General features: G+C 42.3%; 62 protein-coding genes (1 of these 62 only partly in view). 16 read left to right on the top strand and 46 right to left on the bottom strand.

The features are described from left to right. Positions 1 to 519: the 3' portion of a choline ABC transporter substrate-binding protein gene (gene choX, locus MP3633_RS09350; RefSeq protein WP_112138806.1), read on the top strand. 426 nt of this gene lie to the left of the window's left edge; 519 of the gene's 945 nt are visible here — the last part of the coding sequence; the start codon falls outside the window, past its left edge; the stop codon is at positions 517 to 519. A 75-nt stretch (positions 520 to 594) separates the two neighbouring features. Here choX and queF read toward each other — a convergent pair whose 3' ends face one another. The 3 genes from queF to MP3633_RS09335 are packed head-to-tail and all read right to left on the bottom strand — an operon-like array spanning position 595 to position 3,115. Continuing rightward, entirely contained in the window at positions 595 to 1,410 is an 816-nt protein-coding gene (gene queF, locus MP3633_RS09345; protein ID WP_176335338.1) for an NADPH-dependent 7-cyano-7-deazaguanine reductase QueF, read from the bottom strand. A 12-nt stretch (positions 1,411 to 1,422) separates the two neighbouring features. Next, positions 1,423 to 2,196 carry an ABC transporter permease gene (locus MP3633_RS09340; protein WP_112138809.1) on the bottom strand — a complete coding sequence of 258 codons (774 nt, stop codon included), beginning with the start codon at positions 2,194 to 2,196 and terminating at the stop codon, positions 1,423 to 1,425. A gap of 4 nt (positions 2,197 to 2,200) precedes the next feature. Continuing rightward, positions 2,201 to 3,115 (bottom strand): ABC transporter ATP-binding protein, encoded by a 915-nt coding sequence (locus MP3633_RS09335; protein WP_176335337.1) that lies wholly within the window; start codon positions 3,113 to 3,115, stop codon positions 2,201 to 2,203. Between the two features lie 60 nt (positions 3,116 to 3,175). Between MP3633_RS09335 and MP3633_RS09330 the strand changes: the two genes are divergently transcribed. After that, positions 3,176 to 3,583 (top strand): PA2817 family protein, encoded by a 408-nt coding sequence (locus MP3633_RS09330; RefSeq protein ID WP_112138813.1) that lies wholly within the window; start codon positions 3,176 to 3,178, stop codon positions 3,581 to 3,583. Between the two features lie 42 nt (positions 3,584 to 3,625). On the opposite strand, the gene fabF is transcribed toward MP3633_RS09330, so the two are convergent. From fabF to MP3633_RS09295, 7 genes are all read right to left on the bottom strand, one after another. Next, positions 3,626 to 4,867, bottom strand: a complete 1,242-nt coding sequence (gene fabF / locus MP3633_RS09325) for a beta-ketoacyl-ACP synthase II (protein WP_112138815.1) — start codon at positions 4,865 to 4,867, stop codon at positions 3,626 to 3,628. A 106-nt stretch (positions 4,868 to 4,973) separates the two neighbouring features. Beyond that, a complete protein-coding gene (acpP, locus tag MP3633_RS09320; RefSeq protein ID WP_112138817.1) occupies positions 4,974 to 5,207 on the bottom strand; it encodes an acyl carrier protein in 234 nt (77 codons plus the stop codon). Between the two features lie 133 nt (positions 5,208 to 5,340). Continuing rightward, a complete protein-coding gene (gene fabG / locus MP3633_RS09315; protein ID WP_112138819.1) occupies positions 5,341 to 6,075 on the bottom strand; it encodes a 3-oxoacyl-ACP reductase FabG in 735 nt (244 codons plus the stop codon). Positions 6,076 to 6,115: 40 nt separating this feature from the next. Further along, positions 6,116 to 7,039 (bottom strand): ACP S-malonyltransferase, encoded by a 924-nt coding sequence (gene fabD, locus MP3633_RS09310; protein ID WP_176335336.1) that lies wholly within the window; start codon positions 7,037 to 7,039, stop codon positions 6,116 to 6,118. A 12-nt stretch (positions 7,040 to 7,051) separates the two neighbouring features. Beyond that, positions 7,052 to 7,996 (bottom strand): fatty acid synthesis protein, encoded by a 945-nt coding sequence (locus tag MP3633_RS09305; RefSeq protein ID WP_176335335.1) that lies wholly within the window; start codon positions 7,994 to 7,996, stop codon positions 7,052 to 7,054. A gap of 11 nt (positions 7,997 to 8,007) precedes the next feature. Next, the gene (rpmF, locus tag MP3633_RS09300; RefSeq protein WP_024025546.1) at positions 8,008 to 8,187 is read right to left on the bottom strand and encodes a 50S ribosomal protein L32; all 180 of its coding nucleotides are present in this window, start codon (positions 8,185 to 8,187) and stop codon (positions 8,008 to 8,010) included. 18 nt (positions 8,188 to 8,205) lie between these two features. Beyond that, a complete protein-coding gene (locus MP3633_RS09295; protein ID WP_244959931.1) occupies positions 8,206 to 8,748 on the bottom strand; it encodes a YceD family protein in 543 nt (180 codons plus the stop codon). A gap of 116 nt (positions 8,749 to 8,864) precedes the next feature. Here MP3633_RS09295 and MP3633_RS09290 point away from each other — a divergent pair, with 116 nt between their 5' ends. Continuing rightward, the gene (locus MP3633_RS09290; protein WP_176335334.1) at positions 8,865 to 9,467 is read left to right on the top strand and encodes a Maf family protein; all 603 of its coding nucleotides are present in this window, start codon (positions 8,865 to 8,867) and stop codon (positions 9,465 to 9,467) included. On the opposite strand, the gene MP3633_RS09285 is transcribed toward MP3633_RS09290, so the two are convergent. The 9 genes from MP3633_RS09285 to dinG form a co-directional block, all read right to left on the bottom strand. Beyond that, positions 9,464 to 10,399 (bottom strand): patatin-like phospholipase family protein, encoded by a 936-nt coding sequence (locus MP3633_RS09285; RefSeq protein ID WP_176335333.1) that lies wholly within the window; start codon positions 10,397 to 10,399, stop codon positions 9,464 to 9,466. The genes MP3633_RS09290 and MP3633_RS09285 overlap by 4 nt on opposite strands. Before the next feature lie 9 nt (positions 10,400 to 10,408). Then, a complete protein-coding gene (locus tag MP3633_RS09280) occupies positions 10,409 to 11,203 on the bottom strand; it encodes a DUF4892 domain-containing protein (protein WP_112138834.1) in 795 nt (264 codons plus the stop codon). A gap of 42 nt (positions 11,204 to 11,245) precedes the next feature. Then, the gene (locus MP3633_RS09275; RefSeq protein ID WP_176335332.1) at positions 11,246 to 12,109 is read right to left on the bottom strand and encodes an alpha/beta fold hydrolase; all 864 of its coding nucleotides are present in this window, start codon (positions 12,107 to 12,109) and stop codon (positions 11,246 to 11,248) included. Positions 12,110 to 12,151: 42 nt separating this feature from the next. Continuing rightward, positions 12,152 to 12,631: a phosphohistidine phosphatase SixA gene (gene sixA, locus MP3633_RS09270; protein ID WP_176335331.1), complete on the bottom strand. Its 480-nt coding sequence runs from the start codon at positions 12,629 to 12,631 to the stop codon at positions 12,152 to 12,154. Beyond that, positions 12,618 to 12,902: a DUF4389 domain-containing protein gene (locus MP3633_RS09265; RefSeq protein ID WP_112138839.1), complete on the bottom strand. Its 285-nt coding sequence runs from the start codon at positions 12,900 to 12,902 to the stop codon at positions 12,618 to 12,620. The genes sixA and MP3633_RS09265 overlap by 14 nt, the downstream gene beginning before the upstream one ends. Next, a complete protein-coding gene (locus MP3633_RS09260; protein WP_112138841.1) occupies positions 12,895 to 13,923 on the bottom strand; it encodes an NAD(P)H-dependent glycerol-3-phosphate dehydrogenase in 1,029 nt (342 codons plus the stop codon). The genes MP3633_RS09265 and MP3633_RS09260 overlap by 8 nt, the downstream gene beginning before the upstream one ends. 37 nt (positions 13,924 to 13,960) lie before the next feature. Continuing rightward, the gene (locus tag MP3633_RS09255) at positions 13,961 to 15,382 is read right to left on the bottom strand and encodes a protein adenylyltransferase SelO (protein WP_176335330.1); all 1,422 of its coding nucleotides are present in this window, start codon (positions 15,380 to 15,382) and stop codon (positions 13,961 to 13,963) included. Between the two features lie 27 nt (positions 15,383 to 15,409). Next, on the bottom strand, positions 15,410 to 16,756 hold the full coding sequence (locus tag MP3633_RS09250) for a DEAD/DEAH box helicase (protein WP_176335329.1): 1,347 nt from the start codon (positions 16,754 to 16,756) through the stop codon (positions 15,410 to 15,412). A 108-nt stretch (positions 16,757 to 16,864) separates the two neighbouring features. Next, positions 16,865 to 18,988 carry an ATP-dependent DNA helicase DinG gene (gene dinG, locus MP3633_RS09245; RefSeq protein ID WP_176335328.1) on the bottom strand — a complete coding sequence of 708 codons (2,124 nt, stop codon included), beginning with the start codon at positions 18,986 to 18,988 and terminating at the stop codon, positions 16,865 to 16,867. 69 nt (positions 18,989 to 19,057) lie between these two features. Between dinG and lexA the strand changes: the two genes are divergently transcribed. Beyond that, positions 19,058 to 19,678 carry a transcriptional repressor LexA gene (gene lexA / locus MP3633_RS09240; protein WP_176335327.1) on the top strand — a complete coding sequence of 207 codons (621 nt, stop codon included), beginning with the start codon at positions 19,058 to 19,060 and terminating at the stop codon, positions 19,676 to 19,678. Positions 19,679 to 19,737: 59 nt separating this feature from the next. Here the strand turns inward: lexA and MP3633_RS09235 are convergent, their stop codons facing one another. From MP3633_RS09235 to topA, 3 genes are read right to left on the bottom strand one after another with little or no spacing between them, the layout of a single operon-like run. Then, a complete protein-coding gene (locus tag MP3633_RS09235) occupies positions 19,738 to 20,004 on the bottom strand; it encodes a hypothetical protein (protein ID WP_112138849.1) in 267 nt (88 codons plus the stop codon). 2 nt (positions 20,005 to 20,006) lie between these two features. Further along, on the bottom strand, positions 20,007 to 20,474 hold the full coding sequence (locus MP3633_RS09230; RefSeq protein WP_112138851.1) for a DUF6586 family protein: 468 nt from the start codon (positions 20,472 to 20,474) through the stop codon (positions 20,007 to 20,009). Beyond that, positions 20,471 to 23,101, bottom strand: a complete 2,631-nt coding sequence (gene topA, locus MP3633_RS09225; RefSeq protein WP_176335326.1) for a type I DNA topoisomerase — start codon at positions 23,099 to 23,101, stop codon at positions 20,471 to 20,473. Before topA ends, MP3633_RS09230 begins: the two co-directional genes overlap by 4 nt. Before the next feature lie 190 nt (positions 23,102 to 23,291). Here topA and MP3633_RS09220 point away from each other — a divergent pair, with 190 nt between their 5' ends. Further along, positions 23,292 to 24,044: a DNA topoisomerase I gene (locus tag MP3633_RS09220; RefSeq protein ID WP_176335325.1), complete on the top strand. Its 753-nt coding sequence runs from the start codon at positions 23,292 to 23,294 to the stop codon at positions 24,042 to 24,044. A 41-nt stretch (positions 24,045 to 24,085) separates the two neighbouring features. Here the strand turns inward: MP3633_RS09220 and MP3633_RS09215 are convergent, their stop codons facing one another. Further along, positions 24,086 to 24,574 (bottom strand): hypothetical protein, encoded by a 489-nt coding sequence (locus tag MP3633_RS09215; protein ID WP_176335324.1) that lies wholly within the window; start codon positions 24,572 to 24,574, stop codon positions 24,086 to 24,088. A 62-nt stretch (positions 24,575 to 24,636) separates the two neighbouring features. On the opposite strand from MP3633_RS09215, the gene MP3633_RS09210 reads away from it, so the two are divergent. Next, positions 24,637 to 25,071 carry a universal stress protein gene (locus MP3633_RS09210; protein ID WP_112138859.1) on the top strand — a complete coding sequence of 145 codons (435 nt, stop codon included), beginning with the start codon at positions 24,637 to 24,639 and terminating at the stop codon, positions 25,069 to 25,071. Positions 25,072 to 25,137: 66 nt separating this feature from the next. On the opposite strand, the gene cysS is transcribed toward MP3633_RS09210, so the two are convergent. The 5 genes from cysS to MP3633_RS09185 form a co-directional block, all read right to left on the bottom strand. Then, positions 25,138 to 26,520 carry a cysteine--tRNA ligase gene (cysS, locus tag MP3633_RS09205; RefSeq protein WP_176335323.1) on the bottom strand — a complete coding sequence of 461 codons (1,383 nt, stop codon included), beginning with the start codon at positions 26,518 to 26,520 and terminating at the stop codon, positions 25,138 to 25,140. Positions 26,521 to 26,524: 4 nt separating this feature from the next. Further along, complete coding sequence (locus MP3633_RS09200) at positions 26,525 to 28,198, bottom strand: glutamine--tRNA ligase/YqeY domain fusion protein (RefSeq protein ID WP_176335322.1); 1,674 nt, start codon at positions 28,196 to 28,198, stop codon at positions 26,525 to 26,527. 124 nt (positions 28,199 to 28,322) lie between these two features. After that, a complete protein-coding gene (locus MP3633_RS09195; protein ID WP_176335321.1) occupies positions 28,323 to 28,652 on the bottom strand; it encodes an AzlD domain-containing protein in 330 nt (109 codons plus the stop codon). Next, positions 28,649 to 29,386 carry an AzlC family ABC transporter permease gene (locus tag MP3633_RS09190; RefSeq protein WP_112138868.1) on the bottom strand — a complete coding sequence of 246 codons (738 nt, stop codon included), beginning with the start codon at positions 29,384 to 29,386 and terminating at the stop codon, positions 28,649 to 28,651. The genes MP3633_RS09195 and MP3633_RS09190 overlap by 4 nt, the downstream gene beginning before the upstream one ends. Further along, positions 29,383 to 30,348 carry a GNAT family N-acetyltransferase gene (locus MP3633_RS09185; protein ID WP_176335320.1) on the bottom strand — a complete coding sequence of 322 codons (966 nt, stop codon included), beginning with the start codon at positions 30,346 to 30,348 and terminating at the stop codon, positions 29,383 to 29,385. Before MP3633_RS09185 ends, MP3633_RS09190 begins: the two co-directional genes overlap by 4 nt. A 203-nt stretch (positions 30,349 to 30,551) precedes the next feature. Here MP3633_RS09185 and queC point away from each other — a divergent pair, with 203 nt between their 5' ends. The 4 genes from queC (at position 30,552) to MP3633_RS09165 (ending at position 33,343) form a co-directional block, all read left to right on the top strand. Beyond that, positions 30,552 to 31,211, top strand: a complete 660-nt coding sequence (gene queC / locus MP3633_RS09180; RefSeq protein WP_112138872.1) for a 7-cyano-7-deazaguanine synthase QueC — start codon at positions 30,552 to 30,554, stop codon at positions 31,209 to 31,211. Positions 31,212 to 31,369: 158 nt separating this feature from the next. Then, positions 31,370 to 32,020, top strand: a complete 651-nt coding sequence (gene queE / locus MP3633_RS09175; RefSeq protein ID WP_112138874.1) for a 7-carboxy-7-deazaguanine synthase — start codon at positions 31,370 to 31,372, stop codon at positions 32,018 to 32,020. 43 nt (positions 32,021 to 32,063) lie between these two features. Then, entirely contained in the window at positions 32,064 to 32,567 is a 504-nt protein-coding gene (locus MP3633_RS09170; protein WP_176335319.1) for a peptidylprolyl isomerase, read from the top strand. Next, on the top strand, positions 32,567 to 33,343 hold the full coding sequence (locus MP3633_RS09165) for a UDP-2,3-diacylglucosamine diphosphatase (RefSeq protein ID WP_176335318.1): 777 nt from the start codon (positions 32,567 to 32,569) through the stop codon (positions 33,341 to 33,343). The genes MP3633_RS09170 and MP3633_RS09165 overlap by 1 nt, the downstream gene beginning before the upstream one ends. Positions 33,344 to 33,406: 63 nt before the next feature. Here MP3633_RS09165 and MP3633_RS09160 read toward each other — a convergent pair whose 3' ends face one another. Beyond that, on the bottom strand, positions 33,407 to 33,718 hold the full coding sequence (locus MP3633_RS09160; RefSeq protein ID WP_112138880.1) for a hypothetical protein: 312 nt from the start codon (positions 33,716 to 33,718) through the stop codon (positions 33,407 to 33,409). Positions 33,719 to 33,815: 97 nt separating this feature from the next. After that, positions 33,816 to 34,427 (bottom strand): MiaE family protein, encoded by a 612-nt coding sequence (locus MP3633_RS09155; RefSeq protein ID WP_176335317.1) that lies wholly within the window; start codon positions 34,425 to 34,427, stop codon positions 33,816 to 33,818. 88 nt (positions 34,428 to 34,515) lie between these two features. Between MP3633_RS09155 and MP3633_RS09150 the strand changes: the two genes are divergently transcribed. Together MP3633_RS09150 and MP3633_RS09145 are read left to right on the top strand one after the other, a co-directional pair. Continuing rightward, the gene (locus MP3633_RS09150; protein ID WP_176335316.1) at positions 34,516 to 36,267 is read left to right on the top strand and encodes a formylglycine-generating enzyme family protein; all 1,752 of its coding nucleotides are present in this window, start codon (positions 34,516 to 34,518) and stop codon (positions 36,265 to 36,267) included. Between the two features lie 165 nt (positions 36,268 to 36,432). After that, positions 36,433 to 39,234 carry a bifunctional aconitate hydratase 2/2-methylisocitrate dehydratase gene (locus MP3633_RS09145; protein ID WP_176335315.1) on the top strand — a complete coding sequence of 934 codons (2,802 nt, stop codon included), beginning with the start codon at positions 36,433 to 36,435 and terminating at the stop codon, positions 39,232 to 39,234. 186 nt (positions 39,235 to 39,420) lie between these two features. Here the strand turns inward: MP3633_RS09145 and hpf are convergent, their stop codons facing one another. The 6 genes from hpf to leuC all read right to left on the bottom strand — a co-directional run bounded on the left by hpf (position 39,421) and on the right by leuC (position 45,366). Further along, the gene (hpf, locus tag MP3633_RS09140) at positions 39,421 to 39,813 is read right to left on the bottom strand and encodes a ribosome hibernation-promoting factor, HPF/YfiA family (RefSeq protein WP_112138888.1); all 393 of its coding nucleotides are present in this window, start codon (positions 39,811 to 39,813) and stop codon (positions 39,421 to 39,423) included. 339 nt (positions 39,814 to 40,152) lie between these two features. Further along, the gene (locus MP3633_RS09135) at positions 40,153 to 40,818 is read right to left on the bottom strand and encodes a YoaK family protein (RefSeq protein ID WP_176335314.1); all 666 of its coding nucleotides are present in this window, start codon (positions 40,816 to 40,818) and stop codon (positions 40,153 to 40,155) included. 130 nt (positions 40,819 to 40,948) lie between these two features. Continuing rightward, the gene (asd, locus tag MP3633_RS09130) at positions 40,949 to 42,067 is read right to left on the bottom strand and encodes an aspartate-semialdehyde dehydrogenase (RefSeq protein WP_176335313.1); all 1,119 of its coding nucleotides are present in this window, start codon (positions 42,065 to 42,067) and stop codon (positions 40,949 to 40,951) included. 79 nt (positions 42,068 to 42,146) lie between these two features. Beyond that, on the bottom strand, positions 42,147 to 43,226 hold the full coding sequence (gene leuB / locus MP3633_RS09125; RefSeq protein WP_112138894.1) for a 3-isopropylmalate dehydrogenase: 1,080 nt from the start codon (positions 43,224 to 43,226) through the stop codon (positions 42,147 to 42,149). Positions 43,227 to 43,270: 44 nt separating this feature from the next. Continuing rightward, positions 43,271 to 43,921: a 3-isopropylmalate dehydratase small subunit gene (leuD, locus tag MP3633_RS09120; RefSeq protein ID WP_176335312.1), complete on the bottom strand. Its 651-nt coding sequence runs from the start codon at positions 43,919 to 43,921 to the stop codon at positions 43,271 to 43,273. A 17-nt stretch (positions 43,922 to 43,938) separates the two neighbouring features. After that, positions 43,939 to 45,366, bottom strand: a complete 1,428-nt coding sequence (leuC, locus tag MP3633_RS09115; protein WP_112138898.1) for a 3-isopropylmalate dehydratase large subunit — start codon at positions 45,364 to 45,366, stop codon at positions 43,939 to 43,941. A gap of 93 nt (positions 45,367 to 45,459) precedes the next feature. On the opposite strand from leuC, the gene MP3633_RS09110 reads away from it, so the two are divergent. Next, positions 45,460 to 46,341, top strand: a complete 882-nt coding sequence (locus MP3633_RS09110) for a LysR family transcriptional regulator (RefSeq protein ID WP_217909071.1) — start codon at positions 45,460 to 45,462, stop codon at positions 46,339 to 46,341. 9 nt (positions 46,342 to 46,350) lie between these two features. Here MP3633_RS09110 and MP3633_RS09105 read toward each other — a convergent pair whose 3' ends face one another. Then, a complete protein-coding gene (locus tag MP3633_RS09105) occupies positions 46,351 to 47,502 on the bottom strand; it encodes an MFS transporter (RefSeq protein ID WP_176335311.1) in 1,152 nt (383 codons plus the stop codon). 190 nt (positions 47,503 to 47,692) lie between these two features. Here MP3633_RS09105 and MP3633_RS09100 point away from each other — a divergent pair, with 190 nt between their 5' ends. Continuing rightward, the gene (locus MP3633_RS09100; RefSeq protein ID WP_176335310.1) at positions 47,693 to 49,318 is read left to right on the top strand and encodes an alpha-glucosidase; all 1,626 of its coding nucleotides are present in this window, start codon (positions 47,693 to 47,695) and stop codon (positions 49,316 to 49,318) included. 17 nt (positions 49,319 to 49,335) lie between these two features. Here MP3633_RS09100 and MP3633_RS09095 read toward each other — a convergent pair whose 3' ends face one another. Together MP3633_RS09095 and MP3633_RS09090 are read right to left on the bottom strand one after the other, a co-directional pair. After that, positions 49,336 to 50,397, bottom strand: coding sequence for an AI-2E family transporter (locus MP3633_RS09095; RefSeq protein ID WP_176335309.1), 1,062 nt, complete (start codon positions 50,395 to 50,397; stop codon positions 49,336 to 49,338). A gap of 12 nt (positions 50,398 to 50,409) precedes the next feature. After that, positions 50,410 to 50,655, bottom strand: coding sequence for a sulfurtransferase TusA family protein (locus MP3633_RS09090; RefSeq protein WP_176335308.1), 246 nt, complete (start codon positions 50,653 to 50,655; stop codon positions 50,410 to 50,412). A 49-nt stretch (positions 50,656 to 50,704) separates the two neighbouring features. Here MP3633_RS09090 and MP3633_RS09085 point away from each other — a divergent pair, with 49 nt between their 5' ends. After that, complete coding sequence (locus tag MP3633_RS09085) at positions 50,705 to 52,126, top strand: M48 family metallopeptidase (RefSeq protein WP_176335307.1); 1,422 nt, start codon at positions 50,705 to 50,707, stop codon at positions 52,124 to 52,126. Between the two features lie 70 nt (positions 52,127 to 52,196). Here the strand turns inward: MP3633_RS09085 and MP3633_RS09080 are convergent, their stop codons facing one another. From MP3633_RS09080 to MP3633_RS09065, 4 genes are all read right to left on the bottom strand, one after another. Then, positions 52,197 to 52,481 (bottom strand): hypothetical protein, encoded by a 285-nt coding sequence (locus tag MP3633_RS09080; RefSeq protein ID WP_244959930.1) that lies wholly within the window; start codon positions 52,479 to 52,481, stop codon positions 52,197 to 52,199. 40 nt (positions 52,482 to 52,521) lie between these two features. Continuing rightward, positions 52,522 to 52,794 carry a hypothetical protein gene (locus tag MP3633_RS09075; protein ID WP_176335306.1) on the bottom strand — a complete coding sequence of 91 codons (273 nt, stop codon included), beginning with the start codon at positions 52,792 to 52,794 and terminating at the stop codon, positions 52,522 to 52,524. Between the two features lie 407 nt (positions 52,795 to 53,201). After that, positions 53,202 to 53,483 carry a hypothetical protein gene (locus MP3633_RS09070; protein WP_176335305.1) on the bottom strand — a complete coding sequence of 94 codons (282 nt, stop codon included), beginning with the start codon at positions 53,481 to 53,483 and terminating at the stop codon, positions 53,202 to 53,204. A 48-nt stretch (positions 53,484 to 53,531) separates the two neighbouring features. Beyond that, positions 53,532 to 53,804, bottom strand: a complete 273-nt coding sequence (locus MP3633_RS09065) for a hypothetical protein (protein ID WP_176335304.1) — start codon at positions 53,802 to 53,804, stop codon at positions 53,532 to 53,534. Between the two features lie 315 nt (positions 53,805 to 54,119). On the opposite strand from MP3633_RS09065, the gene MP3633_RS09060 reads away from it, so the two are divergent. Then, positions 54,120 to 55,367 carry a tyrosine-type recombinase/integrase gene (locus MP3633_RS09060; RefSeq protein WP_112138920.1) on the top strand — a complete coding sequence of 416 codons (1,248 nt, stop codon included), beginning with the start codon at positions 54,120 to 54,122 and terminating at the stop codon, positions 55,365 to 55,367. A 34-nt stretch (positions 55,368 to 55,401) separates the two neighbouring features. Here the strand turns inward: MP3633_RS09060 and MP3633_RS09055 are convergent, their stop codons facing one another. Genes MP3633_RS09055 through moaC form a run of 3 tightly spaced genes read right to left on the bottom strand, consistent with a single transcriptional unit; the run spans position 55,402 to position 56,581 of the window. Next, positions 55,402 to 55,851: a molybdenum cofactor biosynthesis protein MoaE gene (locus MP3633_RS09055; protein ID WP_176335303.1), complete on the bottom strand. Its 450-nt coding sequence runs from the start codon at positions 55,849 to 55,851 to the stop codon at positions 55,402 to 55,404. Beyond that, positions 55,852 to 56,106: a MoaD/ThiS family protein gene (locus tag MP3633_RS09050; protein WP_112138923.1), complete on the bottom strand. Its 255-nt coding sequence runs from the start codon at positions 56,104 to 56,106 to the stop codon at positions 55,852 to 55,854. Further along, positions 56,099 to 56,581, bottom strand: coding sequence for a cyclic pyranopterin monophosphate synthase MoaC (gene moaC / locus MP3633_RS09045; RefSeq protein WP_176335302.1), 483 nt, complete (start codon positions 56,579 to 56,581; stop codon positions 56,099 to 56,101). Before moaC ends, MP3633_RS09050 begins: the two co-directional genes overlap by 8 nt. Positions 56,582 to 56,631: the final 50 nt, after the last annotated feature.

Below are 56,631 nucleotides of genomic sequence, written 5' to 3'. Positions count from 1 at the left end.
GAGTTCCGTCAACGAATCTATGGTATTGGCGCTGGAGCACCTGCAAACCAAAAGCTACAAAATATGATCGATACGAATGATTTTGATCTAAAAGATTGGAAGGTGGTTGAGTCCGGTGAACAAGCGATGCTGTCACAAGTAACAAGAACAGTAAAACGCGATAATTTTATTGTCTTTCTTGCTTGGGAACCACATCCAATGAACGTCAATTTTGATCTAAAATACCTAAGTGGTGGCGACAAGTATTTTGGTCCAAATTTCGGTGGTGCAACTATTCGCACTCTAACTCGCAAAGGTTATGCGAACGAGTGTAAAAATGTCAGCAAACTGCTCAGTAATTTGGAGTTTGGCTTAACCATGGAAAACGAAATAATAGGCTCTGAAGAAAAGCCTGAACAAGCAGCAGCAAGTTGGATTAAAGCCCACCCAGAAGTATTAGATAAGTGGCTACAGGGTGTTACAACCTACCAAGGTCAACCAGCACTGCCTGCGGTTAAAAAGCAGCTTAGTACTATGTAACTCGATTTTTCGTTTATTCGAATTTGAAAGTAAAAAAACCGCATATTTATGCGGTTTTTTATTTTTACATTAATATTACTGACGTGTTAAACGATCATTACCCAGTACCAACGGTGCTGATGAACGATAAGGGTTGATATCTAAACCACCTCGTCTTACATATCGTGCATATATCGTTAAGCTTTCTGGCTGACATTCACGCATAATATCGATAAATATTCGCTCGACACACTGCTCATGGAAATCCGTATGTTCGCGGAACGAAACAATGTATTTAAGCAGACTTTCATGATGTATTTGTGAGCCTTTATAATCAATAAAAACAGAACCCCAATCTGGCTGATTAGTGACGGGGCAATTCGATTTTAAAAGATGGCTCACCAAGCGCTCTTCCACAACACCAGAAAATGCATCAAGCGTCAGCAATCCAGCATTAGGGTGATATTCTGTAATATCAACGTCTAGGTCATCGATACAGTAATCTGGCGTCAAAACAACAAGAGATGCCATTGAATCAACATCACGAATAATCACAGTGACGTCAGCACCAGCAGCCTTTGAAAGATCTTTTTCAAGAATGGCCTGTACATCTTCAGTCGAGTCGTAGCGCATTTGATTCAGAGAATTCAAATACAATTTAAACGATTTAGACTCAATGATATTTGGCGAGTCACAAGGTAAACGAAATTCAGCCAAAGCAACAACGGGCTTCCCTTTCAAATTTAACCACGACAACTCATAAGCATTCCAAACATCTTCACCATAAAAGGGAAGCCGTTCAGACGCAATACCCATTTCAGACCATTTATCCACTCTTGCAATGGGGTAAAGCAACCCTGAATCGTACTCAGAAACATAGTCTGTTTGCTGACCTAAGGGTAAAAATCCCATATAACACTTTCCTCAGTTTCTAATGCCTTTGCCTTGATTAAGCAAACGCAAACTATACCAAAACAATACAACAATAAATGAACTTACAATAACAAGCGCCCAATATACATTAATATCAGACACCCCTAAAACACCGTAGCGAAACGCATTAACCATATATAAAACAGGGTTTAATAACGAAACCGATTGCCAAAAAGTTGGGAGTAAATCGATCGAGTAAAAAACACCGCCCAAATACGTTAATGGCGTTAGGATAAAAGTAGGAACGATTGAGACATCATCAAAACTTCGTGCGTAAATGCCATTAATAAAACCACCTAGTGAAAACATAATTGCCGTTAAAAACACCACTAAAATCGTGATGAATAGGCTTTCTAATGCTAGGTGTGTGAAAAACAAAGACAACAGAGTTACCACTAAACCAACAAGCAAGCCTCGCGCAACACCACCCAATACATATCCTACCAAAATGATCCAATTCGGCGTAGGTGAAACCAACAATTCCTGAATGCTATGTTGAAATTTTGCAGAAAAAAACGATGAGGACACGTTTGAATAAGAGTTGGTAATAACCGACATCATAATCAAACCAGGAACGATATATTGCATATAACTGAAGCCACCCATTTCGCCGATACGGTCACCTATTAGGTTACCAAAAATGGCAAAATATAATGTCATGGTAATAGCGGGCGGCAATAAGGTTTGTGGCCATATACGAGTAAAGCGACGAATTTCTTTGATTAAAATTGTATAAAACGCAATCCAAATTTCGGAGTTTTTCATCTACCTACCCTTTAATTAATTTTACGAAGAGCTCTTCGAGACGATTAGATTTATTACGCATGCTGACGACATTCACTGAAATCGCATCCAGCGCTTTGAAAATAGTGTTAATCGATTGCCCTTTTACCACTTCAACTTCAATAGAGCTGGCATCTTTACTTAGCACCACACCAAAACCAGGCAAAAGCCAACCATCAGGAAGATTACTATCAAGATCCAAAATAAATGTTTCTTGATTCAGCGTTTTTAATAAAGCCTTTACGCTGGTGTTTTCTACAATTTCACCATCATTTATAATGGCGATATTTCGACATAATTGCTCTGCTTCTTCCAAATAATGGGTTGTCAGAATAATGGTCGTTCCCTGTTCATTTAGGGTTTTTATAAATTCCCACATGGATCTGCGTAATTCAATATCAACACCAGCTGTGGGCTCATCTAGGATAAGCACATCAGGTTCATGAACCAGCGCCCTCGCTATCATTAATCGTCGCTTCATTCCGCCTGACAGCATACGAGACTGAACGTCTTTTTTATCCCACAAATCCAATTGCTTTAAATACTTCTCTGCACGCTGAGCTGCCACGGACTTACTGATTCCATAAAAGCCAGCTTGAGTCGCCACAACATTAAATACGGTCTCAAAAACATTAAAATTAAATTCTTGAGGCACAACTCCTAAGTGCTTTTTCGCAGAAGCAAAATCTTTATCAATGTCCGTACCAAAAATAGACACCTTGCCTGACGTTTTATTCACTAAAGAGCACAAAATACCAATCGTTGTCGATTTGCCTGCACCATTAGGGCCAAGCAATGCAAAAAAATCGCCTTTTTCAACTTTGAGATCAATACCTTTTAATGCTTCAAAGCCGCCTTCATAGCGCTTTTTAAGGTCACTAATTTCGATTGCATATGTCATAATTAAGTTCTCGTACGGCAAAAGCCGACTATATAGTTACTTTTTTGAATAGGGTTTTACGTGGAATCACGCACACAACACATACTTGACGCTTTCGCTGATTTGCGTCATCGCATTGCAGAGCACGCTCCTTTTGATCAGCCAGATTTGGCAGAAGAAGAAATAGACTTCTTAGAAAGGTGGGATGACCTGACAAATAAAATTCAGGATAATACCCATGATTATACGTTTGATGCCCAAGAAATATTATCACGCTTCATACGATGCTACGCAAACCTAGTCCCGCTAGTAAAGAGAGAGCTACTGTGGTTTGTTGGTGGTGAGTGTCTACACTTTCTAGGCGATGAAGAAATATCTCTTTATCAGCAATTGGAAGACCATTTGTACGAGCTAGACAGTCAAAACAAAAGTTATGATATTTCCAAAGAAATTAACGCATTACGCGACACACCAACTCAAATGCATTGAGGAAAATAAAAATGGGCGAAATTACACTCGCCCATTTACCCTCTAAGGCATTTTCTTAAAAACTAACGTTCCATTCGTACCACCAAAGCCAAATGAGTTGTTCATAACAACCTCTATTTTACGCTTCTGAGGGGTGATTGGGACATAGTTCAAATCACAACCGTCACCGGGCTCTGCTAAGTTAATCGTCGGTGGAGCGACTTGATCTCGAATAGCTAAAATAGAAAAAATAGATTCTACCGCACCAGATGCCCCCAATAGATGCCCTATCATAGATTTAGTAGAGCTTATGGCAACATCTGAGGCAAAGTCACCCATGAGGGCTTTCACCGCTTGAGTTTCTGCTAAATCACCTGCAGGTGTTGATGTACCATGAGCATTAATATAATCAACATCTTGGGGATTAAGGTTTGCATCTTTTAATGCAGCACTCATTGCTGACGCTGCACCCTCTCCACTCTCTGGCGGAGCGGTAATATGATGTGCATCATCGCTCATCCCAAAGCCAACCAGTTCTGCGTATATTTTTGCGCCACGAGCTACCGCATGCTCAAACTCTTCTAGAACCAAAATACCAGCGCCATCCCCCATAACAAAGCCATCACGATCTTTATCCCATGGACGACTCGCTGTTTTATGATCATCATTACGGGTAGACAATGCTCTAGCGGCTCCAAAGCCACCAATGCCTAACGGTGTAATCGCCATCTCTGCACCACCGGCAATCATCACATCAGCATCGCCATAAGCAATCATACGACCTGCCATGCCAATATTATGAGTACCTGTTGTACAAGCAGTAACAATTGAAATGTTAGGGCCTTTAAAACCAAAACGTATAGCAACATGACCAGAAATCATATTAATAATCGCGCCTGGAACAAAAAATGGAGAAATACGTTTTGGACCAGATTCATTCAATAACTCTAGGTTTTTTTCGATCATCGGTAAACCGCCAATACCAGAACCTATTGCACAGCCAACACGACTTAAATCTGCACTATCAGCATTTAAATCAGCATCTTCCAATGCTTGTACAGCCGAAGCGATGCCATATTGAATGAAAAGATCCATTTTGCGAGCTTCTTTTACGCTCATATATTGAGTCGCATCAAAGTTATTTACTTGAGCTGCAAAACGAGTGGAAAATTGGCTAGCATCAAAAGAAGTGATCTCCGATACACCGCTCTTGCCTTCCAATATATTATCCCACGTATCTTTCACGTTATTGCCAAGGGGTGTCACCATTCCCATTCCTGTGACTACAACCCGACGACGAGACATAAGATTCCTCCAACAATTCGCCCCAAAACGCTTCTAGGGCTATTAATAAGAAAAGCCGCTGTAACGAATACAAGCGGCTTTTCGGGAAACTCAGTTCACTAATATATTACAAGTTAGCGTTTATGTAATCGTTCGCTGCTTGCACGGTAGTGATTTTCTCAGCTTCTTCATCAGGAATTTCAGTATCAAATTCCTCTTCAAGAGCCATTACCAACTCAACTGTGTCTAGGGAATCTGCACCTAGGTCATCAACGAAAGAGGCTGAATTAACAACATCTTCTTCTTTAACACCTAGTTGTTCACAAACGATTTTTTTAACGCGTTCTTCAATGCTACTCATTAGAAGTTCCTACTCTACTCATTAACAGCTCAGTGTGAGCATATTATAAAAATTCGATCACCAAAAAAGGTGTGATTCTCGACATGAACCGGAAATGTATTTTCGTTGAATTAAACATAAAATTCAACTCAAATTACGACATATACATACCACCATTGACATGTAATGTTTCACCGGTGATGTAAGCAGCGCCTTGCGACGCCAAAAATGCGACTGCCGCCGCAATTTCTTCTGGTTGACCAAGGCGAGACGCTGGCACTTTTTCGACCAATTTGGCCTTGTGCTCTTCGGGTAACACCTTCGTCATATCTGTTTCAATGAACCCAGGAGCAACACAGTTTACTGTGATGCCGCGAGATCCAATTTCTGCCGCCAAAGAACGGCTGAAGCCTTCTAATCCAGCTTTAGCTGCAGAATAATTTGTTTGTCCGCCGTTGCCCATAGAGCCAACAACCGAACTAATGCTAATAACTCGACCGAATTTTGCTTTAGTCATTCCGCGTAAGCAAGCTTTTGTCACACGAAAAACAGAAGTTAAGTTCGTATTAATAACTTGATCCCACTCATCTTCTTTCATGCGCATCATTAAATTATCGCGGGTAATGCCGGCATTGTTAACCAAAACCGTTGGTGCACCACACTCTGCGGTAATCGCTTTGATTACTACATCAACGGATTCACTAGAGGACACATCCAGAACCCAGCCTTTACCATTATCTCCTAAGTAATCACTAATGCTTTGCGCTCCAGACTCACTTGTCGCCGTGCCAATCACAGTTGCACCTTGCTCAACAAGCGCAAGCGCAATCGCTTTACCTATGCCACGAGTAGCGCCAGTTACTAACGCTATTTTTCCTTCAAGACTCATACTTGTCTCCAACGATTTATTACAAATATATAAAACAGTATTAGGCAGATAGCGCCGCTTCAAATGCTAACAAATCACCCAGAGATGATGTATTCATCCCTTTAATAATTCGCTTATTTAAACCACTCAATACTTTACCAGGACCGCATTCTACTGTTGCAGTAACGCCTAGTTCAGAAAGCAATGCAATAGATTGAGTCCACAGCACAGGCTCACTTAACTGAGATACCAAATTTGCTTTAATGATGGCAGGGTCAGAAACGGCTTGAGCGGTCACATTTTGAATTAAGGTACAAGTTGGCACGCTAAACGTTATAGATTCTAATTTTTCAGCCAGCTTTTTACCGGCTGGAATCATCAATTCACAGTGAGAGGGCACACTAACAGGCAGGGGCAATGCTCGTTTCGCCCCAGCTTCCTTCGCATTTACCATCGCTTCTTCAACTGCTGCAACATGGCCTGCAATAACAACCTGCCCCGGAGAATTAAAGTTCACTGCACTGACAATACCAGAAGCAGAATCGCATGCAGCGATGACTTTATCATCATCAAGACCTATAATCGCCGCCATTGCGCCTTCGCCAGCGGGCACGGCTTGAAGCATGTATTCACCTCTCAACTTAACCAACGCTACAGCATCGGTAAAAGCAACAACACCAGCACAAACTAGCGCGGAGTATTCGCCTAAGCTATGACCAGCAACATAAGTTGGCTTAAGGCCGCCCTCTTGCTCCCACAGGCGCCACAACGCCACGCTTGCTGTCAAAAGAGCCGGTTGAGTCTTGTCTGTCTGGCTAAGCTGCTCCGCGTCATTTTGTACTAGATTCCATAAGTCATAACCTAGAATCGTCGACGCTTCCGCAAAAGTTCGTTCTATGATGTCATGCTTTTCTGCTAAATCAGCCAGCATGCCCAATTGCTGAGAGCCCTGACCGGGAAAAACAAAAGCTAATGTATTGCTCATTTAATCTCCTAACTATATAGCATCATTACAAAGTCGCGCTTCAATAGCAGAATACAAATCTGCTCGCGCAATATCAATCCCATACTCAATCGCACCGATCATAGCGGTTAAATCAGAACAACCATGACCTTTTACCAAATTGCCACGCACACCGACTAAACAAGCACCATGCCTGCGTTCAGTTTGGTAAAAAGTCTCAAATAATGACGATGTCCCATCTACACCTTTAAGCTTACCCATCAAAAAAGACAGCAGTCCTTCTGATGCTTTTAACACGGCATTACCTACCATGCCGTCGCATACAATGACGTTTTTTTCACCTTCAAAAAGCTCTGTACCTTCAGCATAGCCAAAATAAGAAGGCCACGCTCTGTCAGATAAAAGGCGATCTGTTTCTCGAATAACCACACTGCCCTTGGAGCTTTCAACACCTACGTTCAATAAACCTACTTTTGGCACTTCATCACTCAACGCTTCAACATACGCCGCACCTAATTCAGCAAACCCAACCAACATAGAAGGTGGACAATGAACATTTGCACCTAAATCAACCAAACAACGCAATGGGTTAGAGTAAAGCTCTCTAATCAATGCCGGGTAAAGTTTAGGCCTTAGCACGCCCAATATATGTCGTGCTAATGCAACCATAGCACCTGTATTCCCTAAGGTCACAACAACATCTGACGATTTCTGAGCCAATGCATTCAGCGACTGATAAAGCGTACTATTACGACGGCGAAACAAAGACAAAACGATCTCTTCGTCTCCATCTATCACATCAGAGCAAGCAATCAGAGATAAGCGATCATGAGGCGCAGGAAGGTCCAAATTGGAGTGTGGGGAATAATAAATAGTGATGGCGACATCTTGATGGCGAGAGAGAATATTCACTGCGCCGTCAAATGCAATGCGGGGACCTAAGTCCCCGCCCATAGCGTCTAAAGCTACCCTGATCATGGGTATCTTAGTTACTCACCTTTAGGGGTGATAACTTGACGGCCACGATAAAAACCATCTGCAGAAATATGGTGACGACGGTGAAGTTCACCAGTAGTCTTTTCTACAGAAAGTGTTGCGCTTGTCAAAGCATCGTGTGAACGTCGCTGACCGCGGCGTGAACGAGTAACTTTACTTTTTTGTACTGCCATTTTTTGGAGCTCCTAACTTTACTTGGCCTTTAATTGGGCCAATATACTAAATGGATTCGGTTTTTCGCCATCCGGTGCGTCATCGGTAGACGAGGCATACTTTACAGCTGTTGGGTTGCAACCACTTTCTTCGTGATAGGCGACAATTGGTAAGGCAAGTATAATTTCTTGCTCTACCATATCGGCCAAAATTACGTCACCGTCGGTCATGACAACAGGATCGTAATCCTTCGGTAGGTTTTTCGCATGATCTTCGTCATAAACAAAGCCCAAAGATAAATCTAACGCCAGATCATGAGTTACTGCTTCCATACAGCGTTGACAAACAACTTGTACTTGAGCGGTTAATGATCCGGTAGCAATGTAGCGCCTATCCTCATCAACTCTAAAGTCTAGATGAATAAAAGCATTACCCTCATTAGAAGCTAAGATAGCACAAAGCTCCTTAAATTCATTAAGGGGCACGTACCCTTCAAACGCCAACTCATAGTTAGCGTATTTTCGAGGGTCAAAATGTTTAGGTAATGTATCATTCAACATGGCGGGGAATAGTATTGCCAAGGACCCTTTTTGTCAAAGTCTAAGTGCCGTTAAAATACATTTTTTCAATTTTTTAAGCCATTCCAAGTAAAAAAACGTAAAATTAGCACTTATTCCAACAAAGCGGTCAAAATAGAATGCAAAAAAAACTTATTTTAGGTTCCTCTTCACCTTATCGAAAAGAGCTGTTAGAACGCCTAAATATCCCATTTGAATGCCACTCCCCGAACATTGATGAAAGCCCTTTGGATAATGAGCTAGCCGCCTCCTTGGTAAAGCGCTTAACCATTGCGAAAGCGTTTGCCGTTCATCATGAACGTCAGCAAAATAATATGCCCTCGGACTGTCTCATTATTTCATCTGATCAAGTCGCCGTATTGAATGAGAACATATTGGGTAAACCGCTTTCACAAGACAATGCCATCAAACAACTTTCAGGTTTTAGTGGTAAAAAAGTGAGTTTTTTAACAGGACTTTGCGTTTTTAATCAGCAAAGTCAAACCTATCAATACACATTGAACGAATATCATGTGTATTTTAGACACTTAACTTTAGAAGAAATTAAACACTATATAGCGATAGAGCAGCCTCTAGATTGTGCGGGCAGCTTTAAATGTGAAGGGCTAGGGGTTTGTCTTTTCAATAAAATGGAAGGAGACGACCCAAGTAGTTTGATTGGATTGCCTCTCATCTCACTGTGCCACCTTCTTAAAAAAGAAGGTGTAAACCCGATTGGCTAATAGCCCTTTGGAAAGGAATAATAACTAGAAGAAGGCGATTCAAGACCATCGATCGCCTTTAAAGTTACCTCATAACCAAATTCAATCAATTCTTTGGCTCGCCAAAATTCATAAAAACCAGATATATCCTTTGGAATTGAAATCAATAAATCTGGCGGGTAGCCAGCCAGTTTATATTGAGTTAGCGACTCTTGCATCGTTTCAAACATCATATTGATAGTCTGTAAGCGCCCCCAACTTTCCGGTGAATATTTAGGCCTTTCCTTGTCATCAGGATCGTCCTGCCCTTTGCTGAAAAAACCTTTTGCGCTATGCCACCAAGCAGGCCCTTCTTCATCGACTTCCAGAGCCTCAGAAGCCTCTTTTAATAATCCCTCAGCAGGACCATTAAGATCAACCGCAATAATATAGTCAGCCCCAGCAGATACTGATGGAATGATAGGCAAAGGATTCAAAACCCCACCATCAACATATATACGGCCGTTAAGTGAAACTGGAGATAAAATAGAAGGGATCGCTGATGATGCGCGCATAGCGCTGATTAAGTCACCACGCTGAAACCAAAATTCCTTTTGGTTCAATAATTCGACGGCAACAGAGGTGTAAGCAATAGGCAGAGATTCAATAGTAGGCTCGCCAATTATCTGTTGAACCTTCTCAAAAAAACGATCTCCCTTGATATACCCGCCATTTAACAAAGACATATCAAGCAATCTAATAACATCAACCCGGTCCAATGACTCAGCCCATTCACGGTATTCAGCCAGTTTTCCTGCTGCAAAAACACCACCAACGATGGCGCCAATAGAACAACCAGAAATGCTGATGATGTCATAACCACGCTCTTCAATTGCCTGAATAACGCCAATATGTGCGTTACCACGCGCAGCACCACTCCCTAACACAAGAGCCACTGTTTTTTTCGTATTCATCAATTTCGCCTATGGACGCACATAAACAAAAGAAATTCGATTAACCCCGAGTGATTCACGACCAAGATCAGCCAAATTAATAAAGCGAACCTTAGTTTCCAGCTGACCACCCAAACCAGCCATTGCAATCAAAATTAGCTGATCGCCAGCCTCAATCGCGCTTAGAGTGCCCTTTTTCTCGCTAGTAACAAAACCAACGACATTTTGCCCTGACGGTAAATCGCTGACAAAACGACGAATTCTTGGAATATCCTGCACATCCATCTGCGCGACTATATTGAATTCAGTATCTTGAGCGTTGGCGGATTTAACTTCATCCAAACGGACCATCACATCGCCAGCCCCCCGACGATTAACATACAGAACTTGATAGACATCTTGTTTATTTTTAACCACTAGCAAAAATTGATTCTGATCTGCACCATTTAAAAGATAGTCACCAAAAAAATCATTAGCCCAAGCATTACTACTGCCACAACTCCTGCTCTCACACTCAAACAAAATGCTTTGACCATCAGACATCATCTGCGCACGATAATGCGTGTAAACATCAGATAAGAGCGCATTCCGATTGATTTTATAAAGCGACGTAAAATGATCACCGTTCAGCCTAATCACTGATTCAGGCTCCCAACCGCTACCAGCACGACTAATTTTACTCAAAGGAATTTCGACCAACTGACCAGACTGTGAGTTACTTTTGACTAACTGCGCATCACGATAAGGCTCAATCCCTAAAATTCCAGCAAAAGAAAAACCACTAAAAAAAACCAACAGGCATAACATTTCACGAAATTTAACCATACAACCTTCCTATCACCCCAATTAGAGGTGGATTAACCCGTATTAATTTTGATCAATAAAGCGCTGAATTTCCGTCGCAACAGCAAAGCAGCTCTCAGGCTCAAGATGAAAGTGATGATTACCTTCAAGCCATTTTAATTTCACCCATGGAAATTGAGCTGAGCGCGCCTCAACTAACTGATGGTCATCTTTGTAAATACCATCCTTAGCCACCAAAGCTAAGGTCGGACATTTAATTTGCTGTATAAAAGCACCAACACCCTCTTCATCCATGCGGTATGGTGATGGGAAAGTTAACTTCCCATCATGACGCCACCCCCAAATACCATCAGCACTTTTCTTCGCACCTCGATCAACAAGAAACTCCGACGCTGACTTGGACAACGCTGTAAAACCAGCCATTCTAGCAAGCACCATAGCCTCTTTTGATGGATAGCTAGTACTTCTATCTAAGCGATATTTAGACATTTTATTAATAGACCGCTGAAGAGTAACCACACGATCTTCCGCTTTAGCACTCAAAGGTCCCATGTTATCCAACACAATCAAACCTCGAACCCTGTCAGGCGCAATAGCCGCCACCAACATAGCGACAGCGCCACCCATACTATGACCAATCAACCAAACACTTTGCTTTGACTGATTTAAAATGGATACCACATCTAAAACATAATCCCATAAATGATAAAAGCTACCAGCCGCACGATGCTCAGATGCCCCATGGCCAGCAAGATCAAGAGCAACATGTGAAAAATCAGATAAATGAGGCGATAAATTAGAAAAGCTGGCGGCATTGTCAAGCCAACCATGCAAAGAAAACACTTTCAATGCCGATGTTTTTTTAGGCAACCATTGCAACCCGGCTATTTCGGTATGCGCAAGTTTGTAAACAATGTCATTTCCCATATGTATACGTCTTAACCAATATAATAAATTCTAACTAACGGCTTATGATGGCGAAATACACCAACGAAACTGACAGCAAGCACCAGCAAAAAATTCACCCTCTACCGAGGCCAATGTCGCTGTTGTCATAGCAAAATTCATAGGCAAAGGCTCATCAACCAAAAAATCAACAAACTGATGAGCAAAAGGCTGATGAGTAACAAGCAAAATAGACTCGTATGGCTGTTCATCCAGCCAAGCCGAAACTTCCATTTCTTTTCCATAAGGCGTAATCAATGGACAACTTTGAATATCAACAGACAACTCAAGATCGGCTAAAAAGATTTTAGCCGTTTGCTGAGCTCGTACATAAGGGCTTACAAACACAGCATCAAAAACCTCCGCTTTAGAAGCAAACGCTCGAGCAGTGGTTTTCACCTCTGCCACCCCCAACGTCGTTAACTCACGAAGCTCATCTTGGTTAAAGCCATATGGTTCAGCATTACCATGGCGTAATATAGAAAGGCGCTTAAGCTTCTTCATCCGAGCTCACCTGAGGCCACGGCTGAAAAGGAAAGGGCTTTTCTTCTGTTTCAAAAGATAAAAACGAAAAAATTTGCTTAATAAAAGAGGTTACACTTTTCAACCAAGAAGACAGCATAACGGGCTCGTGCTTTGATCCCAATTTCACGAGACTTACCAAAACAAGCAAAATTCCAAACACTGTGACGGCAATATTCAACACCACCCAATACAACAACATAAAAATCACACGAAACCAAAAACCTTGATCAGCATAACCTGGTTTAGACATTGCTATTCTCCTCATTTGTCGCAAATTCGACATCCCATTTTTGCTCACCGGTCATCATTGAACCGATCAACGACTCCAGTTTTGCATTGTCAAACAATAGTTTGGATAAGCCTTTAGCCAGCGGCATATATAAGCCATGCTTCTGAGCTTCATCCACTACCATTTTTAATGTATTAACCCCTTCGGCGACCTCTCCAATACCACCCACGGCTTCGTTCAGGTCCTGGCCAGAACCAATAGCAAAACCAACTCGATAATTACGGCTCAAAGGAGACGTGCACGTTGCAATCAAGTCACCCATCCCCGCCAACCCAAGGAATGTCATCGGATTTGCCCCAAAATGAACGGCAAAACGACTCATCTCAGCCAGACTGCGTGTCATAATCATGGACATGGTGTTCTCACCAACATTAAGCGCTTTCGCAAGGCCGCACACAATAGCGTAAATGTTCTTTAAAGCACCTGCTAACTCAACCCCCTTACTGTCCTTACTTTCATAAACACGAAAGGTTGGAGATTTCAGTAACTCTATTACCCGTTGGCGAACTTGATCATCCGAGCTTGCAACGACAGACCCTGTCATTTGTCCAGCCGCAATCTCTTTGGCTAAATTGGGGCCACTCAACACACCAATTCTTTGCGTGATAGGGTTTCGACGCAAAACATCACTCATAAGTTCAAATCGATTTGGATTAAAACCCTTTGTCGTACTAATTAATATTTTATCGGCTGTTAGCAAAGGTTCAATGCGCTGTACAACCTGCTCAAAGGATTTCGAAGGGATAGAGACAAAAACCGTATCGCTGTCACGTATCGCTTGCTCTAGATTACTGGTCGCCAGTAACTCACGATGTAAAGGAGCATTTGGTAAATAACGACTATTAAGCCCGGTCAAATTAATCTCTTCAACCTGCTCCTCATTACGCATCCACTGGCTAACTTGATGCCCATTTTTGGCCATAATGTTCGCCAATGCTGTACCAAAACTACCGCCACCTAGTACACATACAGAATGCTTCATACTGACTACTTCTCTTTGTAAATGTCGCCTAAAAATATTAAGACGAACAACTAACTTCTAACGATCTACCCCATTCAGGGGCTCTTTGAGCAAGAATGTCTGATTCTGGGTGCTCATCAAAAGGTTGATTAAGCACATTCAACAACCGTCGAAACGGTAAATAATCACCTCCTTCAGCAGAAAGAATTGCATCATGGGCTAAATAATTTCTTAGAATAAACTTGGGGTTCACCTGTAACATAGACACACTTACCTGAGGCCATTCCAACCCTTCATTCAATCGTGCTTTTTTATAACTTTCAAGCCACTTAGACAAACGTTCACGGTCGACAACTTCATCAAGCAACAGAGTAAAGTCGATATCACTTATATGACTCAACAAGCGAAAAAACACAGCGTAATCCATTTTTTCTGCGGCTAAGATCGTGAATAACGATGGCAATAAATCATGCACATGCTGAGCATCACTCAACCCCAGTTTTTTCATCATCAGATGATCATAATGAGACTGAAGCTCTGGCTCATAACATTGTAAAATGGCGATCAATTGATTTTTTTCTAAATGTTTTGAAAAACACCGCATTAAACAATTGAGATTCCATAACCCGACTCCAGGCTGCCGTGAGAAAGCGTATCGCCCTTCGTGATCAGAATGATTGCATACCCAATCTGGCTCATAGTCTTCCATAAAGCCATACGGACCATAATCTATCGTTTCACCGGTAAATGAAAAGTTATCTGTGTTCATAACACCATGCTGAAAACCAATAGACTGCCATTTCGCGATCATACGAGCAGTCCGCTTCACCACTTCTATCAACATATTTTCTAGTGGCGAGTCTGTTGTTAAATATTCTGGGTAATAGTGTTGTAGACAATAATTGACGAGCTGGTCTAGCTCTGCTTGTTTACCCTGATAAAAAAAGTATTCGAAATGACCAAAACGAATATGCCCCTGCGCCACACGAAGCAACATAGCGCCCACCTCAGGCGTTTCTCGATAAACAGCCTGTTTGCTATCATAAAGCGCTAGAGCTCGTGAAGATGGTACCGACAGAGCCGCCATCGACTCACTGGCTAAATATTCGCGAATGCAAGATCGCAGTACAGCGCGCCCATCACCACGACGAGAGTAAGGCGTTGGGCCAGCACCTTTCATATGTAAATCATACAAAAAGCCATCCCGCCCTTTTACCTCACCTAAGAGCACACCGCGACCATCACCAAGCTGAGGAGAAAAACCGCCAAATTGGTGACCAGCGTAGACCATACTTACGCTAGTCGATGATTTTTCTTCACCGCTTAATATGAGCTTAGTTGCAGGGGATTTAATATCAATAGATAGAAAGGTAGCGAGCGACTGGTTAAATTCAACCAATCTCTGCTGAAGAAGTGGCTGGATAAGCGTTTTTGAGGAAAACGCCTGACCCAGACTTGCAAAATGGTGTTCTAAATTCATCTTGTCTCACTAAAAAGTAAGCGATGTTTATCGAGACATATCAACCATGTATTCACAGCGAATGCTCTCACCAACGACTTTCTCGATTTCTGGAATCATGAAAGCATCATCTTCACTGGCAAAGCTCACAGATCTACCTGTTTCACCACCTCGGCCAGTTCGTCCAATACGATGTACGTAATCTTCAGGATCTTCTGGCAAGGCATAGTTTACAACTAACTCCACATTGTCCACATGGATGCCTCGCCCAGCAACATCAGTAGCAACAAGTACTTGGATGATGCCTTCTTTGAAGTTTTTCAAGGTCTTGACACGCTTATCTTGCGCCACTTCACCAGATAAAATAGCACAATTAATATTCGCTTTACGTAGACGCTCATATAAGTCGCGTGTTTCATCACGACGGTTGGCAAAAATAATCGTACGTTGGCCGCCATTTTCTTCAATTAGCTGCTTTAGTACTGGCCATTTCTGATCCGCTTCGACCGTATAGATTACTTGATCTATATTTTGATTCGTTGCTTCTTTAGGCACAACGGACACTTCTTTAGGGAAATATGTCCATTGTTGCGCTAACGCCTGAATGTCTTTCGGGAAAGTGGCACTGAATAACATTGTCTGCCTAGCTTCTTTATGTGGCGTCATACGAATAATGCTTTTCACATCCGGAATAAAGCCCATGGACAACATACGGTCAGCCTCATCTAGCACAAGACATTCCACTTTACCCAACTGAACCTTACGACTACGAGCAAAATCCAACAAACGCCCTGGCGTTGCCACCAATATATCAACGTTTTCAGTTTCTAACGAAATTTTCTGTTTTTCATAACTTAAGCCACCCACTAGCGTAACAACATTCAAGTGACAGTTAGACGTTAATTTAACCGCCTCATCAGCAATCTGTATGGCTAACTCGCGAGTTGGTGCGATAATTAAACCGCGGGCAAAATTGTTAGGGCGTTTCTCTTCAAGCGGGTAATCGAGAAAATCAGTAATCATCGCGATCAAAAAAGCCGCAGTTTTACCCGTCCCAGTTTGAGCCTGACCAATAATGTCGTAGCCCTGCAACGTCATCGGTAGTGTTTCTGCCTGTATTTCACTGCAGTATTCAAATCCCATCTCAGCGATAGACTTAATCACGCGGTCTGGGATGTTCAAATCGTGGAAGCGCAATTTGCCTTCTACTACATCAACCTGAAAATCGTCTATAGACCAAATACCAGCGTTTGAATTACCAACAGGTGTCGCTTCATTTTCAACTTGCACGCTGCTTGATGTCTCATCATTGTTTTTAGGACGCTTATTTGTGCGACGGGTACGTTTTGGTTTGGTCGTAGTTTCTGATGGTGCTTCTTGAATTTGGTTTTCCATATTGGAATCTATACGCTTCTATATTGTTTAGAGGTTAATAATTATTACAAGGAGTGTACCTAATTGGTAAGTTTTTATCACCCCTTGCTTACGGTTTGTTGTGCTTAGCTACTGATATCGATAAGGCGGTAAACTATTAATTAATTGTTTGCCGTAACGTTTTGTTCGCAAGCGTTTGTCTAAAATATGAATTTCCCCACTGTCCGTTTCGCTTCTTAGTAGCCGCCCCGTCGCTTGAACCAAGCGCAAAGAAGCATCAGGGATGGTTATTTCCATAAAGGGGTTACCGCCACGTTTTTGAATCCACTCTGCCAATGTTGCTTCGACAGGGTCATCAGGAACAGAAAAAGGAATTTTCGCGATATACACACATGTTAAATAGTCGCCAGGCAAATCCACACCCTCAGCGAAACTCGCCAACCCGAGCAACAAACTCCCCTTCCCGCTATCAATGCTCGCTCTATGCGAATCTAAAATAACGCGCTTAGATTGCTCCCCCTGCATTAGTAGTATTTCCTGTAGTCCAGCAGACAGCGACTTAGCCACCTCTTCCATCTGACGACGAGAAGAAAAAAGCACCAAACTGCCTTTTGCTATATTCACATGCTCATCTAGATAAGCAATAATTTCAGCGGTATGTTGTTCAACACGATTGGGCTCATGCTCCATATCAGGCACCACTAACAAACCATTCGTTTGAAAATCAAACGGACTTATAACACGCAAATATTCGCTTTCTTGAGGTACGCCTGAACGCATATTAAATCGATGAAATTGATTTAATGCCGTTAGCGTCGCTGACGTTACGACCGCACCAAAACACTTATCCCATAACTGCTGCCGTAATGTATTAGCCGCAAGAATAGGCGACCCTCCCAATTCAATATCCTGCTCCATGCCCTGCCCAGACAAAATCAGCCAACGAGCATTAGGCGGATAATTTTGATCATCGACTGTAGAATATAAGCGCCACAAGCCCACACTTTGCTCTAGTCGCCCGAGAATGACGCCCAATATAGGCTGCCAAGTCTCTGCCGTTTCCGATGTCACTCCCATGCCTTCATTTTGTTTGGTCTTTTTACATTCGTCTTGGATACTTTCGATGTTTTTAAACAACTTTTGATAAGACGTTTGCAGGCTGTACGCCAACTGACGAAGTTCATCCGGAACGAGACCAAATTCAAAACGATGCTGATTATTCTCTTGATCCAAGCCTAACCCTTGAATATAAGGGGCTAGACCCTGCTGTGCGTATTGGATGAAATTCACAATACTTTGTATTTGCTGCGGAACTTTTAGCAACAACTGCCCAGTAAGGCTGACATCATCTGTCAACTCCTGCTTCAAGTTGACCAAGTTTTTCTCAAGCTGACGAAGCCAAGCAATACTTTGCTGCAAACGCACTTCATGCCGAAAGTGACCTATCGCTTTATCTGGAAGATGATGACCCTCATCAAATACATAAATAGTTTCTTTTGGGGGTGTCAGTATTGCACCACCACCCAGAGACAAGTCGGCTAGCACCAAATCATGGTTCGCCACTATAACATCTGCTACTTCAATCTCGGCTCTCGCTTTAAAAAACGGACACGCAGAATAGTTAGCACAATTTCGATTTGTACACTGTTGGTGATCGGTGGTTAAGCGACGCCAATCTTGATCGCGAATAATTCCTGCCCAATTATCTTTATCGCCATCCCATTCACCTTTTCCCAAGGCGGTGTCCATTTCTTGATAAAGAGCTGTGTTTACATCATCCGAGTTAAGGTGTTGCTCAAAAAGACCAGCGAACATGTCTTCCATGGCCTGTTCTTCTGAGCTTAAAAAGCCTTCAAGGTTATTCAGACACAAATAGCGCCCTCGCCCTTTCGCCAGTGTGTATTTAAAACTCAACTCAGTATGCTCAAGTAGATCTGGCAACTCCTTATGAAGAATCTGCTCTTGTAGCGCCACCGTGGCAGTAGATATGATTAATTTAAGGCCTCGAGCTTTCGCAATAGGGATTGCAGCCAAGCAATAAGACAAAGTTTTGCCTGTGCCTGTGCCTGCCTCAATGACCGCGACATGTTTTTCATCGAGTCGCTCACCCTCACTACCTTGTTTTATATTACCCAAAGTTCGTGCGATGGCGCCTATCATTTCCCGCTGGCCAGCCCTTGGTTTATGGGACTTCGCCTCTAAAGAGGCTCGGTAAGCAAGTTGTATTTGTTTTTTTAGTTCATCTGAAAGCATTTATATCATTGAGATTAGTTAAGAATACTGTATATAATAACAGTTACTGTATAAACAACCAGATAACCTATGATTAAATTAACCAAAAGACAATCTGACGTACTAGAAACCATTCGCGAATTTATTAGTGAAACTGGTTTTCCACCAACCAGAGCTGAAATAGCTCGTCGACTTGGGTTTAAATCCCCCAATGCCGCCGAAGAACATCTAAAAGCCTTGTGTAGAAAAGGGGCTATTGAAATGCTCTCGGGCGCCTCTCGTGGGATTCGCTTAGTTAATCAAGCGTCGAACGACGAACCAGAAGACCTTGGACTGCCTATTATAGGAAAGGTCGCTGCAGGTTATCCGATTCTTGCTCAGGAAAACATTGCCTCTCACGTCAACATACCAGCAAGCATGTTTTCTCCAAAAGCAGACTATTTTCTCTCTGTTTCTGGAACAAGCATGAAAAACATTGGCATTATGGAAGGCGATCTTTTAGCTGTTCATAAAACCACCACCGTTCAAAATGGCCAAATCGTCGTTGCTCGAATAGGCGACGAAGTGACGGTAAAGCGATTTGAACAAAATGGCAGCATTGTTCGACTCATTCCAGAAAATGAAGACTTCAATGACATTATCGTCGACCTAGAAAGCGAAGAGTTTGTTATTGAAGGTCTTTCCGTCGGCGTTATCCGCCAAGGAATTTAGCGCTCAACAAAAAGGCGAAGCCATCGCTTCGCCTTTTACCTTAACTATATTCCTAAAGTTCAATGCAGTATCTTCGGTCGTAAATCTTCATCTTCAAGATATCCGGACTCTTCATCAAAATAAGTCTCCTCCGAATAAACAAAATCAATACCCGCATGAAACATGCATTTTGCCAGTTCAAAATAACGATCCTGTAAAGAAGATCTTGTGTCATCCGATATCTGCAAGGTTGCCAATGGCATTGTTTCCTCTCCGTCTTCACTGGCCGGTCTGAGCACAATATCGCCGTTATCCAGCTCAACAATTTCTAGGTAGGACTCTTTCATATTCAATACTCTGATGACTCTTCTCTAAAACGTAATACTAACTCAACTAAATTAGCCAAGTAAAAGCCAACCGAAGCGCCCGCGTCACTTCCACGTCCGATGACATTATCATCTTCAACAATAGACCTAGCAGCACAACACTCTAGCTGAACCAAGTAAGCTTGATGCAACTGAGAGCACCAAGAGTCTGAGCGAGATAACAAGCCACTCAGCTCACTTAACACGGGCACCATCATTTGCTTCGTTTCCGCTTCAGCTAATAATTTAGCGACATCCAACGACCCAGATAATGAATAGGCAGAGGAAACTTCTTTCAATAAACCATTCAGCGCACTTCTTAACTGAAAAATAGCCGAGCTTTCCAACCCTACACCCAACCACTTTTCTTCACTGTTTTGGCTTTGTTTAATAAAGCGCCTTGCCGTATCTATCTTTTGGTTCGTTAGGCTAGCAAAACTTACACTACTCATTTCTTCTTCTTACCTTCCTCGATGACCCATTTAGAACCAACGAAGTAGGCTTTCCAGCCAGTTGGCTTGCCGTCCTCTTCTGTCATCACATATTGCTCCTTAGTTTTACGGCTATAGCGAATAACAGTTGGGAGACCATCACCATCCGCCACAGGGGCTTTGGCAAAGAAATGGTATTTGGGATCTATTTGATCCATATAGGGAAGCAATTCTTTTACAAGGGGCGCGCGCGTTTCTCGTTTACGAGGGAACTGACTCGCCGCCAAAAACAAACCTGTCGCACCATCACGTAAAATATAATGATCTTCAACTTTTTGACAAGCAAGATCCGGCATTGGAACAGGGTCCATTTTGGGTGGCGCAGCCTCACCACTCTTCAATAATTTACGTGTATTTTTACACTCTTCATTGGTACATCCGAAGTACTTACCAAAGCGCCCTGTTTTTAACTGCATATCAGAAGAGCATTTATCACATTCTAGCAAAGGCCCATCGTAGCCTTTTATCTTAAATGTGCCCTGCTCTACTTCATAACCTGAGCAAGATGGGTTATTACCGCAAACATGAAGCTTGCGATGCTCATCCATCAAGTAGCTGTCCATCGCTGAACCGCAAATAGTACAGCGGTGCTTATTAATTAGAGCTTTAGATTCGCCCTCTTCGTCATCAACCGCAACAACGTCATCCCCACGAATAAGGTTAATAGTTGCCTTACAGCGCTCTTTTGGCGGTAATGCGTATCCAGAACATGACATAAATACACCAGTACTCGCTGTGCGAATCTGCATAGGTCGAGAACATGTCGGACATTCAATGTCCGTTGGTGTCGGCTCATTTAGCATCATGCCGCCATCTGGTGCTTCGGCTTTGGCCAAAACACCACTAAAGTCTTTATAGAACGCATTTAGCGTTTTAATCCAATCTTTATGACCTTCAGCAATATCATCCAGCTGCTCTTCCATTTGAGCCGTGAAGCTAAAATTCATTAACGAACCAAAGCTATCAACCAAACGCTCAGTGACAATATCACCCATTTTTTCTGCATAAAACCGACGATTTTCAACGCGAACATAACCACGATCTTGAATCGTAGAAATGATAGATGCGTACGTGGACGGACGACCAATACCACGTTTCTCTAACTCTTTTACCAAACTTGCTTCACTGAAACGTGCCACGGGCTTAGTAAAATGCTGCTCAGCTAACAGTTCGTTGAGGGATAAAAACTCCCCCTTAGCAACATCAGGCAAAATGTTGTCTTCGCCTTTTTTAACCACGGTTTGCATAGCGCGAGTATAACCATCAAAACGCAAAATACGTCCTTTGGCTTTGAACTCGTATTCGCCACTGCTTACTGTAATGGTGGTTGATGTGTATTGCGCTGGCGTCATTTGACATGCCATGAATTGGCTTCGGATCAAATCGTATAAACGATGCGAATCTTTCTCCATGCCAAGCAAATCATCAACACGCACTGTAACGTCAGAAGGTCGAATTGCCTCATGCGCTTCTTGAGCGCCTTCTTTGCTACTGTAACGAATAGGCTCTTCAGGCAAATACTTATCGCCGTAAGTGGATGAGATATAACCTCGTAAGGCCTCAACAGCATCAACACTCAGGTTTGTCGAATCGGTACGCATGTAAGTAATATAACCGCCTTCATACAAGCGCTGCGCCAACATCATGGTCTTCTTAACACCATAACCCAAACGCGTGCTAGCCGCCTGCTGAAGCGTAGAAGTAATAAATGGCGCAGACGGTTTACTACTGGTCGGTTTATCTTCACGACTGCTAACCAAGTATTTTGCGCCATTTAGACGTGCAAGGTGCTCGTCGGATTCTATTTTATTTACTGGACGGTATTCTTTGTTCTGATACTTTGCCGCTTCAAACTTAATAACTTCTTTTGATGGCGTGGCAAGTAAAGCGTCCAACTCCCAAAACTCATCAGGAATAAAAGCGCGTATTTCTTTTTCACGTTCAACAATTAAACGCACAGCAACCGACTGAACACGGCCAGCCGAAAGACCCCTTGCCACTTTCGCCCAAAGCAAAGGCGACACCATGAAACCAACAACGCGGTCTAAAAATCGACGTGCTTGTTGCGCATTAACCCGATCCAAATCTAGTTCAGATGGTGTTTCAAAAGCAGCCTTGATAGCTTTTTTGGTAATTTCGTTAAATACCACTCGCTTGTAGCGACTGTCATCACCACCAATGGCCTCACGTAGATGCCAAGCAATTGCCTCCCCCTCTCTATCCAAATCGGTTGCGAGATAGATGGTGTCAGCATTTTTCGCCAATCGCTTCAGTTCATCAACGACTTTTTCTTTGCCTGGCAAAATTTCATAGTGAGCCTTCCAGTTATTTTCTGGATCCACTCCCATTCTAGTAATTAACTGTTTCCGAGACTTGGCACTTCTGTATTCGAGCTTTTCTTCTGGACTCATTTTACGCGTCAAAGCAGCTTGTTTCGCTCGCTCCTGAGGCGTAGAGGTGGAAGTTGTACCTGAAGGCAAGTCTCGAATGTGTCCTACACTCGATTTGACTATAAAGTCATCGCCCAGATATTTGTTGATGGTTTTCGCCTTAGCAGGCGATTCCACGATAACCAGTGATTTTCCCATTGAACTGTGTAAGCCTTTTAATAAAGTAGGTCTGCAAATCCACGTTGCACGAAGTTTAATCTCTAGGGGCGCTGATATTAAGCAAACACCTTTTATATGACAAGCGATCCCTGTATTGTTTCACACATTAAATCTTGCTGAACTTAGTATTTCTTATTTAACATACTGAATTCATTGCTTAAGGACAATCATGGCTACCCTTCAAATTTTAACCATTGCTTTTTTGATCATCATTGTACTTTTGTCTGTTGTCATTGGATCACGTGCGCACCAAAAAGAAAAAGAAATTACTGAGCGACGCGTAAAACAATTACAACTGTCTAATAGGGCTGATCGTGTTGAACAACATATTCGCGGCCTAAAAGACATAAACACAGACACGATAGCCACGGATGTGCTTTATGATTTCTATCTAGACACACTTCGGGAACTTCTGCAATATTCAGATGACTCTGAAAAAATAGAAATACGTATTGCCACCGCGGAAGAGGGCCGAAATAACGAGCCTGCCGAGTATAACCCAGAGCCAGACCTTTTAAGCTTTCAAGAAAAAACCAACTACAAAGAACGCTTAACCAAACTGGCTAAAATGCTTTTATATTTGCGCCGTAAAGGCCGTATTAGTAACGCACACTACCAAGCCTGCTATGAGTATTTACGCTGGCTCAACCTCTGGATTCAACTAAATCGCCAAATGGTTCAAGCAAATAAAAACTTCTTAAGTGGCGACTTACGCGTTGCACAAACACTGTACGGCGTAATATTGTCACACATTAAATCAGACTCAATAGAGCGGCCAGAAAAGAAAATTTTAAAAACATTTGTCACCGATAGAATGAAAGAAATCTTATCTCCGAAAATTGCGGCCATGACAGAGAGCGACAATCCAGAAGAAGTATTAAGCGAACTTATTCAAAATCTAGATATCCCTAAAAACTTATAGAACAAGGAGAAAACAACGCTAGAAAACACTGCTGTATGGCCTCAATCAGAAATATTCTTCAACTCTGCCAATGAAAAAACAAAGTGGGCCAACTTCTCTAAAGCGACCTCATCACCTGCTTCATCCCAATAGAATGAAACACTCTCTGGCGTGATTTTTATCCCGATAAGCAAGGCACCATATTTTTCAAGCGCACCTCTAGACTCTGCAGACAAGGCCAATAATTCACTGGTCCACCATCCTTCAATCAAGGAATGATATTTCCATACTTCAAAAGGCAATATCCACACTTTATCAGGCAAGGAAGTAACCGGCTTTAAACGATAAAAAGAGTATGCAATCGTTTTTTCTCTATTCAATGACTTATCCCACTTGTCAGGAAGGTCAATTGATGTAAGCTGAACAGTAAGTCCAAGCTTTCGGGCATGCATACGTAAAGCCATGCGTTGCCGCTCTTTTTTGGGTGGCATAATCCATAACGCTGACCCCATTAAAGATAATGTAATGAAAATAACAATGAAAGCCGTCATATTAAATGTTTCTCAATTATTGAACTAAAATAAACAAAACGAGCCAATTTTGGAGGTATTCTATGCTGTATAACAGAATTTTACTTGCTGTTGACCTAACCGATGAGAGCATCAAAGTCGCAAACAAAGCCGTTGCTCTGTGTAAAGCAACCGGTGCAGAACTTACCATACTTCACGTCATTGAATCGCTTAATTACGCCTATGGCGGCGATGTACCCATTGATATCACAGACATACAAGCTCAATTACAAGAAACCGCCAAAGAGCGCATCTCGATTCTAGAAGCGCAACTGGACATATCTGTTCAAGAAAGCTGTATCACGCAAGGCGGTATAGAAAGCGAAATACACCGTATTGCAGAAGAAAAGAAAGTCGATTTAATCGTTGTGGGGAGCCACGGCCGCCACGGTCTTGCCTTATTACTTGGCTCAACCGCAAATGGCGTACTGCACGGAGCACCTTGTGATGTGCTAGCCGTAAAAGTAGCCAAAGACTAGCCAATTAAAACAAAGATAATTTAAAAGGCGATGTAAATACATCGCCTTTTAAACATTTCAAACAGCCTAGCTTCGCGTCCAAGTCGTTCCTTCTCGACTATCAAGAAGCTCAATGCCTTGACCCGCCAACTCATCTCGTATTTCATCACTACGGGCAAAGTTTTTATCTTTGCGAACTTGCGCTCTCTCATCGATTAAAGCCTGTATTGCCGCTTCATCCAGCCCTTCTGACACCGTACTGTTCTGTAGGAAGAACTCAGGCTCTTGATACAATAAACCAAGCACGCCAGCCAAAGAGCGAAGCTCCGCTGCCAATGCGGACGCCTTAGTACTGTCTTCCGTTTTGGCCTTGTTGAGCTCGCGAACCAATTCAAATAAGACAGACACAGCGACCGCCGTATTGAAGTCGTCTTTCATTGCCGCTTCAAAGCGCTCAGTAAAGTCGCTAGGAGAAAAACTCTCATCGACATCCTGATGGCGTAGTGCGGTGTAAAGACGCTCCAACGCAACCTTAGCCTCAAGCAAGCTCTGATCTGAATAGTCAATGGCGCTACGATACTGGCTAGACACCATAAGATAGCGAACCACCTCAGGGTTAAATTTCGCCAACACATCACGTACAGTGAAAAAATTGCCCAGTGATTTGGACATTTTTTCGTTATTGACGCGAACCGCGCCACAATGCATCCAGTAATTAACATAATCCTTGCCCGTTGCGGCTTCAGATTGTGCAATTTCATTTTCATGATGTGGAAACTTAAGATCCGGGCCACCACCATGAATATCGAAATGACTGCCAAGGCAGTTTGTCGACATGGCCGAACACTCAATATGCCAACCAGGACGCCCTTCACCCCAAGGCGAAGACCAAGACACCTCTCCTACTTTCGTTTGCTTCCACAATACGAAATCCGCAGGATGTTCTTTAGCAACTTCAACATCAACACGAGCACCGGCCAACATGTCATCTAGCTTGCGGTTATTTAACTTTCCATAACCTTCAAACTTGGTGGTTCGATAATAAACATCACCAGAAACCCCTTGATACGCAAAATCCTTATCGATCAGGATTTGAATCATATCAATGATCTCTTGCATGAACTCCGTCGCTTTTGGCTCACGATCAGGCATTTTATTGCCTAAACGCAGTTCATCTTCACGCTGTGCCGCAATCATTCGCTCAGTCAACAACTGAGTGGATTCATTATTCTCTTCCGCACGCTTGATGATTTTATCGTCAACGTCGGTAATATTTCGCACATAATTCAATTCGTAACCTAGGTGACGAATGAAGCGTGAAATAATGTCAAAGGAAATCATCGCACGAGCATGACCAATGTGGCAAAAATCGTAGACAGTGTTGCCACAAACATACATACCAACCTTGCCTTCCTCGATTGGTTTGAAAATTTCTTTCTTCCCACTTAGGGTGTTGTAAATCTTCAACATGCGCTTAATTTCCTTTTGCTTCAATTTTTGCCCAAGAGTCACGCAAGGTGACTGTACGATTAAACACCACACCGTCTTCTTTCAAATCACGGCAGAAATACCCTTCTCGTTCGAACTGAAATCCTTGACCCTTTTCAGACTGCAACAATGACGGTTCAGCTTTGGCAATAGTCACCATCGTTAACGATTCTGGATTAATGAAATCCAAGAAGGTTTTATCTTCATAGTTTGCATCAGGCAATTCATTCACGAACAAGCGATCGTAAAGATTAACGGTAGCATCAACAGCATGCTTCGCGCTTACCCAATGAATCACACCTTTTGGCTTGTAGCCTTCAGGGTTCACACCCAATGTACTCTCATCATAACGGCAACGTAATTCGACTACGTCACCCGCGTCATTTTTAATTGCTTCATCACAAGTAATGACATAACCGCCGCGAAGACGAACCGCGCCTTCAAGCGTTAAGCGCTTCCATTTACGAGGCGGCACTTCGGCAAAGTCTGCGGCGTCAATGTACAACTCTTTACTAAATGGCACTTGGCGAGTGCCCGCTTCTTCATTTTTCGGGTGATTACCCACCGTGAAGATTTCTTCTTTACCTTCAGGGTAGTTGGTCAGGGTAACTTTGATCGGATTCAGCACAACCATAGCGCGATTTGCACTGGCATCCAAATCTTCACGAATAGCGTGTTCCAACATACCGACATCAACCGTACTGTCAGATTTTGTCACACCAATACGATCGCAAAAATTACGGATAGATAAAGCTGTATAACCACGACGACGCAAACCAGAAATCGTCGGCATCCGCGGATCATCCCAACCATGTACGTGTTTTTCATCCACCAGCTGCTTCAACTTACGCTTGCTCGTTACGGTGTAGTTTAAATTCAAACGAGCAAATTCAATTTGTTGTGGATGAGCCGTCTTCAACGTATCCAACACCCAATCGTACAATGGACGATGATCTTGAAACTCAAGCGTACAGACAGAGTGCGTCACTTCTTCAATGGCATCCGACAAACAATGCGTAAAATCATACATCGGATAAACGCACCATTTATCACCCGTTTGGTGATGGTGCACATGACGAACTCGATAGATAATTGGATCACGCATATTGATATTTGGACTGCCCATATCAATTTTAGCGCGCAGAACCACTTCACCGTCTTTGTATTTACCATTTTTCATATCCATGAAAACGGCCATATTTTCTTCAACACTGCGATCACGATATGGGCTATTTTTACCTGGCTCTTTCAATGTGCCGCGATATTCGCGCATTTGCTCAGCGTTTAGTTCACAAGCATAGGCCTTGCCTGCCTGAACAAGTTGTATTGCAAAATCAAACAATTGATCAAAATAGTCAGAAGCAAACTTAGGTTCGTCTTTCCATTCAAAGCCAAGCCACTCTACATCGCGTTTAATCGATTCAATGTATTCAACACTTTCCTTCTCAGGATTAGTGTCATCAAAACGTAGATTGCACTGACCATTGTAACGCTGCGCTAAGCCGAAGTTCAGACAAATGGATTTAGCATGGCCGATGTGTAGGTAGCCATTTGGCTCAGGTGGAAAGCGAGTAAGAACCTTACCGCCGTGCTTACCTGATTCGTTATCTTTATCAATGATTTGGGTAATAAAATTACCTGGTTTTGACGTTTCTGACATGGTTGATGTAAGTCCCGATAAGTGTTGGTCTAACAATATTGTTACTTTGATCGGCAAGTATATAGTATTTAGGTTTCTATGGGATATTGAGCAGAAAAATCTTTTCCATGTTTTCCTCTCATCACTAAGCCGAAAGAACGTATTTCGACACAAAAAAAACGATCACTCCCACCAAAATGGTAAGCAACTGCTGTTGCCGCCAAATACCGACAACAAAAGCGGCGATACCACCCAGCAACCAAGGATTGAATAAAGACATATTGATGTGCTGATCTGGCATCAATATCATTGGTGTTATGATCGCGGTTAACACGGCGACAGGAACGAACTTCAGCGCCCTCTCCAAAAAATCGGGCATTACCACTTTATGAGCACGAGCAAACAAGACAAATCGCACTCCAAAGGTCACTACGAACATGCCCGAAATAATCAATACAGCATCGATTAAATTCATTTTTCTGCCCCCTGTATTTTATTGCCTTCTGACTTTTCTTTATTGGACGCCGAATAGTCCGCAAAGTAACCAACCGCAACGCCGATCACCGCCGACACAAGCAGCCCAAGATTATTTGGCAAGCCAGATAAAAGCACCGATGCAACCCCAGCACTTAGCATGCAAAACCAAAAAGGTCTGCGCTTTAAATAGGGCGTGATAATACCAATAAAGGTCGCCACCATTGCGAATTCTAACCCCCATTCACTCATACCTGGAATGAGTTCACCGGATAAAACACCCAATATTGTCGTAACATTCCACATGACATAAAACGAAATAAAAGACCCTAAATACACCTTATGTCCATTTCCTTCATCTGCAGCGCCAATTTCATACATAGGACGAACCGCCGCATAGGTTTCATCAATCAACCCAAAACCCATCACAGCTCGGATCGGCATAGGCAAATGTTTGACAAATTTCACCAAATCCGCAGCGTATAAAAGGTGACGAAGATTAACAATAAAAGTGGTCGACACGATCACCCAGATCGGCGCATGCAAGGCAATTAAACCAAGCGCAACAAATTGCGCTGAGCCTGCGAATACGATGGCCGACATTGCAATAGCGAACCACGGGCTCAACCCATAACTTGAGGCTAAAGACCCAAACAGAAGACCAAACGGAATCCCACCAACGATCATAGGAATTGAGGCGACCGCGCCGCGCCGCATATGCTGCAATGTATTCATAAAGCATCCTTTAATTGTTTTTCCATATAGATGTCCGTTCGCTCATAGATAGATGGTTTGTGCGGTGTCTTTTCTACGAAACCATGTTTTCTATAAAGGCTTTTCGCTGCGTTGAGATTAGAAGCCGTTTCGAGGGTCAGCGTTGTTATCCCTTTTGACATAGCAAAATCAATAACATGTGATAGCAAAGCATCCGCGATGCCCTTTCTTCTACAATGCTCTACAACTGACAGCTTTTGAATTTCTGCAACGCTTCCGTTGCCATTAACCATCAAGACAACCGCCCCAAGCACTCTGTCTTTCCCGCCTTTTTTATTCGCTCTACGTGTAGCGACCCATACATTGCCACCTTTTTCTAATACATGCGTTTGAGGGTTCAATAACACTAGATGGTCGTACTCTGTAATTTGGGTGGGAAAATGCGCTTTTAACCAAGCCATATTCAGAGCATAAAAGTCATCTTGATGAGACGATTTAAAAGATTCAATATGGATACAATGCAGGCGATCTAACACCTTATCGGCCAGTCGCCCATCCATTGTTTGAGCTTCAAGCTGAGCCAAACTTTCCATAAAATCACGACTTGAAAATGCCGCGGCTTCTTCAATAAGAATTTTCAGCTCGATTAGTATGGGTTCAACACGAAACATGGCATCTTCCCCATGCGCAGAAATACGCAGAGAAGATCGTCGCTGATCGCGTTCATCTACCGTTTTTTCGAGTAACTTCGCCTTAATCATTTTTGTCGTTTGCTTGCTAACCGCAGGGTGACTTAAATGCAATTGCTCTGCAATTTCCACGACAGATAAACCCCCTACTGTTTGCAGCAATTTCAGTATCGGAAAATACGTTGCTGAAATAGGGATATCACACTGAACATAGACTTCTTGTACTTGGGCAAATAAATAATCGCTGAGCCGTTTCAATCGACTTCCTAGTGTTAATACACCAAATTGCTCCATCTTGCTTTCCAATCCCATCAAATAAGAACATACCAACAAATATGTAACCGGTTACGCATATTGAAATTACGTTAAACAACACGGCTTTGCAATATCTTTTACGCCCTGCTTTCTAGTTTGCCTCCTAGACAATCTGCTACACTGCGCCCCTCATAAACCATCACCTTTCATTCAAATAAAAGGTCAGCAACAAGGAAATTAACATGCCAGAAAAAGTCGTCGTGGTGTATTCAGGAGGAATGGATTCATTTACCGTTTTGAACACAGCAATCCAAAATGGATTAGACGTTTATGCTCTGTCTTTTGACTATGGACAAAAGCACAGCAAAGAACTAGAAGTGGCAGCACAAGTCTGCCGAACGCTTGGCGTTTCCCATAAAGTCGTTGATATTACGGCGATCAATAGCTTAATGGCGAATTCATCACTCACTGGTGACACGAAGATTCCAGAAGGCCATTACGAAGACGACAGCATGAAATCAACTGTCGTCCCAAATCGCAATATGGTTTTGCTCTCTATGGCGATTGCTTACGCTGTTTCTTTAGAAGCAGGCAAAGTCTATTACGGCGCCCATTCTGGTGATCATCATATCTACCCTGATTGCCGTCCTGAATTTGTCGACGCCATGAACGCAGTCTCTAAAATTGCCAATTATCAATCTGTAGAAATCGTCACGCCCTTTTTGTATTCATCTAAAGGCGACATTTTGAAAGCGGGGTTGAGTATGAATCTGGACTACGCCAATACATGGACTTGTTACAATGGCCGTGAAAAATCCTGTGGGAAATGCGGTGCATGCTGTGAACGCCTTGACGCATTTAGAGAGCAAGGCAAAACAGACCCATTGGATTACGAAATCTAATAGGTTAAATCAACAAATAACTCATTCTGGTTTTAGTGTGTTTGTTTTAGTGCTAAATGGCTTTTGTTCCACAAATGATTCGCTTAGACACTACATTGCTAACTAAAGTAACAACCCTTACCTCGAACTGTTTTTCGAGCCGTAACAGGTGTAACAACATGTATTCAATCAAAGAAGCCTTTTATTCATTACAAGGCGAAGGTGCCCATGCGGGCCGCCCTGCTCTATTTTGTCGTTTTACTGGCTGTAATCTATGGTCTGGTTTAGAAAAAACGCGTTCTCAATCCGACTGTCAATTTTGCGACACTGATTTTATCGGTACCGATGGGCAGAATGGTGGAAAATTTAAAACCGCCTCACAGTTACGCTCACACATTGATGCGCTTTGGCCATCTGGTCATGGGCATAAATACGTGGTTTTTACCGGTGGCGAACCAGCACTCCAACTGGATACCAGCCTCATCAAAGAAATGAAAGATCATGGCTACATGATTGCCATAGAAACCAATGGCACGTTAGCGCTGCCAGATGGCATAGACTGGATCTGCGTGAGCCCCAAGACGCCCAAAAAATTGGTTATTACCAAGGGCGATGAATTAAAACTGGTTTACCCACAAGAACAACTTGATCCTGAACAATTTGAAACCTTAGATTTTGATAATTTTTATTTACAACCTATGGATCAAGGTCATTTATCAGTGGATCAAATCCCTTTGATCAATACTCAAGAAGCCACATTACACTATTGTTTATCGCATCCACGGTGGCGTCTTAGCTTACAAACACATAAAATGCTCAACATTGATTAGAAACACTCAAGATTTTAGCCATTAATTAAACAAGGAATACACAATGATCATTTTACATACAAACCACGGCGACATTCATGTCGAGCTTGATTACGAAAAAGCGCCTAAATCAGCGAAAAATTTTGAAGAATATGTTACATCAGGTTTCTATGATGGCGTTATCTTCCACCGTGTAATCAATGGTTTCATGGTTCAAGGCGGTGGTTTTGAACCTGGTATGACGCAAAAAGAAAACCGTACTGCAATTGAGAACGAAGCGGACAACGGTTTAAAAAATGAAATTGGTACTTTGGCGATGGCTCGCACAATGGACCCACATTCCGCTTCTGCACAATTTTTTATCAACATCGCGGACAACAGCTTCCTAAATCATCGTAGCAAAACGCCAGATGGTTGGGGCTATGCTGTATTTGGTAAAGTAACAGCGGGCATGGACGTCGTAAACAAAATCAAAGAAGTCAAAACTACGATGAAATCAGGGCACCAAGATGTACCTGCTGAAGACGTGATCATCGAAAGCGCTGAACTAGTAAAAAGCGAAGGGTAATGATCCGTTATTTCATTTCAGATCTGCACCTTAGTGACAAACGCCCGGATTTGATCCGGGCGTTTGTTCAAATGACGGAAGAGCTTATTCAGCGTCAAGAAGAAGCGGAGCTTTATATACTCGGTGATTTTTATGAAGCTTGGATCGGTGACGACTTTCATGCCGATTGGAATACGCAAGTAGAAAACGCGCTCGCCACATTATCTCAATCTGGCATTGCCTTATATTTCTTGCATGGTAATAGGGACTTTCTCATCGGCAGCGCGTGGCTAGATAAAGTGGGGGCAACCCTTATTCATGAGCAAACATTATTGCCTTTGAATAACACTTCCGTTCTTTTAACCCATGGCGATGAATATTGTTTGGAAGATACCGAGTATCAAGCATTTAGAAAGACGGTACGCTCTACAGCATGGCAAGAGCAAATTTTATCCTTGCCATTAGAGCAACGCCTCGCTCTTGCGGCGCAACTGCGTAACGACAGCAAGTCCATGGCGGCAGAAAAGTCGATAAGTATCATGGATGTCACTGAATCGGCTGTCGGTGATTCACTTAACCTTCTCCATTGCAAGACAGTCATCCATGGGCACACACACCGCCCTGAGGTGCATAAAGTACACGACTATTTGCGTTGTGTTCTAGGCGATTGGGACGAGTTTATTTGGCTAGCTCATATTGAGGGAGACATTTATACTCAACGCAAAGCGTCCGTCACGGAGTTTATTCAAAACGGATTAAATGGGCTAAAAGAAGCTCATCACGAGAGACTCCTCTAAACGTTATCAATAGTATGGACTTCACAAAAAATGTCAGCGACTATGCTGACATTTTTTTATCCTTTAGCGCTTCAAAAGCTCTTTCACCCACACTGTCTCTTTACTGTTACGCGAACGAGTAAACTCGATATTGCGATTATGCAGCATAGATATCGCTCGGAAAAATGCGTTATTGATAATGACGGGGCTCAGCTGAATACCATAAACACGCCACCAATGCTGTTGAGCTTTACTGGTAAGAAGCTGATATAGAAAATCCAACTCTAGAGAGCCTTTATACATCACATCAAGATCAACAACCGGATCTACCTTAGCAATTTCGAGCCCTAGCCAATAGGTAACGTCCGGAAGGGTTTCGCTCTTATGTACACCCATAACACATTCTCCAGATTTCCGAGTTCATATAATGAGTGTAGCAGCATGCGTAAAAAGCAGCGTCAAGTTACGCAAATGGTTTGTGGCATTTTGTAAACTACACTTGCATTGGTGGACCACTGTGCACACGAAACTCTACATCTGGCTCAACAATAAGTTGATGCTCTATATTTCTAAAAAATGTCACACGTTCTTCAATAGAATCACTAGCATACTCTTGTGCAAGCTCAAGATAGTCTTCAAAATGACGCGCTTCAGATTTCAATAATGAAATATAGAATTTGGACAACTCGTCATCCAAATGTGGCGCCAGTGCAGCAAATCGTTCACAAGAACGCGCTTCTACAAATGCACCTATGATAAGTATATCTATAAGGCGAGCTGGTTCATGAGTACGAATGTGTTTGCGCAAACCATCGGCGTAGCGCGATGCTGACAAGTGTTCGTAGGCGATGCCTCTGCTGCGCATCAATTTATGAACTTGTTCAAAGTGTAGTAGCTCTTCACGAGCCAAACGAGACATCTTGTGCAACAAATTATCGCGATCAACATAGCGGTACATTAAGTTCATTGCTGTCGACGCTGCTTTTTTCTCACAGTGAGCATGATCATTTAATAGCAAAGTTTGGTTCTCAAGAGCGCAATTCACCCACGCTTTAGGGGATTCACACGGAAGAAATTCAACAAGCTCTGGATACGCTGATAACATTACTCTACCTTTTTATGTTAAAAAACGTGATTATACCCTCTATTGCACTCTTAGGCAGCAACGTCTTGATTTGGATATCAAATTCGTAATGAATGATTTTTATGACCCCAAAAAACTAAAAATTGGCCAAAATGTAGGAGTCGAACTCGATCCATACATTTTAAACTACCCAATGGATAACCATAAAACCACTTGGGTTGCAGACCAAGGTGGAAGGCCTTTTGTCCTGCGTTTTTTCCAATCCAACAAAGGAAAAGTTGAAGACTTCTTACAAAATGCCAGAAAATATGCAGGCGTAAAACACCCTGCCATCACACCAAACTACCCACCCTTTTACTCAAAACTATGGGTCTTTTCGTGTTCTGCTGTATGTGGTGGAGAAAACCTCTACAGTTTTTTAGGAAAATACCCAGATGGAGCCCCTTTAAATGTAGTGATTGGTCTATTCGATAATATTGCCAAAGCGTTAGATCAAGTACATAAAAATGATCTGCTCCATGGACATTTAGACTTAAATTCAATTCATGTCGTTAATGGGCTTGGCCTTATGACGGGATTCGGCGTTCACAATTGGATGAGTCAAATTGATGACAGCGTTATGGATGCCCGCTTCTTCCCACCAGAATATTTAAAAAAAGGTCAAAAGCGCACACCAGCATCGGATAGTTTTGCCTTTATGAAACTCCTCATGGCCGCCTTACTTGGAGAATCGATTCTCGATAAAGACTTCACTACGAGCCTACCAGACACACACCCAAGTTTAAGTGACACCACATGGGGTCGTTTACTGAAATGGAGTAGAGAAAATGAGCGCCATAGGCCAAAATCCTTGGTTGAAGTCATTCGAATCATTCGCGCAAACCTCTATAAGCCTGAAGTAAGTAACAGTTCGGTGGCTAAGCGAGCCGTGAAACGCTATGTACGCAATACCAAACCAAAAATCATCGTTATATGTACTTTTGTCGCCATAAGCATTTTGGCGGCTATCATTTTATGGCCTAGCACACCACCTGAAAAAATCACTCCCGCCCCAAAAACTGTACCTAAGGTGGAAGTAATAACGCCGTTTGAGGCATTGCCGCAAACATTAGAAGAGCCACTTATTTCTGGCGGAACAGCACCCAAAATAGAAAAAATCCCTCCTGCGACCTTTATCATGGGTGATCAAAACAGAATGGGAGATGATAATGAAAAACCACCCCATGAAGTCGATATCCCCAATGGCTTTTATATTAGTAAATACGAAGTTACCTTTGACCAATATGATAAATTTGCCAATGCAACTGGTCGAGAGCTACCTCCAGATAATGGCTGGGGCCGAGGGCAACGCCCTGTAATCAACATCAGCTGGTATGACGCAAAAGCCTATACGACTTGGATATCCAGCCAAACAAATCAAGAGTATCGCCTCCCAACAGAAATTGAATGGGAGTATTCGGCAAGAGCAGACTCAAGTACCTCATTTTGGTATGGAAACACGGTAAAGCCTGGTTACAGCGTCTGTGATAGCTGCGGAAGTCAATGGGACGGTGTATCTTCCGCCCAAGTTGGCAGTCAAGCCAGTAACCCACTTGGTTTGTTTGACATGCATGGCAATGTAGCGGAATGGGTAGAAGATTGTTACCACGACAACTATGACGGCGCGCCGACAAAAAATGAAGTGTGGCTGGCCAATCAATGTGAAAACCGAGTATTAAGAGGCGGATCTTGGTTCGATATTCCAAGAGTTGGCCGAAGTGCAACAAGATACCGCGCAGAACCGGTATTAAAAGCCAGCAATTGGGGCTTTAGGGTGGTGAGGATTATTCAGCAATCTAATGGTTTATCTAAATCAGAATAATTCCGCTAAATGTCACCTATTCGAAATTGTTATGGTGCATCGTCACTTTTTGATGCGTTTTTTCTATAATATGTACCAGATGAAAAATTAAATTCAGTGACCTGATTTCAGGTTCCTTTTCTAGTACATAATATTATTATCATAAATTATTATTCAGAGGTGACAATGAGCCTATATTCAGAGTACTTACAAGAAATTGAAAATCGAAAAGGTCAAGGATTACATCCTAAGCCGATTGATAGTGATGCGTTATTATCAGAAATCATTGCTCAAATTAAAGACACTGGTAACGAATACCGCGCGGATTCTCTTAATTTTTTCATCTATAACACATTACCAGGCACAACAAGCGCAGCCGTGGTAAAAGCTAAATTTCTGAAAGAAATTATTCTAATTGAATCTGTCGTAGCTGAAATCACACCGACATTTGCTTTTGAATTGTTATCTCACATGAAAGGCGGCCCTTCTGTTGAAGTGCTTCTTGATCTTGCTTTATCTGATAACACGTCAGTTGCTGTACCTGCAGCAGACGTTCTGAAGACTCAAGTCTTCTTGTATGAAGCTGATATGGAACGCCTTGAAGTTGCTTTCAAAGCGGGCAATGCCATTGCTCAAGACATTCTGCAAAGCTACGCTGCAGCAGAGTTTTTTACTAAGCTACCTGAAATAGATGAAGAAATTGGTGTTGTAACTTACATCGCCGCAGAAGGTGATATTTCTACCGATTTACTCTCTCCTGGTAATCAAGCTCACTCCCGTTCAGACCGTGAGTTGCACGGAAAGTGCATGATCTCTCCAGAAGCACAAGTGGAAATCCAAGAACTTCAAAAGCAACATCCTGGCAAAAAAGTGATGCTAATCGCTGAAAAAGGCACGATGGGCGTAGGCTCTTCGAGAATGTCAGGCGTTAATAACGTAGCGCTTTGGGCCGGTAAACAAGCAAGCCCTTATATTCCATTTGTGAACTTTGCTCCTGTTGTTGCAGGTACGAACGGCATTTCACCTATATTCTTAACGACTGTTGGTGTGACGGGCGGTATTGGTTTAGACCTTAAAAACTGGGTTAAAAAGCTTGATACTAATGGCAACCCAATTATGAACGAAAATGGCGACCCGGTTCTTGAGCAGACTTACTCTGTTGAAACCGGCACCGTACTAACCATTAACACTAAAGAAAAGAAACTGTATAACGGCGATAAAGAGCTTGCCGATATTTCTTCCGCTTTCACACCTCAATCTGTTGAGTTCATGAAGGCCGGTGGTTCTTACGCGATTGTATTCGGTAAAAAACTGCAAACCTTCGCCGCTGAAACGCTTGGTGTTCCCTTAGAGCTTGTCTATGCTCCTTCTAAAGAAATTTCGCATAAAGGCCAAGGCTTGACAGCTGTTGAGAAAATTTTCAACAAAAATGCTGTTGGCGTAATGTCTAAAGCGGCGTTACACGCTGGCTCTGATGTTCGCGTACAAGTGAATATTGTAGGATCGCAAGATACAACAGGCTTAATGACGTCTCAAGAGCTTGAATCAATGGCGGCAACCGTCATCTCTCCTATTGTTGATGGTGCTTACCAATCAGGTTGCCACACAGCGTCTGTTTGGGATTCAAAAGCACAAGCGAATATTCCAAAACTAATGCAGTTTATGAATAAGTTTGGTCTTATTACCGCTCGTGATCCGAAAGGTGTTTATCGCCCAATGACAGATGTTATTCATAAAGTATTGAATGACATTACGGTTGATGATTGGGCAATCATTATCGGTGGCGACTCTCATACTCGTATGTCTAAAGGTGTTGCCTTCGGCGCTGACTCTGGAACTGTTGGTCTTGCACTAGCAACGGGTGAAGCAACGATGCCGATTCCTGAGTCTGTCAAAGTAACCTTTAAAGGTCATTTGAAGGACTACATGGATTTCCGTGATGTGGTTCATGCTACTCAAGCTCAAATGCTTAAGCAATTTGGCGATAACGTGTTCCAAGGTCGAGTGATTGAAGTACATATTGGTACTTTACTGTCTGACCAAGCGTTTACCTTTACAGATTGGACTGCCGAAATGAAGGCAAAAGCATCCATCTGTATTTCTCAAGATGATACGCTCATTGAATCTTTAGAGATCTCGAAGAGCCGTATTCAAATCATGATTGATAAAGGCATGGACAATGCAATCCAAACGCTTAAAGGCTTAATTAAAATAGCGGATAAGCGAATTGGAGAAATCAAATCTGGTGAAAAAGCGGCGTTAGCACCAGATAACAATGCTAAGTACTTTGCGGAATTGGTTGTTGATCTAGACCAAATTGACGAACCAATGATTGCCGATCCTGACGTTAACAACGCGGATGTATCTAAGCGTTACACACATGACACTATTCGCCCTGTTTCTTTCTATAAAGGTGAGAAGAAAATAGACCTTGGTTTTGTTGGATCATGTATGGTTCATAAGGGAGATATGAAAATCATCTCTCAAATGCTTAAGAACCTAGAAGAACAAAACGGCACAATCAACTTCAAAGCACCACTTGTTATCGCGCCACCAACATACAACATTGTTGATGAGTTAAAAGCGGAAGGCGATTGGGATGTTTTGAAAAAATACGCCGGTTTCGAATTTAATGACGATGCACCAAAAGAATCTGCTCGTACTAAATACGAAAACATCATGTATCTAGAACGTCCAGGCTGTAACCTTTGTATGGGTAATCAGGAGAAAGCTGAGAAAGGCGATACGGTTATTGCCACTTCAACACGCCTTTTCCAAGGCCGAGTCGTAGAAGATACGGCAGAGAAGAAAGGTGAATCATTATTGTCTTCTACTCCGATCGTTGTACTTTCAACTATTCTTGGTCGTACACCAACCATGGAAGAGTACAAAAATGCCGTTAAAGGCATCAAACTAACGGACTTTGCGCCACCGCTTGATGCAATGACAACAGAACCAGTCGAGTTTATTCCTGTTAGTAACGTCTAACATGAATTAACAGTGCATTAAACTGCGCGAAAAAAGCCTACAGATAGTTTTTATTTGTAGGCTTTTTTATGCCTTACTTTTTTACCCTCAAATACATCTAACCATTAACTTTAGTATTTTTTGCGCAAAAAATTCAGGCACAAAAAAGCCCCGCTGTGCGAGGCTTCTCCTAGAAGGGTGAATAAATTAAATAACTTCTCGCTCAACAAGCTCGTCGAACTCTGCTTGTAGCTGACGCTCTACGGGACTCTCTACATCCTGAGCATTAATATGGTGCTGTCGACCAGCATGTTTTGCTTTGTGTTTGATTAGCTGCTTCTCTAACTTGCCAACTAAGAGGTCAAGGGCCGGTTTAATCTGTTTATCCGTTTTAACCGTTGCAAAAAGATCATGACCAGGAATATGAACACTGGCTTCGACAATTAATTCATGAATCTCGTGTTTCTCTGTATTTAGAATCACCTTAATGCTTGTTATCTGATTATTGATACGAGACAAGTGGTCCATTTTTTCTTTAACAAGTTCTTGAACTTCTTCACCAGATTGGACGTGGTGACCGCTAATATTCAATGTATACATAGAGAATTTCCTTCTGTTTTAGTCAGGTTTTTTATTAACTTCAGTTTTGTACCTCCTCTGTTGCCCTTATATATAATCTATGGACGATTCGATGTGATTTCAATGCCGACAATGTAAATACTTTCACAATATAGTGAATGAACATCGCATTTCCCAATGAATACAAAAAATCGCCCTTAAACACTTTATTAATCAGTACCATACCTATTTAAATCTAGCAAACTTTTGAGCATTTTGCACAAGAAAATCATGTGTTTTCTTGTATCAATGAGTGCTATTTAGCTCAATGGGAATACGCTACCTAGCTTTCTTAAAGTCACATCATTATTCACTTTGGTCTTAATCTCGAATTAATCGTACATTATATGAACGATACAAAATCGCAAGACATACACAAAGTGCCGATGGAACACACAATGCGTAAAACCCAAACGTCAAGAACAACCAGGCTCCCAGACAACCACCTAAAATAAAGCCAACGACAATAATAATAAACAAGAACACTTTGCGCTTATCTAGTACCTTCCCCTGAAAGGCCCCTCCTAACATAATGCCTAAATCTGTAAATATACCCGTTAGATGGGTTGTTCGCACAACAGCGCCACTGTAGGTGGTCGCAAGTGCGTTTTGAAGCCCGCACGCCGCCGACGCAAAATAGTGTCCCGAAGTGTAATTATTTAATAATAAATACATAGCGACCATTAAAAAAACAGCTTCAATGACCAACAGCACATCATAAAATCGACCCAACTTTAACGACGTCTCTGTCAGCATAAAACCGGAAATAGCCGAGCCCATAACAAAGCTTAGTAATATTCCAATTAGGTGAAGAAGTACTCCTGCGTCTGGGTTTAACATCGCACTTCCTATGAGTGTAGCAGTCCCTGACAAATGCGACACAGCTTGGTGCTGAAACCCCAATAATGCGACCGCATTGACACTTCCAGCCACCAGAGCCAGCATAAATGCACCGTATTCAACCCACCTTGGCAGTCGCGATAACACAGTTTTCTCCTTTACTATCATGACATTGATTAGTCGTTACATTTGTCCAGCCTACACCGAGTAATCTAGAAAGCAAAAAAAAGCGCCTGTCACTATGACAGGCGCTTTTCAAAAAAATATGCTAGTAGCTCTAGTCATTCAGTAATATGCGCAACATACGACGAAGTGGCTCAGCCGCTCCCCATAACAATTGATCACCAACCGAGAATGCACTGATGTATTCAGGCCCCATATTCAACTTACGAATACGACCTACTGGAATATTCAGTGTCCCCGTTGCCGCTGTTGGTGTTAAACGCTCCATTGTCGCTTGCTTATCGTTAGGGACAACGCTAACCCACTCATTATGCTGAGCAAGCATGCCTTCGATGTCAGCAACAGGAATGTCTTTGTTTAGCTTGATGGTATAAGCCTGACTATGACAACGCATTGCACCGATACGAACACATAAACCGTCAACTGGAATTGGTTTGCCGTCGATGCCTAAGATTTTGTTACACTCAGCTTGTGCTTTCCACTCTTCGCGGCTTTGGCCGTTATCAAGCTGGCTGTCGATGTAAGGGATCAAAGAGCCCGCTAATGGCACACCAAATTGATCGGTGGGTAATGTACCGGAGCGCATTTTTTCTGCGACTTTACGATCAATCTCAAGAATCGCACTAGCAGGATCTGCAAGCTCTGTCGCAACAGCACCTTGCAACATACCCATTTGATTGATCAATTCGCGCATATGGCGTGCACCACCACCAGAAGCAGCTTGGTAAGTCATAGAGGTCATCCACTCAATGTGGCCTTTCTCAAACAACCCACCTAATGCCAACAGCATCAAGCTAACCGTACAGTTACCACCCACAAAAGTTTTAATGCCATCGCTCAAACCTTGCTTGATAACATTTAAGTTAACAGGATCAAGTACAATAATGGCGTCTTTATCCATGCGCAATGAAGACGCGGCATCAATCCAGTAACCTTTCCAACCCGCCTTACGCAACTGAGGGTAAATAGCCTTGGTATAATCCCCGCCTTGACAGGTAATAATAATATCCATCTTTTTCAATGCTTCAATGTCGCTTGCATCTTGAAGTAATGGAATATCTTTACCAATTTCTGGACCTTTCTGCCCCGTTTGAGATGTTGTAAAGAAAACTGGATCAATATGATCAAAGTCTTTTTCTTCCTTCATACGTTGCATCAACACAGAACCGACCATTCCGCGCCATCCGACTAAACCTACAGTGTGTTTTGACATGGTTAACGTTACCTTTTTTTTGTGGGGCCACTCATACCAAGAGCAGTATCCCTAATGAATGCCCAATATCGTTATGATATTACGCTTTTAATGCTGCTAGAACCGCATCGCCCATGGCTTGCGTACTAACAGTTTCGCACCCTTTCGATGCAATATCTGCGGTTCTTAGACCTAGGTCTAGAACCTTACTTACTGCCGCCTCAATAGCATCTGCCGCATCTTTTGCGTCTAAAGAATAACGCAACATCATAGCAACTGACAAAATTGTCGCCAATGGGTTAGCGATTCCTTTGCCCGCAATATCTGGCGCAGAACCATGACATGGCTCATACATACCGCGGCCTTCAGCATTTAGAGAAGCAGAAGGTAGCATACCAATAGAACCTGTCAACATAGCAGCAGCATCAGAAAGGATATCACCAAACATATTGCCAGTAACCATTACATCAAACTGTTTTGGTGCACGAACAAGCTGCATCGCAGCATTATCAACTAGCATGTGTGTTAATTCGACGTCAGGGTACTCTTTCGCCACTTCTTCCATCACTTCTTTCCAAAGGACGGTCACTTCCAGCACGTTGGACTTATCAATAGAACAGACTCGCTTATCACGTAAACGCGCTGCTTCAAAAGCAGAACGCCCTATACGGCGAATCTCTGACTCATTGTAAACATAGGTATTAAAACCTTCGCGCTCACCATTTTCTAGAACGCGAATACCACGAGGCTGACCGAAATAAATACCGCCCGTTAATTCGCGAACAATAAGAATATCCAAGCCAGCAACGATTTCTGGTTTCAAGCTAGACGCATCAGCTAACTGCGGGTACAAAATCGCAGGACGAAGATTAGAAAACAACTCAAGGTTAGAACGTAATCCAAGCAAGCCTTTTTCAGGGCGAACCGACATGTCCAATTTATCCCATTTAGGACCACCCACCGCACCGAGTAAAATAGCATCCGCCGCTTTGGCTTTAGCCAAAGTCGCTTCTGGTAATGGAGAACCTGTTTCGTCATAAGCAGAACCACCAACCAGCGCACTTTCGTGAACGATGTTCAAAGAGAACTGTGCGTTCACTGCATCCAAGACGCGAACCGCTTGTGCCACAATTTCTGGACCAATGCCGTCACCCGGTAATACCAATACATTTTTAGTCATGTTAAACCCTTAAAAAACTGCTGTGATGTTATTGCCAAAAGAAATTACTGTTCACGTGACAAGAAAAGCCATGGTGCATCATTCATACGTTTTTCTTCGTAACTACGAATAGAAGACTCTTGCTCAAGTGTCAAAGCAATGTCATCCAAACCATTTAACAAACAATGCTTACGGAAGTTGTCGACAATGAATTCGAATATTGCACCAGAAGGCGATGTTACCGTTTGATTCTCAAGATCAATAATGATTTGAGCCCCTTTTCTTAACGCGACTTCAGCGAACAATTGATCCACTTCTTCTGCTTCCAGAACAATTGGCAACAAGCCATTTTTAAAACAATTATTGTAAAAAATATCCGCAAAGCTTGGCGCAATAATGGAGCGAAAACCGTAATCATCTAACGCCCAAGGCGCATGCTCGCGGCTAGAGCCACAACCGAAGTTTTGACGGGCCAGTAATACACTAGCGCCTTTGTAACGATCATGATTTAAAACAAACGATTCTCGGATCGGACGACCATCGCATTCTTGGTCTGGCTGACCTTCGTCTTCGTAACGAAGCTCATCAAATAAATTTTTACCAAAGCCAGTTCGTTTGATAGATTTCAAAAACTGCTTTGGAATGATCATATCAGTATCAACGTTAGCCAAATCCAAAGGAGCGGCTAAGCCTGTGTGCTTAGTAAAGGGACGCATGAAAACTCTCCTTTTATTTAGTGTTTAACAAATTCGTTAACATCAACAAAATGACCGGCAATTGCGGCGGCGGCGGCCATCGCAGGGCTAACCAAATGCGTACGACCACCAAACCCTTGGCGACCTTCAAAATTACGGTTAGACGTAGAAGCGCAATGTTCACCATTGCCCAATTTATCCGCATTCATCGCCAAACACATGGAACAACCAGGCTCACGCCATTCCAATCCAGCCGCTTCAAAAATTACATCTAGGCCTTCTTTTTCAGCTTGTGCCTTTACCAAGCCAGAACCCGGAACCACAATCGCTTGTTTCAGCGTAGAAGCGACTTTACGACCTTTAACCACTTGGGCCGCAATGCGCAAATCTTCAATACGTGAGTTGGTACATGATCCTATAAAAACACGATCTAGCACTATATCGGCCAACATGGTTTTGCCTTCTAAGCCCATATATTTCCAAGCACGTGCATAACCTTCTTTTTTCACTGGGTCTTTTTGATCTTCAGCGCGCGGAATCGGCTCATCGATAGCAATCACCATTTCGGGTGACGTTCCCCACGTGACTTGTGGTTTGATATCTTCTGATTTCAGTACAACCACTTCGTCAAATTGCGCGTCTTTATCAGAAACAAGGTCTTTCCATGCTTCAACAGCAATATCCCAATGTTCGCCTTTAGGCGCATAGGGACGGCCTTCAACATAATTAATCGTTGTTTCATCTACAGCAATCAAGCCCACGCGAGCGCCTGCTTCAATCGCCATATTACAAACTGTCATACGGCCTTCCATGGATAAAGACTGAATGCCCGTACCGCCAAATTCAATCGCGTAACCTGTTCCGCCCGCGGTACCAATGGCACCGATAATCGCCAAGACAACGTCTTTCGCGGATACCCAAGCTGACAATTCGCCATCAACCCGAACCAACATATTGCGGCTTTTCTTTTGCACAAGGCACTGCGTCGCTAGTACATGTTCTACTTCCGATGTTCCAATACCGTGCGCTAGGGCCCCGAAGGCTCCATGTGTGGACGTATGAGAATCACCACAAACCACGGTCATACCTGGAAGCGTCGCGCCTTGCTCTGGCCCAACAACGTGCACGATTCCTTGGCGTATGTCCTTCATGTTGAATTCGGTAATACCAAATTCATTGCAGTTATCATCTAACGTTGTGACTTGAATTTTTGACACAGGATCTTCAATACCATCAACGCCAGAAATACGCTCTTTCTTCGTAGTCGGCACATTATGGTCTGGTGTTGCTAAGCTTGAAGAGACACGCCAAGGCTTACGTCCAGCCAATCGAAGTCCTTCAAAAGCTTGCGGTGACGTTACTTCGTGAAGCAACTGCAAATCAATATAAATCAATGCGCTGCCATCATTCCGCTGTTGAACAAGGTGGCTGTCCCACAACTTGTCATAAAGGGTTTTACCTGACATAAATTCTCTCCTAAAAATCTTATTGCGCTATCCTAAAACTTTGGCTTAAATAACTCAAATTCATATTTTTCATATTTTGGATAATTTTTTGGAATGATAGACATTGCTGAACTACTTACCTTCATTAAAGTCGCTGAAACTAGCTCATTTTCAGAAGCGGCCTCTAAACTTTTTTTAACACAACCAGCGATAAGTAAACGCATTGCCGCACTTGAAAGTAACCTAGGTGTACGACTTTTTGATCGTATTGGACGCCAAGTACAATTAACCGAAGCTGGGATACGTTTATTACCCAAGGCAAGAAAAATGGCGGAAGATTTACAAGACATAAAGCGCAGTATGACATTACAAATGCAAGATGTGAGCGGCGAACTACGTCTTTCGACCAGCCATCATGTCGGTTTGCGACGTTTACCAAAATCCCTCAAACGCTTTCAAGAGGACTTTCCGAGCGCACACTTAGAGATTGAATTTACCCAATCAGAAGAGGCTTACCAAGATGTTCTAAAAGGACGAGCTGAACTGGGTATTATCACGCTATCCAATAAAGAAAACCCGTTGATTGAGTCATTACCAATTTGGTCTGATCCGCTGACTTGTGTTGTCAGCAAAGATCATCCTCTGGCCTTATCTAAAAAACTAAGCTTAATAGAATTAGCACAGCACGCTTGTGTTTTACCCAATAAAAATACGTTTACTAGGCAAATCGCAGAACAAGTTTTTGGCAAACAAGGGCTAAAACCTAAAGTTCGGATGAACACCAATAATTTAGAAACGCTTGCTATGCTCGTCAGTATTGGCTGGGGGTGGTCACTCCTTCCCTCGACCTTGGTCGATGAAAAGCTGGTGGTATTGAACATTGCAGACTTGAACGTAGAGAGGAAACTTGGTGTCATTCATCATAAACAAAGAACACTCAGTCGAGCTGCCATCGCTTTTATTGAACTGCTAAAAAGCGATGGCACCAATTTATAAGCTGTCTTTTTAACGACGCTGACTAATAATAAGAATGATAAGCGCCAAGGCGCTGGTCATAGACGCGGCCGTAAATGCCCAAGCCCCACCAGCCCATTCCCATAAATAACCAGTGATAACCATGCCAATCCCACCGCCTAAACCGATGGCAAAAGCACTGTACATGGCTTGCCCTTGACTGGCATAACGTTCAGGGAAAAGACGTCTAATTTGTTCGATTGACACCATATGAAAAAGCGCAAACGTTATGCTGTGAAGCAGCTGCGTGAAAATGAGCACCCACACGATAGACGCAAACCACCCCACCAAGAACCAACGAACGATACCGCAGACAAAACACAGCGTAATAATATGAACAACATGAAATTGTTTAATCGTATTACCAAAAAACAGGAACAGTACAATTTCAATGACCACACCCAGCGCCATTAAAAGACCGATATGTTCACCGCTGTAGCCAAGATTCGATAAATGAACGGCAAAAAAAACATTGAAAGGCGCATGAGACATAAAAGCCAAAAAAGCCAATGCAAAAAACAGCATAGACTCCGGCGTTTTCACCAAGGAAAGAAAAGACATTGATTCTTTATGAGGGTTAATTTCATACGCTTGCTCTTTTAAGAAATACGATGTAACCACCGCCAATGCCAAGCAAACGCACATAGTTGGAATAACAATACCAATGCCAAATTGGCCTATCAGAAAACCACCACCCGCCACGGCGACAACATAACCTATGGAACCACCTACTCTTAATCGAGTATAAGGTACATCCAAATGGCGAATACTTCTCACTGCTAACGAATCCGTCATAGGAATTAATGCAGAATAAAACAATGCCATTGTGCAGGTTAGGAACCACAGCGTTTCAAATTGATCACTCCAATTAAAAGGAATGACGGCAATAAAACAACCTAAAATCCCCAACTGAAGAATACGTTTAGGCAAGCCTATTTTGGCCGTTAGCCAGCCCCAAAAATGCGGAATTAAAATACCGGATAAAGTAAACGTCGACATCAAGCGGCCAATCTCGGACGCGGTTAAACCAATCGACTTATAGTACAGCGAAATATAAGGCATCATCACGCCGATAAACGCACAGAAAAAAAAGTAGAAGAAGAATAAAGGCCAAGCCACAGGGCGAGCTTTTTCTGAAAACATTATGGCTCCAAAACAGTTTTAGATTTGCGACTAAATTAAGTCAACAAAGATCATGCATTCACTATAATGATTGAGTATGCTGGAAACAGTAAAAAAAAGCACGACAGATAACGAAGCATATTCCTATAAATCACCTCCTCTCTGTCAACAATCCATCCTATAAAGCGTTTATTTTTAGTGGGAGAAAATCATGGCTAACAATCAAGAATGGTGGCGTGGCGCAGTCATTTATCAAGTGTATCCACGCAGTTTTTTCGACTCTAATAACGATGGTATTGGAGACCTTCCGGGTGTCACTGAGAAAATGGATTACATCGCATCACTGGGTGTCGACGCTATTTGGTTATCACCTTTTTTTACCTCTCCGATGAAAGACTTCGGCTATGATGTGTCAGATTACTGTGATGTAGACCCTATTTTTGGCAGCCTTGTCGACTTCGACCAACTGATTGAAGCGGCTCATCGTCATGGCCTTAAAGTGATGATAGATCAAGTGCTGAACCACAGTTCAGATCAGCACCCTTGGTTTGCGGAATCACGTAAGAGCCACGACAATGCCAAAGCAGATTGGTATGTATGGTCAGACGCCAATCCTGACGGCACCGTTCCTAATAATTGGCTTTCTGTATTTGGTGGCCCAGCATGGCACTGGGACAGTCGACGAAGACAATATTATCTTCACAACTTCTTAGACAGCCAACCAGATTTGAATTTCCATAATCCGGACGTTGTTAATGCGTTACTCGAAACCGTTGAGTTTTGGTTAAAGCGAGGCGTTGATGGTTTCCGCTTAGATACAGCAAACTACTATTATCATGACCTAGAACTGAGAAATAACCCACCAAAAGAACACGTCGTTGAAGGCAGTATCGGTGTTCGGTTAGACAACCCTTACGCCTATCAACTGCATATTTACGACAAATCCAGACCTGAAAATATTGCCTTTTTAAAGAAACTTAGACATTTACTGGATCAATACCCAGACACCACAACCGTAGGCGAAGTAGGTTGTGATTTCGCACTCGAAACTATGGCGGCTTATACCCAAGGTAACGACAAGCTGCATATGTGTTACTCGTTTGATTTACTGACGCATGACTCATCTATGAACCATATTCGTAAAACGATGGAAACCATTGAAGCCAGCTTGGGTGATGGTTGGCCATGCTGGTCGACAGGAAATCACGATGTAGAACGCGTTGCGACTCGTTGGGGAAAAAATCATAACTCTGTCGCCAAAAGTAAAATTTACATGGCTATGTTATTAACATTACGTGGCAGTGTTTGTTTGTATCAAGGTGAAGAGCTCGGACTACCTGAAGCAGAATTGTCCTTTGATCAGCTGGTAGATCCTTTTGGCATTGCTTTTTGGCCGGAATTTAAAGGCAGAGATGGCTGCAGAACACCCATTCCCTGGAAAAACGAATTGTTAGGCGGTTTTACTCAATCCCATCAGCCTTGGCTGCCCATAGCAAAAGAACAACGACCACTTGCGGTCAGTGTACAGGAAGGAAATCGGCATTCTGTATTGCACGCTTATCGTGATTTTTTACACGTAAGACGCAATCACCCTGAACTACGTCATGGCGAGATTGAATTTTTGTATCACAATGACACGACACTGATCTTTCTTCGAAGTTATCAAAACAAACGTCTCTATGTGGCAATCAACACATCACACCAGGACATAATTTTGCCTGTCGAACTGACTCTCTCGGCCTTAACACTGCCAGAAGCCATTCAAAGTGGTTATGTGGATGGCAGTACCGTAGTACTACCACCATTCAGCATTTTACTTGCTGCCGTGTTGGACTAAACAAGAATCAGAAGAGTCTATAACGCCAGTTGCTCTTGATTTGGCCAAGCGTTAATAATGGCTTTCACCAGTGTCGCCAATGGAATGGCGAAAAAGATTCCCCAAAATCCCCATATACCACCAAAAAACAGCACGGCGATAATGATGGCCAGCGGATGTAAATTGACCGCCTCAGAGAAAAGTAAAGGCACTAACACATTACCATCTAATGCTTGGACGATTAAATAAGCGACCACAACATATATAAATTCACTCTGTGTGCCGTATTGATAAAAAGCCACCAATACAACAGGAATCGTCACCGCGGCCGCACCAATGTAAGGAATCAAAACGGAAAGCCCCACTAGCAGCGCCAACAATTCTGCGTATTTCAAACCGAACACTAAAAAGACAATATAGGTCACCACGCCAACGACAAACATCTCAATGAACTTGCCGCGAATATAATTCGCAATTTGATCATTCATTTCATGGGCGATGTTCCTCATCATTTTTCGTTCTTTTGGTAACCAAGAGGTTAAATAGTCCAGAATTCTTTCCTGATCTTTCAATAAGAAAAACATCACTAAAGGCACTAAGACCAAGTAAATTACGACAGAAAATAAAGAAGGGATACTCGACAAAGAAAATGACACGAGCCATTGCCCAAGATTCGTAGACTCATTTGCTAATGAATTCGTTAGTTCATCAATAGCATTCTGACTCACAAATTCACTGTGGCCCGCTGCAAACTGCTGCACTTCCGTTCGAATCACAGTAAACATTCTTGGAACATCTTGGACTAGCCGAACGGCCTGACGCCAAATAATAGGCACCATTACTCCAATGAATACTCCGCACGCTGTCAGAAAAGTAAAAAATACAACGAATACGGATAAAATATGGCCAAGCCCAAGCCGTTGCAATCGATCAACCAGCCCTTGCAGAAGAAAAGCCAATACAATCGCAATCAAGATAGGGGCTAAAATCCCCCCCCAAAATACTAAAATACAGAGTGTTGCAATCAAAAAGAGCAGAAATACAACCAACTCTTCATTTGAAAAATAGCGTTTAATCAGCGTATCAACAATTTTAAACATATCGAGTCCGTTTCAGCTTTTTTTAATCACGAAAGTATAAACATCACTGTCTTCACGCGTTGACAGTAAAGAAAGCCCAACCAAAGCAACGTATTGAGGGATATCCTTTAACGAGCCAGCATCACACGTTTTAACACACAAACACTCACCTTCCGCCATTTTACTTAATGCCATCTTGGTCTTTAACAATGGCATTGGGCAACGATCTTCTCTTGCATCCAAGATTACGTCATACTGATCGCCTAGATTGATCGTCATTTTATAATTTACCCAATACTTATTTTACCTAATGAATATTTGCCATATTATGAGACTATTTTCAAACGTTACAACAGGCTTAAGCATCTTAGCTGTTGTTTTTACAACTACTTTCCCTATTTTGGGTCACAGTAGCATTCCGGATTTAGAAGCCAATAAAGACGAAAGAGCGCTGTCGAACCCATCGTACATACTTGGACAATATTGGTTTAGAAAACTAAATGGAAGCCGAGCGTTAATCGACTTCCCTCCCGCGTACGATTATCTGAAAGATGCCTTGTCGCTGATTCTTCCGCAAACAGATCTTTATAATACAACAGTAGAAATGACGTTTTTAAACAGCACGCAAAGTAATGCGTTTGTTATTCCAGGGAACCACCTTTTTATTTACTCTGATATCATGGAAATGATTAACAACGAAGACATGCTACTAGGGCTGCTTGCTCATGAGGTCGCACATTTAGACCTTCGCCATTATGAGCGCCAAACAAAACATTCGGGTGAAGAACTACAAAAGACACTAGTGATGCTTGGAGCAGGAATAGCGGCGGCATTGGCTGGCGCAGGCTCGGATGCTACAACCGCGCTTTGGTTGGGAGGCATCGCCAATCAAGCTGAAAACACCCTAACCTACAGCCGTAACCAAGAACTAGAAGCCGATCGACGTGGCCGCGAATATCTTAATAATGCAGGAATTGCTCCAGAGGGTATGACGAAACTGTTTCAAGCTTTTTTCAAACAAGCCCTAGGAAGGCCAAAACTGGAGTTTTTATCCACTCACCCATTACCAAACTCGCGATTATCGGATTCATTCACTACAGACACCAAAGACACAATCCTGAGCAACACAACAGTAAGTGATTTTGAATACTTTAGAGCCACTCTATTGGCCTATCGAGCAGGCTTAGATGATAGTCCCTATACTTATCTAGACCAAAAAATCCAAAGCAACGATGCAAAAAACTATGCCAAAGGGCTTTTTTCTTACCTTATTCAGTCTCCCGAGCGCGCTCTTGTCTTTTTAAGTAAGCTAGAAAAGCACAATCAATTTACGGACTACCTACAAGCGTTAAGCTATATGGCCTCAGGTCAAGCTGATAAAGGATTACGTGTTATCAACAAACAACTTGATCTTGCACCAAAAAACATCCTGTTTTCGATGCTCCATGCCCAGCTAACCCAATCAAAGCCCATTAGTGTTTCATCGAATTACCTTTATGAGCAGCGGTTAATTTGGCGGGCGAATATTCAATACTTTCAATCTAAAGACAACATACCTATGGCATTAAATTATCGAGCATTACTTGATTTTAGCCAGGGAAAAGACAAAACAGCACAATATTTAATTAAGCGCGCAGAAAATGATGCACATGAGAATGAAAAAAGTATCATTAAAAACACAGCCTCTTTCTTTAAAATAATTAAAGAAGCGGAAAAACAAGAAGATTTAGACGAAGAAAAAAACAATTAAAAAAGAAACTTTAAAAACAAAAAAAAGCCAAACTTAGCGTTTGGCTTTTTTATCTGCAGGATAACCAGCATTATTCAGCTGATTGTGCGTGCAACGTATCGAATTGATTTTGAAGCTCTGCATGCTTAGCATTGTATAGAGACACTTTTTGGTCTGCAGTGTAAGCACCGTTCAGGTTAACACTAGGGTCTACTTCTGCGCCCATATTCTCAAGGGTCACAGTAAGCGCTTCTACGCTGCCTTTTGCGCTTTGAATGCGGTCTGTCGCGCCTTCGTCAGAAGCGGCAAATGCACTGGTTGTCATAACAGAAGCGGCTAGTAGAGCTAAAACAGTTTTATTTAAATTTCTCATCATTCAATCCGTAATTTAAAATAGTCATATATTAATAAGTATATTATTCAGCTGATTGAGCGTGTAAGGCGTCAAATTGATTTTGTAACTCCGCATGCTTAGCAGAATAAATCGCTTCTTTCTGATCAAAAGTATAAGCACCGTTTAAATTAACGCTTGTATCCACTGGAGCACCCATATTTTCAAGTGTTATACCTAATGCTTCTACACCACCTTTTGCGCTTTGAACACGTTCAGTACCAGTTTCAGCAAAGGCAGCCGTTGTCATTACAGAAGCCGTTAATAGAGTAAGAGTCGTTTTAGTGAAAATTTTCATGTGTATTCCCTTTAGATATTTAATTTTTAATAAATTGCGATGCTTAACGTATTAATAAGCTGTTTCGCATTGGTGTTTATATAATAGGCTTTTATTAAAAATAAAAAAGAGCACAACCCTTGCTTCCAACTTCTTTTCAAATACGGTTGAATAAACAGAGAATTGAATGAAAAGAACATGTAATTGATAGAAAATTCAAAAATTAAGGAGAAATATCAAACACCATTCACATAAAAAAAATTAATAGATTGATTCAGTCATTAGTAAGACAGTAAAAAAAACGGTTTTAATTTATATTATAAATTACTGAACAAGACAAAATCAAAGTAGATGTTTAAGGCAAGAAATAGAAAAACAAAAAAAGCCAAACGTAATGTTTGGCTTTTTTATCTGCAGGATTACCAGCATTATTCAGCTGATTGTGCGTGCAACGTATCAAATTGATTTTGAAGCTCTGCATGCTTTGCATTGTATAGAGATACTTTCTGGTCTGCTGTGTAAGCGCCGTTCAAGTTAACACTAGAGTCAACTTTTTCGCCCATATTTTCAAGGGTGGTAGTAAGCGCTTCTACGCTGCCTCTAGCACTTTGAATGCGATCATCAGCGCCATCACCAGTACCAGCATATGCACTTGTTGTCATAACAGAAGCAGCCAGTAGAGCCAAAACAGTTTTATTTAGAGTTTTCATAATTCGATCCTTAATTTTAAATGGTTATAAGCTAATTAGGTCAATATATTATTCAGCAGATTGAGCGTGTAAAACGTCAAATTTATTTTGCAATTCATCATGCTTAGCAGAATAAATCGCTTCTTTTTGGTCAAAAGTATAAGCACCATTTAAGTTAACGCTGGTATCTACTGAAGCGCCCATATTTTCAAGTGTTATACCTAATGCTTCTACGCCGCCTTTTGCGCTCTGAACACGTTCAGTTCCGGTTTCAGCAAAAGCAGCTGTCGTCATTACTGATGCAGCTAATAAAGTAAGAGCAGTTTTAGTAAAAGTTTTCATGCGTATCTCCTTTAGAGATTTAAGTTTTAATAATGTGCGATGCTTAGATTTTAATAAGTCTGTTTCGCTTTGGTGAATACATAATAGCCTTATACTGAGAATAAAAAAGAGCCCATCCCTTGCTTTCACCTTCTTTCCAAATACGACTAAATAAACGTAAAATTGAATAGATATCACATAAAACAGGTAGAAAACTTAATAAATAAGGAAGAAATAGACAAAAACAGGAAGACTAATGAAAAACACGCTATGAAATCGGTGGGGGGACACGCAAAAATTTGCTAATCTACTCATTCTGTTTAGATATGAAAAATTATGACGCCCCTTGCTTTAATAGATAACTTAGAACATTTACCAAATCCGTTTACACAGTTCGACGGGATTGCCTCTCACCTTGCAAAAAACACATTTCAGCTAAAAGATCCTGAGTATCAACGCGATCTTCAGCTCGCTTTGTGTTTTATCTACAGTTACAACGGCTCGCAGGCAACCTTTAACTCATATCGACGAGAAGTAGAACGGTTATTACTTTGGTCATGGAATATAGCGAATTGCCCTTCAACTCAGTTACGACGTGATCAAATCGAAGAATTTATACACTTCTGTGTCGCGCCACCAGAAAACTGGATTGGAACAAAAAATGTGGCTCGTTTTAAGTTACACATGGGGGAAAGAGTGGCGAACAAGGAGTGGCGACCTTTTGTTGCTCATGTCAGTAAATTAGAATTTAAAAATGGCAATACCCCTCAAACCAAACAACACTCTCTATCACAAGCCGCGATTCGCGCCACTTTTTCAATACTGTCGTCTTATTATGGATTTCTTCTGCAAGAAGACGCCGTGCAACAAAACCCTGTGGCGCTTATTCGACAAAAAAGTAAATTTGTAAAAAAAGAAATCACCCGAAAACAAGTCAGACGAATTTCTAACTTGCAATGGGATTATGTTATTGAAACCGCTGAAATACTGGCAGAAGAAGACCCTGCTCATCACGAGCGCACCTTGTTTATCATGAATGCTCTACTGGGTATGTATTTACGGATTTCAGAATTGGTTGCAGATGAAAGATCTGCTCCCGTCATGGGCGACTTCATTAAAGACGCGGATGGTCATTGGTGGTTTAAGGTTCTATCAAAAGGCAACAAAGAGCGATTAATCGCTGTATCCGACGACATGCTAAATGCTTTGATTCGATATCGCCGGTTCCGTGATCTTCCAATGCTGCCCACCATTGCAGAAAACACACCTCTTGTACCAAAAAACAGAGGACAAGGCGCTATGACCAGTTCAAGACAAATAAGAAACATTGTCCAACTCTGCTTTGATAATGCCCATCAACGCATGTGTGAGGATGGTATGAGTGCCGATGCAGACGATTTACGCGTTGCGACGGTTCACTGGTTACGTCACACAGGAATATCGGAAGACGTAAAAACCCGCCCCAAAGAACATGTTCGAGAAGATGCGGGGCATTCCAGTATGGCAACAACGGATAAGTATATAGACACGGAATATCGAGAACGCCACGCTAGCGGACGAAAAAAGACACTGCGTCCACAATAATTAACTACTCGTGAAGCCAATGAGATAGACAAGGTTATTTTGACCAGCGTTCTAGGCTCTTTTCATCATCAACCTTGGCATCTACCCAGTGGCTGTCTGAGCCTTGAGTTTCCTTTTTCCAAAATGCTGCACGGCTTTTTAAATAATCCATAATAAAGTCGCAAGCTTGAAATGCTTCAGCTCGATGTGCCGCACTTACTCCTACAAAAACGATCTGATCGTCGACCGCCAAACACCCTACTCGGTGAACGATGCAAACATCTAATAACGGCCAGCGTGCATTTGCCTCATCCACAATGAGTTGTAAGTTTCGTTCTGTCATTCCAGGATAATGCTCAAGCTCAAAGCGACAGTTTTCTTTGGGTAAAGTCGAAAAATGTCGTACTAACCCAACAAACATTGCAACGGCACCCGTTTTATTTGCTTTTAGTAAACCTTTATACAAGTCATCAACCTGAAAGTCTTCGTGCTGTACCTGTATCATTTAGCCTCCCGTTACTGGTGGAAAGAAAGCCACTTCAATTACCGTCTCAGGAATCCTGTCAGCGTCTCTGGCAAATTCAAAATCAATAGATGATTGTATGCCTTTTTCAAGAAGCGCCTTGCCATTCTCCAATTCCTTCGCCAACTTTTGTTTAAGCTCACCAATAGTTATGGGGAAGTCAAAAGTCACTTGGTAGACGCCTTGTCCTATGGCTTCTTTTAACGATGCAAAAAAAACCACGTTTACCTTAGGCATTATCTTTACTCCAATCGCCACTTTTACCACCCTTCTTTTCAAGCAATGACACATGCTGAATCACAATGCCTTTATCAACCGCTTTACACATATCATAAAGTGTTAGCGCCGCAATACTCGCACCCGTTAATGCCTCCATCTCTACGCCAGTTTTACCGGCCAAAGAACACGTGCATAATACTTCGATTTCACAGTCGCTAATGGTGTTAATGTCGACACTAACCTTGGTCAACATCAGCGGGTGACATAAAGGGATCAAGTCAGACGTTTTTTTGGCAGCTTGAATACCAGCAATACGCGCCGTTGCAAGAACGTCTCCTTTGGGTAACCCGCCTTCCACTATCTTAACCAAAGTAGATGCTTGCATTAACAGCACGGCTCGTGCAGTGGCTGTTCGTTTAGTCGTTTCTTTACCAGAGACATCCACCATATGCGCATGACCCTGTTGATCCAGATGGGTAAGTTTATCGTTCATATAATTTCCAATTATTGTACATATATTACAAATGTCGCCTATATTTTAAG

The sequence above is a fragment of the Marinomonas primoryensis genome, assembly GCF_013372285.1.
Classification (GTDB): domain Bacteria; phylum Pseudomonadota; class Gammaproteobacteria; order Pseudomonadales; family Marinomonadaceae; genus Marinomonas; species Marinomonas primoryensis.
This window is presented reverse-complemented; position numbering and strand designations above follow the sequence as displayed.

Bases quoted from the DNA above. Each gene is read 5' to 3' on its own strand.
- MP3633_RS09080 (WP_244959930.1), bottom strand. From the start codon at position 52,481: ATGATGAGAAATTTAAATAAAACTGTTTTAGCTCTACTAGCCGCTTCT.
- acpP (WP_112138817.1), bottom strand. From the start codon at position 5,207: ATGAGTAGCATTGAAGAACGCGTTAAAAAAATCGTTTGTGAACAACTA.
- fabD (WP_176335336.1), bottom strand. From the start codon at position 7,039: ATGAGCAATACATTAGCTTTTGTTTTTCCCGGTCAGGGCTCTCAGCAA.
- MP3633_RS09050 (WP_112138923.1), bottom strand. From the start codon at position 56,106: ATGCCTAAGGTAAACGTGGTTTTTTTTGCATCGTTAAAAGAAGCCATA.
- sixA (WP_176335331.1), bottom strand. From the start codon at position 12,631: ATGAAGAAGCTTAAGCGCCTTTCTATATTACGCCATGGTAATGCTGAA.
- MP3633_RS09195 (WP_176335321.1), bottom strand. From the start codon at position 28,652: ATGAATTTAATCGATGCTGTATTGATTATTTCGGGCATGTTCGTAGTG.
- MP3633_RS09185 (WP_176335320.1), bottom strand. From the start codon at position 30,348: ATGGAGCAATTTGGTGTATTAACACTAGGAAGTCGATTGAAACGGCTC.
- leuC (WP_112138898.1), bottom strand. From the start codon at position 45,366: ATGTCAGGTAAAACCCTTTATGACAAGTTGTGGGACAGCCACCTTGTT.
- MP3633_RS09100 (WP_176335310.1), top strand. From the start codon at position 47,693: ATGGCTAACAATCAAGAATGGTGGCGTGGCGCAGTCATTTATCAAGTG.
- leuD (WP_176335312.1), bottom strand. From the start codon at position 43,921: ATGCGTCCCTTTACTAAGCACACAGGCTTAGCCGCTCCTTTGGATTTG.
- asd (WP_176335313.1), bottom strand. From the start codon at position 42,067: ATGTCAAAACACACTGTAGGTTTAGTCGGATGGCGCGGAATGGTCGGT.
- MP3633_RS09105 (WP_176335311.1), bottom strand. From the start codon at position 47,502: ATGTTTTCAGAAAAAGCTCGCCCTGTGGCTTGGCCTTTATTCTTCTTC.
- MP3633_RS09075 (WP_176335306.1), bottom strand. From the start codon at position 52,794: ATGAAAATTTTCACTAAAACGACTCTTACTCTATTAACGGCTTCTGTA.
- MP3633_RS09065 (WP_176335304.1), bottom strand. From the start codon at position 53,804: ATGAAAACTTTTACTAAAACTGCTCTTACTTTATTAGCTGCATCAGTA.
- MP3633_RS09275 (WP_176335332.1), bottom strand. From the start codon at position 12,109: ATGGGAAATGACATTGTTTACAAACTTGCGCATACCGAAATAGCCGGG.
- MP3633_RS09220 (WP_176335325.1), top strand. From the start codon at position 23,292: ATGGCTACCCTTCAAATTTTAACCATTGCTTTTTTGATCATCATTGTA.
- cysS (WP_176335323.1), bottom strand. From the start codon at position 26,520: ATGTTGAAGATTTACAACACCCTAAGTGGGAAGAAAGAAATTTTCAAA.
- MP3633_RS09190 (WP_112138868.1), bottom strand. From the start codon at position 29,386: ATGAATACATTGCAGCATATGCGGCGCGGCGCGGTCGCCTCAATTCCT.
- moaC (WP_176335302.1), bottom strand. From the start codon at position 56,581: ATGAACGATAAACTTACCCATCTGGATCAACAGGGTCATGCGCATATG.
- MP3633_RS09335 (WP_176335337.1), bottom strand. From the start codon at position 3,115: ATGACATATGCAATCGAAATTAGTGACCTTAAAAAGCGCTATGAAGGC.
- MP3633_RS09070 (WP_176335305.1), bottom strand. From the start codon at position 53,483: ATGAAAACTCTAAATAAAACTGTTTTGGCTCTACTGGCTGCTTCTGTT.
- lexA (WP_176335327.1), top strand. From the start codon at position 19,058: ATGATTAAATTAACCAAAAGACAATCTGACGTACTAGAAACCATTCGC.
- leuB (WP_112138894.1), bottom strand. From the start codon at position 43,226: ATGACTAAAAATGTATTGGTATTACCGGGTGACGGCATTGGTCCAGAA.
- queE (WP_112138874.1), top strand. From the start codon at position 31,370: ATGTATTCAATCAAAGAAGCCTTTTATTCATTACAAGGCGAAGGTGCC.
- hpf (WP_112138888.1), bottom strand. From the start codon at position 39,813: ATGTATACATTGAATATTAGCGGTCACCACGTCCAATCTGGTGAAGAA.
- MP3633_RS09210 (WP_112138859.1), top strand. From the start codon at position 24,637: ATGCTGTATAACAGAATTTTACTTGCTGTTGACCTAACCGATGAGAGC.
- rpmF (WP_024025546.1), bottom strand. From the start codon at position 8,187: ATGGCAGTACAAAAAAGTAAAGTTACTCGTTCACGCCGCGGTCAGCGA.
- topA (WP_176335326.1), bottom strand. From the start codon at position 23,101: ATGGGAAAATCACTGGTTATCGTGGAATCGCCTGCTAAGGCGAAAACC.
- MP3633_RS09145 (WP_176335315.1), top strand. From the start codon at position 36,433: ATGAGCCTATATTCAGAGTACTTACAAGAAATTGAAAATCGAAAAGGT.
- dinG (WP_176335328.1), bottom strand. From the start codon at position 18,988: ATGCTTTCAGATGAACTAAAAAAACAAATACAACTTGCTTACCGAGCC.
- MP3633_RS09155 (WP_176335317.1), bottom strand. From the start codon at position 34,427: ATGTTATCAGCGTATCCAGAGCTTGTTGAATTTCTTCCGTGTGAATCC.
- MP3633_RS09340 (WP_112138809.1), bottom strand. From the start codon at position 2,196: ATGAAAAACTCCGAAATTTGGATTGCGTTTTATACAATTTTAATCAAA.
- MP3633_RS09250 (WP_176335329.1), bottom strand. From the start codon at position 16,756: ATGGAAAACCAAATTCAAGAAGCACCATCAGAAACTACGACCAAACCA.
- MP3633_RS09290 (WP_176335334.1), top strand. From the start codon at position 8,865: ATGCAAAAAAAACTTATTTTAGGTTCCTCTTCACCTTATCGAAAAGAG.
- MP3633_RS09200 (WP_176335322.1), bottom strand. From the start codon at position 28,198: ATGTCAGAAACGTCAAAACCAGGTAATTTTATTACCCAAATCATTGAT.
- MP3633_RS09260 (WP_112138841.1), bottom strand. From the start codon at position 13,923: ATGAAGCATTCTGTATGTGTACTAGGTGGCGGTAGTTTTGGTACAGCA.
- MP3633_RS09165 (WP_176335318.1), top strand. From the start codon at position 32,567: ATGATCCGTTATTTCATTTCAGATCTGCACCTTAGTGACAAACGCCCG.
- MP3633_RS09255 (WP_176335330.1), bottom strand. From the start codon at position 15,382: ATGAATTTAGAACACCATTTTGCAAGTCTGGGTCAGGCGTTTTCCTCA.
- MP3633_RS09280 (WP_112138834.1), bottom strand. From the start codon at position 11,203: ATGGTTAAATTTCGTGAAATGTTATGCCTGTTGGTTTTTTTTAGTGGT.
- MP3633_RS09110 (WP_217909071.1), top strand. From the start codon at position 45,460: ATGATAGACATTGCTGAACTACTTACCTTCATTAAAGTCGCTGAAACT.
- MP3633_RS09215 (WP_176335324.1), bottom strand. From the start codon at position 24,574: ATGACGGCTTTCATTGTTATTTTCATTACATTATCTTTAATGGGGTCA.
- MP3633_RS09085 (WP_176335307.1), top strand. From the start codon at position 50,705: ATGAGACTATTTTCAAACGTTACAACAGGCTTAAGCATCTTAGCTGTT.
- MP3633_RS09285 (WP_176335333.1), bottom strand. From the start codon at position 10,399: ATGAATACGAAAAAAACAGTGGCTCTTGTGTTAGGGAGTGGTGCTGCG.
- MP3633_RS09090 (WP_176335308.1), bottom strand. From the start codon at position 50,655: ATGACGATCAATCTAGGCGATCAGTATGACGTAATCTTGGATGCAAGA.
- MP3633_RS09150 (WP_176335316.1), top strand. From the start codon at position 34,516: ATGAATGATTTTTATGACCCCAAAAAACTAAAAATTGGCCAAAATGTA.
- fabF (WP_112138815.1), bottom strand. From the start codon at position 4,867: ATGTCTCGTCGTCGGGTTGTAGTCACAGGAATGGGAATGGTGACACCC.
- MP3633_RS09170 (WP_176335319.1), top strand. From the start codon at position 32,064: ATGATCATTTTACATACAAACCACGGCGACATTCATGTCGAGCTTGAT.
- MP3633_RS09265 (WP_112138839.1), bottom strand. From the start codon at position 12,902: ATGTCTAAACCAGGTTATGCTGATCAAGGTTTTTGGTTTCGTGTGATT.
- MP3633_RS09230 (WP_112138851.1), bottom strand. From the start codon at position 20,474: ATGAGTAGTGTAAGTTTTGCTAGCCTAACGAACCAAAAGATAGATACG.
- queC (WP_112138872.1), top strand. From the start codon at position 30,552: ATGCCAGAAAAAGTCGTCGTGGTGTATTCAGGAGGAATGGATTCATTT.
- MP3633_RS09160 (WP_112138880.1), bottom strand. From the start codon at position 33,718: ATGGGTGTACATAAGAGCGAAACCCTTCCGGACGTTACCTATTGGCTA.
- fabG (WP_112138819.1), bottom strand. From the start codon at position 6,075: ATGAGTCTTGAAGGAAAAATAGCGTTAGTAACTGGCGCTACTCGTGGC.
- MP3633_RS09095 (WP_176335309.1), bottom strand. From the start codon at position 50,397: ATGTTTAAAATTGTTGATACGCTGATTAAACGCTATTTTTCAAATGAA.
- queF (WP_176335338.1), bottom strand. From the start codon at position 1,410: ATGGGATTTTTACCCTTAGGTCAGCAAACAGACTATGTTTCTGAGTAC.
- MP3633_RS09235 (WP_112138849.1), bottom strand. From the start codon at position 20,004: ATGAAAGAGTCCTACCTAGAAATTGTTGAGCTGGATAACGGCGATATT.
- MP3633_RS09055 (WP_176335303.1), bottom strand. From the start codon at position 55,851: ATGATACAGGTACAGCACGAAGACTTTCAGGTTGATGACTTGTATAAA.
- MP3633_RS09060 (WP_112138920.1), top strand. From the start codon at position 54,120: ATGACGCCCCTTGCTTTAATAGATAACTTAGAACATTTACCAAATCCG.
- MP3633_RS09305 (WP_176335335.1), bottom strand. From the start codon at position 7,996: ATGATCAGGGTAGCTTTAGACGCTATGGGCGGGGACTTAGGTCCCCGC.